Here is a 56915-nt window from a genome sequence, read left to right on the forward strand (position 1 = left end):
CAAGCCCAGTAGCACCTCAGGGTGATGCGCCGCCATGCCGCGACCCGCGTACGCCCCGCTCAGCTCCGACAGGTCCATCTGCTCGATGACTTCCACCACGAACCGCGCCAGATGACCTTCGGGCAACCAGTCCTCCACTGACGGCGGCAACAGATAGTCGGTCTGACGATCAACGGGCACGAAGCGACTCACCTATGGACTCTCTCAGAAACTTGTTAATTTATTAACGCCCAACCCGTCCCGCCGGACGACCGGGGATCCCGAAAATCCGACAGTCTCCTAGCGAAGGCAATCGCGATGCCTCGGGCGGCCCGCGCCGAGCCGCTCTGCCAGGGTCGCAGCCCAGATCTGCACCGTCGTCCCTATCGATCGGCACCGATCCTGAACGGTTCGGTGTCGCCTGAGCCGGAACGGCGGTCGTCGCCGAGCGGGGCCGGCCCATCACGGAGCCCGTCGACGCGACTTCACGGGGCAGGGGTGGCCGCGGCGCGACTTGGTGTCGCCATTTTTGCGGGGCGCGACCCCAAGATAACGGGTCTTTTTGGGGCCGGAAAAATCCCGGCAGCGGCGGGCCTCCGCCGGGTGCGCGACGCCCTGGGGTGCCGGATCGCGCCCCCAAGGCGCGCGCCGTTATGCTTCCCATAACAGGCGCGATCAACCGACATTAGCTACCGGGGGCCTGCCGACTTGCCAAGCGCATGGCGCAGTTCGACGGCATGCCGCGTTGGCCGATCCGGGTGTTCAAGCAATCGCCACAATACGGTGGGCGATTGCCGGCCACCATTCACGACATCGGAAGGCGAAGCTGTTTTGGCATGTCCACCAGGTCGGCATCCGATATATAGCGTGATCGGTAGCGTGTTTTTCCGTCAATGGAGCGGACGGCGATGCCGCCTTCGGCGATTAGCGTCGCAAGGGCGTCCTTGTACATCGATGCTGTGGCCGGTGTGCCGTTGCAAGTTTCCGCGAAAAGTTGGGAGAATGATTTCGGGGCCGTCTGATCCGCGATGCGGCGCGCGAGCTGAATGACCAGTTCCTTGTCAGACCTGGTGCGGGCGACGTCATCAAACCGGAATCCGCCGTCGAACTCCTGCAAAAATCCCATGGTCTGGGGTGCCAGCATGTTCAACCCGGCTCCACCATAGTGCATGAAGTGATTGCTGTGCCGCCAGTGGACCTGTTTCATCACGTCCTGCGCGCGAGGATGCTGCGATAGATGTACGAGCCAGTATTCACCGTGGCCGGCGCCCGTCCCCCGGATGAAGAACGGTGTGAAAAACTGCGCGCCGCAGCCGTCCACGAGCGCCTCGTAGAGTGCGGCCTGAATGAACCGGCGCCAATCCGCCTCGTCGCGCTTGATGTTCTCAATGGTGCGCCCGCCCAGATGCTTGAAGATGTCGACCCGAAGGGTGGATGAGATTTTCCGGGCCAGTTCGTCGTTGGTGTAGGTCGCAAAAGACGAGACATGGAAGGTGAGGACGATCTCGGCATCCCGGGCCCGCGCAAAGATACGCCGGATCAGCGACAGAGGGACTTCGGTGTAGCCGTACTGATCGAGGAAGAACAGCGCGGTGCCCGAGCGAGGCGTATGGGAGGCGATCCGGTCCAGCACGGCTTCGACCGCAGCACCGAATTCCGCATGCAAGATGTGGATGGTCGTGCCGATCGCATGTGCATAGCCGCGTTGTGTCAACACTTCGCGAAGGTGGTTGAGGGCTTTCTTGTCTTTGTCGATGAAGACAAACTGTACATCGAACAAGACGTGCTTCAGACGATCCTGATTGACCTGCAGCGATGCTTCCTCGACGGCCTGGAGGATGCGGATCGGCGACCCGTCGACGAGCGAACCGGAGTCCTCCAATTGATAGAGGCCGCCACCACAAAAGCCGTCAACGAGGGTGATCCGGATCCGATCACGACCGCGGGCATTGAGCAGGCGTTGCTGGAAGTAGCGGATCAGATAGTCGACCAGTACCTGATGCTTCGTGAGGCTGTGCGGCGCGATTTCGGCCGGGCCATTGCTCCAATCGTAGTGACGCTTTGCCAAGGGAAGACCCCGAGAAGGTTTGAACGACGACTACACGGCGGTGCGCGGAAACTGATCCCAATGCTTGCCGGCTAAGACTCTGCCCGCTTTTCCCTTTCCGATGGCCGCGACCGAAACCTCCGACCCATCCTTGCGTATGACGTGAATTGGCGTGGATTTCTTCAGCAGGCTCGCTACGTGCTCGACGGGCGCCCAGTGTCCCCATTGCTTGAAGTGGAAGGGCACCTTGGCCTTCGCGCACTGCCGCTGCAACGCAGCAGGCCAGGCCGGATCCATGGGTCGAGAATGGGGGCCGGACTCGCCGCCGGAGATCACCCAGTCGACGCGATTGCCTTTGTCGTTGCGCTTCAGGTAGTCCGTCAGATCGAGGGCTCCGAGCAACGGCTCACACGACAGAAATCGGACCGAAGGGGAGGAGAACTCGAGCAGGTGCTTGATTCGCTTGCCTGCCGTCGCCTGATCTTCCACGGTCGTGCCAAGCCAGACGTTCTTTGGGAATTCATACCCTTTTGGCAATTGCTTGCGCACGAGATGAATCCGCTTCGTCAGGAGCAACCAGTCCAGATGCGGAGTCTGGGCAATGAGTTCAAGTAGGCGCAGGCGTTCCGAAACCAGATCCCGCCGATTCTCAAATACGTCCGCCATCGAGGCGCAGAAGACGCGTCGGCGAACGTTTTCGCGGGCGGCGTCTTTGTTCCACTTCAGGGGCTCCTTCCAGTGGGCATCGCTAAAGAACCGGCGAGGAGTGTGAGGACCCCACAGCCCTTCGCCGAGGCGCTTTGCCCAGGTCTCGGCATAACAGTGGTCGCACGCGTCCGATACCTTCACGCAACCCCACCAAGGATTGAAGGTATGGTGCGTCCATTCGATGCGAGAGTCTTTTCCCATTGCAGCCAACCTGGTCCCGATTGGCCGTCATTGTACCGTGCCAAAATCCGGGGAAGCGTTTTGCCCTGACCCATGGTGTAAGCCGATTGATCTGATCTCGGCTAAGGTAGAGGGCGTTGAATTCGGGGATCCCATGTCTCGGATTTCCGTCAATTGCGATGGACACCATACTGGCGTATTGTTTCCGCATAAAAACAGATTGGTCGAGACTACTGCGTGAAAGCCAAGGATAAAATCGTGCCGGACCCCATCGATGGATTGCCGGCCATGGTGGTAGGGCGTTGGGTCACCGAGGAGAAGCATCAAATTATCAAGCGTTACATTGATGCATCCTGGGCTGCCCGTCAGAAATTCAACAGCCAGCGCACCTATATCGATCTGTTTGCCGGAACCGGCAGGGTCAAAATCAAGCATACCCAGACATTTCTGGATGGTGGCCCCCTTGCCGCGTGGCGGATTGCGCAGCAAAAGCGCGGAGCCTTCTCGGATTTCTTTGTCGCGGACGCCCATCCCGGCTACCTTGCCGCCTGCGACGCGCGCTTGCGAAAGTGTGGGGCGCCTGTCAGATCCTGCGTTGGGCGGGCCGATCTCACAGCCGACTGGGTTGTGCCGCAGCTCTCGAAGAGTGGGCTTCATCTGGCGCTGCTTGATCCCTTCAATGCCGGCCACCTGCATTTCTCCATCATCAGAAAGCTGGCGAAGCTGCCATCCATCGACATCGTGGTTCACCTCAGCACCGGGGATATTCAGCGCAACATCGCGTCGGGTCTCCAGGTTCAGCAATCGCCACTGGATAACTTTGCGCCGGGGTGGCGCGATGTCGTCAGGGCCCAAAGCTCCAAACAGGCCATGCGCAGCGCGTTCGTGCAGCATTGGATCCATCTGGTCGAGCAGACGGGGCTGCAGGTTTGCGACATGATGTACCCGGTCCGGAACAGCAAGGAGTCGACGATGTATTGGCTGTGCCTGCTGTCACGACATCCGCTGGCCGAAAAGCTGTGGAGAATCGCGTGCCAGTTCGAAACGCGCCGTCTGTTTTAGTGCATGCCACGCGCGGTTCGTCTCGTCCCGGCGAACCCGATACGCCGGTGTAGAATCGTCGTTTGTAAGTCGTTCATCTTGCGAAATGAGCCTGCTCGACATGGCCCCGATCGTGGAAAACGCCTATCTGACTCGCCCGGCAAACCGCCTGCTCGACGACTTCGGGGCCGGAAAGGCCTCGCCTGGATGGGTAGCGCCGCGGCGCTGATGGGTTGCTGGCGGTCAAGCTGATCCGGACCGTCTGCAAAAAGAGCCTCGAGAAGACGCAATGTAAAGACGGCCACGCTCGAATATGTGCTCGATCAGATGACGCGCATTGAGCCAAAGCTGGTTGAGTTGTTCGAAAAGGATGCCCGTGAATTCGATGAGGTGTTACGGCTGAGGATCGAAAGGGACGAGGCTGCGAACGCCGACGAGAAGACGCGTTTCACCCGACGCGCCAATGACTTGCTGGAAACCGCCGCGGACAACGCTTTTGCCGTGATCGACGCCTGCATGCCGTTAATCCATCACGGGGTCACGGTCTTCCAAGTCGGCTGGGGCTCGGTGCGCGGCGACTCCGGTGCGGCAATCAGCTCAGCAATTGCAGCAGTGAAGTCCGCCATCTTTATCACCAAGCTGAATCTCAAGTCCCTTGGCAATCGGCGCTACGCACGAGAGAACATCAGCCGGTGCGCGGAATTGTACGCCTCGCTCCAACAGCGGCAAGCGTCGGCGTTCGAATGCGTGACGTCACTGAACGCCGAAGCACTCCACGTGGTGCAACTCGAACTGTTTCACCAGGGCGGCGAGCGGGCAGGCGGTGTAACCGAGCCAGGAACGCCGGCTGGCGATGACGCAGTACGTCTCTAGCGGCGGCGCTACGGAGGATCGTCGTTCCCCAAGGGTGTGAGCGAGCGGCGACACGAAAGCCACCACCGAAGTCGCGGGCAACGTTCTCTTTTTCTTCGGGAACCGGACGCGATCCGGCCGCAAACGTTGTCCCTTGTCTGGGGGGAGCCCAGCCGCGAGGCTTGGGTAAGCGGATCCGCCCCTGTGCAATGAAGCCGCCCACCGGCGAATGTTTGACGTAGCCAGGCGGCATCGACGTCGGAAACCCCGATATCCCAATCGTCGCTTTCCGTCGCAGTTTGGCCGTGCTGGCGGTGACGCTATCTAGCCGCTGCCTGCCGAGTCTTCATGTGGAAGCCGGAGATTTCTTTCATACATGGAAACCCCGCTGCCCGAGGCCGGGGAAGTTGACCCAGTTTCACGAGCAGACCTGGATATGGAGCCATGTCACATGTTGCCGGTAAGCGTCCGGGCAACCCGTCTTGAATTGGGGTGAAGGTCTTGGGAGCATCGTGTCCGCTTAACGAATAGGTGGACACGTGAACACTATCGAACAAGAGGCTCCGGCCGGACGACGTCGGCGCCGCCGCTACAGCCGCGAATTCAAGGCTCAGGTGGTTGCCGCATGCCAAGGACCAGGTGTTTCGATTGCAGCAATTGCGTTGCATCACAAGCTCAACGCTAACCTGCTCAGGCGCTGGGTTGACCAGGCCGAAGGGAATGTGCCGGCCCTGATCGTCGGCGGCGAAGTGGCAGTCCAGCCGGTTGCGACGCCGGCATTCGTGCCGGTGCCGCTTGAGATGAGGAACGTGCGTCCAACCGAGATCCGCATCGAAGTGCGTCGCGCAGACCAGTCGATCACGGTAAGCTGGCCGACATCCGAAGCAGCGCAATGCGTTGCCTGGCTGCGCGAGTGGCTGGCGTGATCCGCATTGACGAGGTTTGGCTGGCGGTCGATCCGCTGGACATGCGGGCCGGCTTCGACACGGCGCTGGCCAGGGTGGTCACGGTGTTCGGGGCCGCGCATCCGCACCATGCCTACCTGTTTGCCAATCGCCGGGCCAACCGTATGAAGGTTCTGGTTCACGACGGCATCGGCATCTGGTTGGCAGCACGCCGGTTAAATCAAGGGCAGTTCGCGTGGCCGCGTTCCAGCGAACCAAAGCAATACCCGCTGACGCACGAACAATTGGCCGGCCTGGTGCTTGGATTGCCATGGCAGCGCATCGGTCAGGATGGAGTGATCCGAGTCGTGTAACGTCCGCGATTGCAATCGGTGCGCGTGCCGATGTTCGTGGAATGCCGGGCACGGCACAATGGCCGGCATGATCGACACCGCACAACTCCAGGGCATGAACGCAGACCAACTGCGGGCGCTGGCCATGGATTTGATGTCAGAAGTGCGGGCGCGGGATAGTGAGTTGCGCCTTAAAGATACCCGCATCGCTCAGCTCACGCATGAGATGGCTGTGTTGAAACGGTGGAAGTTCGCCGCCCGTAGCGAGAAGCTTCCAACCGAGCAACAGAGCTTGCTTGACGAAGCCATCGACGCAGACCTGATCGCCATCGAGCACGAGCTCGAACAGCTCGCCAGCAAACCGAAGAACGAGCCCCTGCCGAACAAACCGCGCCGTGCGCCGCTGCCGCCGAATCTGCCGCGTGTCGAAGTTCGCCATGAACCGACGTCGACCACGTGTGGTTGCGGCTGTCAGCTCAAGCGCATTGGCGAAGACGTCAGCGAGAAGCTGGACTATACGCCCGGCGTGTTCACCGTCGAGCGTCATGTGCGCGGCAAATGGGTGTGCGCGCAGTGCGAAACGCTGACGCAGGCCCCGGTGCCGGCCCAGGTGATCGACAAGGGAATCCCTACCGCCGGATTGCTTGCGCAGGTGCTGGTAGCCAAATACAACGATCACTTGCCTCTATATCGGCAGGAACGCATCTTCGAGCGCGCAGGCCTGGCCATTCCGCGGTCCACGCTCGCGCAATGGGTCGGCATGTGCGGCGTGCAACTACAGCCACTGGTGGACGCGCTCAAGGAGCAGATTCTGCAACATCGAGTGCTGCATGCCGACGAGACGCCGGTGGCCATGCTCAGTCCCGGTAAGGGCAAGACGCAACGCGCCTACCTGTGGACGTATTGCCCCGGGGCCTTCGAGGATCTGCGCGCAGTGGTGTACGACTTCGCCGACAGTCGCGCGGGCGAGCATGCGAGAAACTTCCTTGGCAACTGGAAAGGCCAGCTCGTCTGCGACGACTTCACCGGTTATAAGGCGCTGTTTGCCCAGGGCATTACCGAGTTAGGTTGCATGGCGCACGCGAGACGTAAGTTTTACGACCTCCACGCAGCGAGCAAAAGTCAGATCGCACAGGATGCTCTGCAGTACATAGGTGAGCTCTACGAGATCGAGCGGGAAGTGCAGCAGGTTGCTGCACAATTGCGGCTGGAAATCCGGCAACAACGCGCCCGGCCGATTGCCGATGCGCTCCACGCCTGGATGACCGGGCAACGCGCTCGCGTGAGCGAGGGATCCGCTATCGCCAAAGCGCTGGACTACAGTTTGCGGCGATGGACTGCCCTGACGCGGTACCTCGAGGATCCGCAAGTCCCGATCGATAACAACTGGTGCGAAAACCAGATCCGTCCGGTTGCTCTCGGCCGGAGCAATTGGCTCTTTGCGGGATCGCTTCGGGCAGGCCGTCGCGCTGCTGCGGCCATGAGCCTCCTTCAGTCAGCGAGGCTGAACGGTCACGATCCCTACGCCTATCTCAAAGACGTTCTCGCACGACTGCCAACGCAGCCCGCAAGTCGCCTCGAGGAGCTTCTGCCCCATCACTGGCAGCTCCCGCAGCCCTGAGCGGCGCTGTCGTCAAGACGGGATCACCGCGCGCTTACTGTTGCCGTTCCTAAACTCCCAGAGCATCCGAACCGCCCCGAACCAGCGGTGAGGCTGCGCAACGGAGAGTGTCGCTCCGGTCACCCGGATGGCTTTTTGAGATCGAGACGGAGCGTTATGTCGCTGAGTTGGAGCGACGGGAGGCATCGCATCTTCAGCGACCTATGGGGATGAATGGGCGATGGCCATCGCAAGGCTGCTGGATGATCGGCTGGTCGCGCTGACACGTGCCGGCAAGCTGACGCCCGGCGACATGGTAGCGTTGGTCATCGCGCATGCAACGCGGCTAAATCCCGCTCATACAAAAAGGCGCCCGCGCTCACCGAAAGCGGCGATGCGGGCGGTAGCAGGACTGTCCACGCAGTGTACGGCGGGAGACGGCCTCCTGAACGCAGAATGAGACCGCTTTTTGCTGCCCAGTTCCCCGCGACAGGACGGCGACCGGTACGCACGGCTCCCGCTCGAAACCCGGCGACTTTGCTATTCCTATTTTTCCCCCAGAAAGCCTGAGGCCATCTGTACGGCGGTCCCGGCCCGCGACCCCAGGGGGCCCCGGCCGGTCGACGTTGAACGGACAGGGCGACATAAAGTACGGTAGCGGTTGCACGCTACGCCTTATTCATATACACCCGTGACTGGCAAAATCTGTACTCTGACCATACCTTGATCCGCGCGGCACTTTGTAGTCGGCCGAGGCTTGTGGCGTCGACGACACAACACCGTTGACGACAGATTGTCGCTAGTCGCCTTAGCTGAAAGGCAAGATGGGATTCTTCCAGGTAAAAAAGCAAACTATGGACTTTCGGAAGCTCTGTTTCATGCGCTTCCACCATTGGATTATTGATGCCTTGTAGCAGGAAACAGCGGCTGACGCGCCCCCGCCGAGGCGCTGCGCACAACGTCCGGTATGTTGCGTAGATGCGGGTCGAAAGGAGTTGATCTCGCAGTGCCCAATCGATGCGTGATGGCCGCTTCTTGCGTTGAGGGCCTTTGCGATTGTCGGCGACTTCTCGCAGCTTTGATCGAATCTGATAGGCGCTGGAAAGTGAAATTCTGAATTCATTGGCGATTTCTGACGCTGAATTTCCGCGTTCAAACATAGCCTCAATGGTGGCCCGTACTGAGGGGGAAATCCTCGGGCGTCTGCAATGTACCGCAATGCCGAGTTGCCTTCTTCTAGCTGCAACGTCTTGTATTGACATTCCACTCCGCAATGCGATGTCGGAGCATAACAAAGATGTATCCTTGAATTCATCTATTGTAGGCTCTCGGAGCGACGGTATATGTCGCGTTACTGTTGGGAACTCATTGATGATGGAGTTTTCATTGAGAACTTCATTGCAGGCTTGTTCAAACGCGGGTAGCGTTCCGAAAAGATACTGTATTAGCAGGATATGACAAATTGGGTGGCAGCACCGGTCCGGTGTGAACAGTAGTGGCCGTAACCACGGCAGGCCGGAACGAGACATCGAATTTACGCGTGTTGCAAATGGAAAAATTAGAAAATCATCGAATAACTTCAGAAGAGCACGTGAAAGTTCCATCAAATCCACGTGCTCATGACGGAGCGTTATGCCTTGCTTGCAAATGGCGTGCAGATATGCTGAACGTATGACCTTTGGCGAAAACTCCGTGTATTTGCTGGAACGCAGTAAATCGGCTGACAGCGTTGCAAACACTAGTGTGCGAGTGTCCGCGGAGGCAGGTGACGAATCTTCTCGAGTGATGCAGGGGGCAAGAATCACCTTTTGTTTATAGCCTCTTCTGTTGTGTTCTTTTACAGCTTCCAGTGCTTCACGGTGAGGAATGCATTGAGTCACTCCTGGAAGTTGCTGCTCGCGGTGCCAGTAGCTCGTCCCGAAGTTGCGCAAGTCGGCACGATTACACGATCGGCAGAAGCGAAGTTGAACAACGGCACCAAATCCATTGGCGACCAGACCGAGACAAGTCTTGAGGCCTCGCGCGTCTCTCGACAACATTGTTCGACATGCGAGCTGGTCCCGCTCCCGTGGCAGAAAGAAGCGATAGTATGGGTAGAGGCTCATCGACATCAATTCCGACGCCGGCAAGGAGAACGGCAATTGAGTTCCGATACGGTCGACTAGGTCCCTAAGGTGCGTAGGAAGGTCCACGCCAGGCGTTACGCCTCTGCTTCCATAAAGTGCTTCCATGGCTGCTTGGGGCGAACCCAAGGCGTTAAGCGCAGAGAGCCGCCCGAGATATGAGTAAAGAAGCTCGTCTGGAAGCGGCTGTGGCACGTAGCATAGTTGCATACAGGGTTACCGCCTTACTAATCTTCGCTCTGCGGGGGGGAAAGGCCACCAACAGCCCGTTTCGCTGCCTCTTGGTCAGCTACAAACCATGATAGAAGGGAACTTGGACCTCAATGGCTATCGTTCCGCGTGCGCGGTTCTCGCGAACATTCAATGCTTCCGCACGTACTTCTAGATGCCGCACACGCGGAGATGGGATCAACGTCTACTGAGAGCACGAAAAGTCCGGCGAATCATCGGCATCAATTCCGCAGACATTGGAAGGCTAGCTTTCACGCATAGCTTCCATATGCTCAGCGATTCACCCTTCGAATGGAGTTCGTCCGCAGCCCGGATCAGCCGCCTGCGAGGCCAATCGGCGTTTACATTATCTATTCGGTTCCGTAGATCGGGACACCTCCTTAAGGTAACGCGAAATTGACTCTTTGAAAGATTTGCTGCCAAAGCCAAATCCTTATATTGGAGACGTCGCGGCATTTTCTCCTGCGATAAGAGTCGCTGAAGTGCCGCATCAACTGAGGCGACTCGAAGCCGTAGTTCTTCGGCTTTTATTATTACGCGACTCCTCCTCGGCGAAATCGGAACAAGATAGGTCTCGAGCGCATGATCGAACCACGCGCCGTCGCGGATTCTCGCTCTGATACGCGCACCTGTCCAAACAGACAACTTTGTTTTTTTCGCACGGTTTGGATCGCGCAGGTATCGTAAGATAGCCTTCCGATCCTCTGGAATTGAGGGGACGTTGCCAGCCCATCGGCTAGTAGGAAACTGCCTCAACCACGCCTCGTCCCTCAGGCGGACAATCCAATAGCATCGAGCCAGCGATCCGCTGGAAAGGCGACCTGAGCCATTGCGTTCTCGTATCAACCTTGCCTTGGCTGCGGCCAAAGTGGGAAGCCGCCCTGACAAATCTTTTGGAGGCTCCACTTCCTCCTTCGAAAATTCGTCTAGGACATCGATCAGGGGTATCTGCATTGCTGCAAGTAGCGCACAAAGGTCGGGTGCCGAGAAGTTGCTTGGGTATTGTCTAAGGGATAGTTTTGGAAACCGGGAGTTGCGGTAAGCTACTGGCTCTTCGCGGCAATCTCCCTCGGACAAAAATTCTTGAATCAATATTGTCCGCGCCGATTTTCCCCTTTCGCTGAGCGTGCGATTCGTCCAAGCCACGATTTGTTCTCTGCTCCAGTTGGCTTCAATATTTCTCAAAGCCAGCATGCTGTTGTCGATGAGTAGTGAACGGGACTCCGATGGAAGAGATGCGTCTACGATCTCGGCAAGGTCGAATCCGCATCTACATCGTCGCCGTAGAAGAGCGGTTTCAATAGTGTTGCCACCGAGAGGGCTACTCCCACACTTGGGACACTCTGATGAAAGGGGTATCCTATGCTCGTCGCAATAGCCGATGTTTGGAAGTTGGTGCGATCTATGGAGATACGGTTCGCCTCTATCTTCCAGGTCTTGAGCAATACAAGCGCTACAGAAATTGGCCTTGCGCGCCGCCCCGCCAGTCGATCGGGACACGCCGATCGCCACGAGGGTCGTGGTTGCTATATGACCTCTTTTTGCGGTCAGCAGATGAAACTTTCTGCTGCCAGGCAGCAGTTCGCTACTCGGACCAGCAGAATGAAAGGTGTGCCAATAGGGGAACGTCGTAAGCTTGGCTAGCGCGTCGTCATAAGAGGTATTGAGGGCAGTAAGGAGTGCTTCAATTCGTAGGCTGAACGAAAACATGTCCAGCGTCGTGGACTGCAACCGCTCAGCGTTTCCGGTCTCAAGAAGAAGGGGGCGCCACGCCCCCGCGCCCACGTAGAACCTCACTCGGGCTATCCAATGTCCAAACCACTCATCTGGATAGGGCGCCGGAACATAGGGAATCGCCCGCACATTCTGCATCGTCTAGCTCCACGATGAGCGCTCAGAGGTATGTTGATCCCCGCGTGTGGTCTGTCATGGCTCACTTTCGATGAATAGGCTGTTCCACTGGTAGTTCAGGCGGAGCGGTCGACGCATGTACGCGTGGCCGTCCCCTTTTTGTCTGGTCAGAAGAATCATTTGGTTCGCCGTAGTCTTCAAATTCCTCTTCGTCGTAATCGTGTGGTTTGCTTGGATATGCCGTCGTACCTCCAAACTGGGAAAACAGTTGATCATAATCTGTGGCAAAAAGGAGATCTTCGAATTCGGACTTACTTTCAGTTTTACGGGAGCGAAGATACGAAATTGCAGGTTGGAGTGTTGCCATTGCGGTCTTTGAAACAAGCTCGAACGTGTGCTCGTCGACCCTTTCGGTGCCGCCAATAGATTCTCTTTGTGCAAGCCAATAGAGGAGCACGGCAAATGCGATATTTCCGGCGCAGTGGTAGTGCCAGACGTTCATGATTTTCGGGGTCAGTGGAACATATACTTTCGTGTATCGATATGCCCAAATGAGCTTGCAAAATGACTTCCAGATGGGTGACTGTGAGTCAAGAAGTGGAAAATCCCGGGAGCCTGCCGATGCAAGCTTCCGTGCATTAAGTGCATTCCGTCTAAGAGTTCTTCCTACTGCCGGCGTGCCTACTATTACGAGACTTAATCCAATGGTTTCGATAAGCTCTGAAAATAAATTAAGCATCATGCTTGCCCCGGGTCGTGTGGCAAGTCTAACATTCTGCACCTCGTCGACAATAATAATGCCGGTTGAGCAGGCTGTGGCGACAGTCCTCATTAGAGATACCATTGGTGCGATGGTGCGAATGCTTTCAGCCTGCCCGTGATATTTGGTGCCAATCAACGAATCCACTTCGGAGAAGAAATTTAGACAAAATCCGCGAAGAGTCGCGTCATGCGGAACCCTTAAAATCAAATATAGAAGCTGAAGGCAACTAAGAGAGTGGTTTTTATAGTCGCTATGTTCTATTATCTGTGGGTAATGCATGAAAAATGAGTTTATGAGTGTGGTTTTGCTCATCCCGCTTAAGGCGATAAGGCTAAATCCCTGCCCTGATGATTTCCAGCCAGGGGGGAAGGGGACGCCGTCTTCTTCCGCTGAAGCAATGGCGTGCCGGCGTTGCTGATCAATGGGATCGAAAGGATGTCGAGCGACGTACGATTCTCGCATCATTGTGGCAAAAGCCAAGGCAACTTGCTCATAGAATGGGAATGGGTAGACGACGTCGCTCAAGCACTGGAGTTCCAGCACTCGCGTTACTTCGTCAGCTTCCCATATAGCCGCAGACGGCTTAGGAGGGTAGTGTTTCAGGCTCAGAACGATGTCGACGATCTTAGGCGGCAGCGGCGGTTGTGCTTCGATGAACGGATGCTCAGCGTAGCGGGACACACGGCTCATCGTGTAATCGGCCTTCATCCAAATGCCTCGATTTATCATTTCTTGCCTTCGAGATGCTGCTGAACCTGCTCGTCAATAAGCTTGATGAGCACGTCTTCGCGTTCGTTACGAGGAGGGACGGTATCGTCGTCGGGCTGCGTTGTCGTGTTGCCGGACTGTGTCGGCCGGCCCTTTAGCGCAGCTTTCACGCCTTGCGTGTCGCGTTGACGCTTCTGCTTCACCTGATCTTGATCCGAGTGTTCGGGAAGTGGTGGAGGGGCCGTCCGGTGTTCGGCACGAATACGCGCATCCCTGACGCGCTCCAAGCGACTATCTTGGTCAGCTATTGACCATAATAGGAGAGATTGGTTAGCCAACGATTCCTGTTCAGCAAGTGTGGTTCCTCGTAGTTTATCCAGGCTTCCGCGAGTGATCGAAAATTCCGCCCACTTAGATCCTCTCTGTGGAATGTAAGCAATACTAGGTTCGGTCTTATCTATGCGCAGCTTTATTGCCCGAAACTTATGCGTACTCTTCCTTGCCAGCCGCTGAGCGACCTTATTGAAAGGCTCATAGTGCATTTCCTTGTAGCGGACGATACCTTGACCAATGCTACCTGTGGTGCTCTCCAGAAGTAGCTTGTAGATATCATTGTCTGAATATGCACAAGTTCGTAGTCCTGTGACGTTTTCCAGTCCCCAGAGATACATCGCCTGCGGTGTTGGCAAGACGCCGGCTTGGGTGGCCATTTTGCGTAGACTGCGGTGCGGCGCGTTATTGTGCTCAGTGATTATCTTTATGAGTTCTCGATATGCGTCCACCAGTCTATTAACCGACGCGACTTTGGCCTTCTCAAACCTCTGACGTGATTTCGGGTCTAGCGGTCGGTCCATAAAGCTTCCAGGTACGCCGGCGGAGGCCTGTCGATTTTTAACAGCTCCGATAAATCTTTCAATGATGGCTTTGGCATCCGGATTGTACGGAGGCATATACATAACCGGTATTCGAAGCGAATCGGTGACGGCTTCCATCATTGCTTGGGAAATTAGTTCCGATCCGCGATCTGTGCCAATAGACGCACATAGAACGCCTCGCGGCCAAATTTCGTCGTCAACATTGATGCCTAGTATCGGGAATCGAGGTACCCTTGAGGTGAATGCTATGAGCAGGGCATATTTCAGTTCCTCATATGAGGCAGGTTTTAAGGAAATATAGGCAGAAACGCAGAATCGACTCCATCGATCGATTATGAGGTAAATTATGGCTGTTCCCAAAAGAGTCGCTTCGATGTCGCTCGACCGAATGTGCATTCGGCCTCCTGATGCGTCTAGTTCATAAATGGCACCTGGTCCCAATGCATGGTGAGCTGCTGAATAGCCAGGGCTGCTTTTTCTTTTTTTGGGAATATTCTCCAACTCGACTTCCTCGAGGTCGACTTGAAGTTTCAGATAGTATCGGACCTGGCGCAGAGTTATCGGTTCGGGGATTTGTTCTTTCTCATACGCGGCGTAAATTTTTGGATGTCTTTTGCGGAATTCATGTGAGAGATAGTTGATATGAATTTCACTTATAAACGTCGGGCCTCCTCGAGTGCAACGCTTCGCGGCCTTTTTTATATCGGCGATATCGTCTTCAGTGATTACAAATTTATTAGGACCTCTAATTTTCGAGATGGCCGGCTGGCGACCTCTGCGGTTCGCTGTTTTTATGGTTGGCGAAGTGTTGTCTGTGGCTGGCCTCGTGCCAGGGGGTAGGTGCAGTAACGCGCGTTTGTCGCAGCCAAAGTAATAATATCGGATTACCAGTCGATGCAACGTGATGAATTTATGCTTGGTGACTTCGGCGTATCGTTGAATCAAATAGGTGTAACGGTCGCGGTCAAGATTGCGCTGAATTTCTAATGTTGAAATTAATGGCTTTAAAACTGCCCAGGTGCTATCGTAAGCTATTTGTTCAATTGAGCCTTTCTCCGGCACCAGAAGCAGGGCGGAGGGAAGTGAAATCTTGCCCCATGCAGCTCCAGTCTCCTTGAGTAGTTTCTCAATTTGAGAATAGCTGAACCTTTGGGGGCGTCGGGCGTATCTAGCATACTCCGGTTCTCGTACCCAGATTGCGTAGATACAGTCGCTAAAGACGTGCGTGATCCGCAGGTATCTTTCATCTGATGTGACAATCGCGCGTCCCACGGTGTAATCAGGGTGGGATATTTTGATAAATTCAAACATCTTTCCCATCCAATACAACTGGCATATTAAGTTGCAATGAATGCAAAAGTGAGACAGTGATAATTTTATACCATGCGCAGTATCGGAACGTATCTTGCGATAATTGGGTGGATATCGATAACCTTCGAGAAATGATTTTTGTTATCTCATTCAGCGTAATGGCGGAGTCGTAGGCCTCATGAAATGCGCTGACGTAGTGTTTTATTTCGGCAATTGGGGTATATCGATTTAAAAACCACGCTCTCATGAACGTCAGCGTATCGAGAACGGTTGAGTCTTTTGATGGGTCGAATAACGATGTGTCGACTACCCACCATGGAATACCATTTTTGCTGCACCATTCGTATTCAACAGCAAGCCGACGCTTCACATCGGGATCGTCACGATCTTTCTTGGTTTTTATACTATGGGCGCTGTACAATTTTCCAGATGATGATTGCCGGGTAATCACGAAATCGATCGTGATTGGCTCTGGATATATGCCTCGATTAGGGTGACGCGCGCCGTACTTGACGCAAAGTGCTTCGGTTGCACTTATATCTAGGATCGGCCACTGCTCTTGAATGTCAACGACGTCTGAATCGCGCTCGCGAATGTAGAAGTATGCGACCTCTAATAAAGAGAGCAGATGGTATTTTCGACGGATGAGAATGCCGGGAGTAACCGTAGAACTACCCTTGGACGGCACCTCTGGCACTGTCAGCCATGGCTTGTAGGCAACACCTGAGCCTACCCCACGGTGCTGCTTGATGCGCGTTCTCAGGTATGGGGGATAGCGGTTGGGATCGTCAGACCACTCCATCCCTCAATACTAGGCCATTTGTGCAAATTCTCCCTAACTTTAGTCAGCCCAAGAGGGGCATGCAAAACGCCCGGCAGGGCCGGGCGTCTCAGTGTGGTGCGGGGTGGCGGCAGGGCCAGTGCCGCGGCCCAGCGTGCGGGTCAGTGGACGAACAGCCAGATCAGGATCAGGACGAAGGCCGGGACACCAAGCAGCCAGGCGAGGATGTAGGGCATGGTGTTGCTCCTGTTGAAGACGCGTATTGGTGCTTCCAATATAGGAACGCGGCAATGCCGGGACTGTCGGGGAGCTTCCGCTTGCCATGTAGGACACTGCCGCACGCGCCGGGCCGCCTGCGCGATGTGGCGCCGGCGCCTTGCCGCCGGGCGTCCCGTGCTACGCTCAGGCGTGCACCAAAGCATCCGGAGGCGAGCCATGGAGGGGGTCTGGTCCGAAATTTACGGTGCCTTGCGCGCCGAGTTCGCCGATGTGCCGGACGCTGGCGAGGCCACCCGCATCCTGGCGCGACTGTTCATGGCGATGCTGCTGGGCGGCCTGATCGGCTATCAGCGCCAGGCCTCCGGCAAGGCAGCGGGGCTGCGCACCCATATGCTGGTGGCGCTGGGCTCGGCGCTGTTCGTGCTGGTGCCGCTGCAGGCCGGGGTGCCGCTGGGCGACATAAGCCGCGTGCTGCAGGGGCTGATTGCCGGCATCGGCTTCCTTGGCGCCGGCGCGATCCTGAAGCACAGCGACGAAGCCCACATCCAGGGCCTGACCACCGCGGCCAGCATCTGGATGGTCGCCGCCATCGGCGTGGCTGCCGGCCTGGGGCGCCCTGTCACCGCGGTGATCGCCACCGTCTTCACGCTGGTCATCCTGCAGATCCTGCTGCGCTGGGAATAGCGCGCCGGTGCCTGGCGCATGCGGCACCCCCGCCGCCCCGGCGTGCGCCGGTCTGTTCGCTTGCCCGCCAATTTCCGCCATTTGCCGCCGCAATGCGCGCCAGCGCACGCAGCCAGCGCGCCGCGCGGCCTATGCTGTGGCACAGGTTGCGCCGCGATTTAATGACGCAGCCGCGGCAGAGCAGGGGGGAGGTTGGCATGAAATCATCGATCCGTGACGACGCGGCGCTGGCCGCATTCGTGGGGCCGCGCTATGCGTACTACAGCCAGCGCTGGTCCCTGGCCGAGGCGCGCGGCGGCATGTCGTGGAACTGGGCGGCGTGCCTGCTGGGACCGTTCTGGATGGCCTACCGGCGCATGTACTGGCAGGTGGGGGTCTATGCCCTGATCGTCTGCGCCGAGCCGGTGCTGCACGCGCTGTTCGGGCTGAAGATGCCGCTGGCAGTCCGGCCAATGCTGTATGCCATGGCGCTGTTGCTCGGCATGTATGGCAACCAGGTCTACCGCTGGCATGCCGAGGCGACCATCCGGCACCTGCGCGAGTACCATTTTTCACCGGAACTGGTGTACGACTCGCTGGCGCGCTGTGGCCGCACAAGTTGGCCCGGTGTGTTCGCCATGGGCCTGCTGCTGGTGGTGATGGCGGTGTCGCTGAGCCCGCTGGCGGGGCTGGTGGTGCAGGGCGGCGGGCTGGCCGCCGGCTGAACGGTCGACGGCTTACCCGACTTACACCGGCTCGCGCGCCGCGTCGACCAGGTACTGGATCAGCGCTTCGGCAAACTGGGGCAGTTCGCGCCCCGGGCGGCGCACCAGGCGCAGCTCGCGCTTGGCCCATTCGTCTTCCAGCTGGATAAAGCGCAGCACCTTGCGGCTGGCGTAGCGGCGCGCGCAGCTGTTGGGCACGATGGCGATGCCCGCGCCGGCCTCGACCATGCGGCATACGGCATCGAAGCTGCCCACCTGGATGCGCAGGCTGATGCGCTTGCCCATGCCGCCGGCGATGCGGTCCAGGAAGGACTGGATCGCGCTGAACTGGTTCAGGCCGACAAAGCGGCAGGTATCGAGCAGGTCGGCGAAATGCAGCCGCTTGAAGGCCGGCAGCGGGTGGTTGACCGGTGCGATCACGATCAGCTCATCGCTGCACAGGTGCATCGCGTCCAGGTCCTGGGTGGCGACTTCACCGGCCACGATGCCCAGGTCGGCGGCGCCGGCGCTGATGGCCGAGACGATTTCCTGCGACAGGTGCTCTTCCAGCTCGATGTCCACGTCCGGGTTCTCGCTCAGGAAGCGCGATACGCCGGTGGCCAGGAACGAGTTGGTGGCGGTGGTGTTGGCCAGCAGCCGCACGCGGCCTTTGACCCCCTTGGCATAGGGCCGCAGGTCGGCGTGCAGGCATTCCAGTTCGCGGAAGACCTCGCGCGCGTGGCGCAGCAGCGCATCGCCCGCCGGCGTCAGGCGCACGCCCTTGACCTGGCGGATCAGCAATTGTGTCTGGAACGCCTCTTCCAGCTGCTTGATCCGGGTGCTGGCCGCGGGCAGCGACAGGAAGCTGCGTTCGGCCGCGCGGGTCAGGTTCTCCGTCTCGCCAACATTCAGGAAGAGGCGGAGGTCGGTCAGGTCGTAATGCATGGGCTTCCGTCAGGCCAAAGGCCAGTTTTGTGATTCGTGAATTCCAAAGTCTCGGCCGTCAATTTATCGTATCCACTGCTGCGTGGACATCCGGATTGACCGCATCGGCGGGCGATGCCCGCGGCGCAGGGGTGTTTCGCCGGATTTGCGGTCGGTGACCGCACAAAAAGTATTCAGAGGAGCAACGCAATGAGCGGTTTGATGGCAGGCAAGGTCGCGCTGGTGACGGGCGCAGGTGGTGGAATCGGGCGCGGCATCGCGCTGGCGCTGGCCGCCGCCGGCGCCAGGGTGGTGGTCAATGACCTCGGCGTGTCGATGACCGGCGAGGGCGGCGACGCGGGCCCCGCTCAGCGCGTGGTGGAGGAAATCCGTGCCGCCGGCGGCGAGGCCGTGGCCAATACCGACAGCGTGTCGACCTGGAACGGCGCCAATGCCATCGTGCAATGCGCGCTGGACAACTTCGGCCGCATCGACGCCGTGGTCAACAATGCCGGCAACCTGCGCGACCGCATGTTCTTCAAGATGAATGAAGAAGAATGGCGCTCGGTGATCGACGTGCACCTGCACGGCACCTTCTTCGTCAGCCGCGCCGCGGCCAGCTACTTCAAGGACCAGGAGAGCGGCGCCTACGTGCACATGACCTCCACCTCCGGCCTGATCGGCAACCTGGGCCAGGCCAACTACTCGGCGGCCAAGCTGGGCATTGCCGCGCTGTCCAAGTCGATCGCGCTGGACATGCAGCGCTTCAACGTGCGCTCGAACTGCATCGCGCCGTTCGCCTGGAGCCGCATGACCAGTTCGATCCCGGCCGAAACGCCGGAAGAGAAGGCACGCGTGGCCAAGCTGCAGAAGATGGAAGCCGGCAAGATCGCGCCGGTGGCGGTCTACCTTGCCAGCCCGGCCGCCAGCGAAGTCAACGGCCAGATCTTCGCGGTGCGCGCCAACGAGATCATCCTGATGAGCCAGCCGCGCCCGGTGCGCTCGGTGCATATGAGCGAGGGCTGGACTCCTGAAACGGTGGGCGAGATCGCCATGCCGGCCATGCGCAACAGCTTCTTCAAGCTGGAGCGCTCCCCCGACGTGATCAGCTGGGATCCGATCTGATGGCGGGCAGCCAGGCCCCGACGCACGGCGCGCTTGCCGGCGTGCGGGTGCTCGACCTGTCGCGCATCCTGGCCGGCCCTTGGTGCGCGCAGAACCTGGCGGACCTGGGCGCCGAGGTCATCAAGGTGGAGCGGCCCGGCGCGGGCGACGACACCCGTTCGTGGGGGCCGCCCTGGCTGCCTGGCGCGGACGGGCAGCCCTCGCGCGATGCCACCTACTTTGCCGGCGCCAACCGCGGCAAGCAGTCGGTGACGCTGGACATCGCCAGCCCGCAGGGACAGGAGATCGTGCGCGAGCTGGCCGCGAAGTCGCAGATCGTGCTGGAGAACTACAAGGTCGGCGACCTGAAGCGCTACGGGCTGGACTATGAAAGCCTCAAGGCAATCAACCCGTCCATCGTCTATTGCTCGATCACGGGCTACGGCCAGACCGGGCCGAGCGCGCACAAGCCCGGCTATGACTTCATCTTCCAGGGCCTGGGCGGCCTGATGAGCGTCACCGGCGAGCGCGACGACCTGCCCGGGGGCGGGCCACAGAAGGTGGGCGTGGCGGTGGTCGACATGCTTACCGGCATGTACGCCACTGTGGCCGTGCTGGCCGCCTTGCGCCATGCCGAACGCACCGGCGAGGGCCAGCATATCGACATGGCGCTGCTCGACGCGGTGGTGGCGGTCGGCGCCACGCCGATCATCGCCCAGCGCGTGACCGGCAAGGCCATGCCGCGCTACGGCAATGCGCACGCCAATATGGTGCCCTACCATGTGTTCGCCACCGCCGACGGCTACATGATCGTGGCGGCCGGCAACGACGGGCAGTGGCAGGCGTATTGCCGCGGCGTCGAGCGTCCCGACCTGGCCGCCGACGAGCGCTTTGCCACCGGCCCCGGCCGCATCATCCATCGCGACACGCTGGTGCCGCTGCTTGAGGCGCATATGCGCACGCGGCCGACGGCGCACTGGGTGCAGGCGCTGGAAGCGCAGGGCATCCCGTGCGGGCCAATCAACGACTACGGGCAGGTGCTGGACGACCCGCAGGTGCGGCATCGCGAGCTGCAGGTCGACCTGGTGCGCGACGATGGCAGCCTGTGCCCGACCGTCAAGAGCCCGCTGCGGCTGTCGGCGACCCCGGTGCAATACGATGCGCCGCCGCCCAGGCTGGGCGAGCATACCGCGCACGTGCTGGAAACGGTGCTGGGTTTGTCGGCCGAGCGCATCACCAGGCTGCGCGAGCAAGGCGTGGTCTGACGTGGCTGGTGCCTGGCGGGGAACTGCCGGGCACCGGTGGTCAATTCACCTGGTCCGGGCCGACAGGCACCGTCACAAAGTCTCCCCATCGCCTCCCCCATCGCCTAGGCTGTCTGGATAGCGGTCGCAAAGCCGGCTCCGAGGAGACAGCCATGAATGAAGAAACCTTCAACCTCAGCATCCGCAAGTTCCTGAAGGTGGTTGGCGTCAGTTCCCAGCGCGAGATCGAGCAGGCGATTGCGAAGGCACTGGCCGACGGCACCATTGCCGGCACCGAGCACTTGCCGGTGTCGATGACCCTGGAACTGGCGGGCGTCAAGCTCCAGGCGCGCTTCGAGGGTGAAATCCAGCTTGAGTAAGCGTGCCATACCGGCTACGCAACCGGCGCAGTCTCTCCCCGCATCCCCCGCATCCGGTATTCCCCCGGCGCCACACCCGTCCACTTTTTGAACGCCCGGTGGAACGTGCTCGGTTCCGAGAACCCGAGCCGCAGCGCCACGTCCTGCAGCGTCATGCCGGGGCGCTCCATCATGCCGATGGCCACGTCGCGGCGCAGGCTGTCCTTGATGCTCTGGTAGCCGCTGCCCTCGTCGCGCAGCCGGCGGCGCAGCGTCTGGGGCGTAAGCCGCAGCATCTGCGCCATCTGTTCCAGCGACGGCAGTTCGTCATCCAGATGGGAGCGCAAGTGCTGCCGGATACGCTCGGCCAGGCAGCTGTTGTCGCGGTAGCGGATCAGCAGGTTGCGCGGCGTCTCGCGCAGGAACTCGCGCAGGCTGGCGGCGTCCTGCATCACCGGCAGGCGCAGGCTGGCGGCATCGAAATGCAGCACGGAGACGGGCTGGCCGTAATGCACGGCGGTCTTGAAGACGCGCTCGGTCTCCGGGCCGCCCTGTGACGGCGCGGCGCTCAGGTCGACCCGCGCCAGCGGGATATGGCCGGCGACCAGCCAGCTGAGCAGCGCGTAAGCATGGAACACGAAAGTCGATTCGGCAAAGCTGCGGCAGGCCGAGGCCGGCGTGCGCGGATGCAGCACCACGGAGGCGGTCTTGCCGTCGGCGCTGACATGCAGGCGTGGCGCAAAGGCATCGATATGCAGCCGGTACAGGCGCAGCCCCGCGCGGATGGCGTCTTCCAGCGTGGCGCAATGGATCAGGTTGCGGCACGCCTGCGCAAACACGCCCGGGGTCACGGGCCGGTCCAGCAGGCCCCACAGTTCATCGCGCATGACGCGGCGCAGCGTGCGGATCAGCGCCGCGTACTGACCCTGGGTGACGCGCGCATGGGGCGAGGCCAGCAGCGCCGGTGAAATTCCGGCCCGGCGCAGCAGCGCGGCAATGTCGTGGCCCAGCCGGCGCGGGCCCAGCAGGATGTGATCCACATGCTGGATCGCAATGGTGTGGCGCGCCGAGGCCTGTGGCGCGGCTTGCGCCGGGGTGGCCAGGGCATCGGCACAGCCGGCGGCATGGCCATGCACGAGCGCCGGCGGCAGTGTGCTGCCGGAGAGGTGCAGTTTGCCCGGCACGGGCGGGCGCAGCGATGACAGGACAGCGGTATGCATGGGTCTCCTCATCACGGTGACGCGTCGGCGCCAGCACCGCGGAACGGCTGGTTCCGCGGGCGTTCCCGGACGTTTCGCCGCATCGTCCCGCCACCTTAGCAAGCCGCGACCGCACCGCACAATCGGGATTTGCCAAAGGCTGCCTTCCATCTGAGCGATTCGGCCAATCATTTTGGCCTGTCTGGTCATTGTCCACGCACCGCAGCATCGCGCACTCTGCGGCTAATACCGATACAAGGCCGGCGCACCGGCCCGGACGGGACCAGAAACGGGGCAAAGACCCGTTCCCGCCTCAGAAAAAGACAATGGAGACAACACATGCAGGCAGATCGTCGTAGTGCGTTGTGGCGCTTTGGGGCCGGGTTGCTGGCCGTGGCCGGGGTGCTGGGTGGGGGTGCCGCCTTCGCCCAGGGGCAGTTCCCGTCGAAGACGGTCCGGCTGGTCGTGCCATACCCGGCCGGCGGCGCCACCGATGTGCTCGCGCGTGCCATTGCCGACGGGCTTGGCAAGGCCTGGTCGCGTCCGGTGGTGGTGGAGAACCGCCCCGGCGCGAGCAGCATGATCGGCTCCGAGGCCGTGGCCCGCGCCGAGCCTGACGGCCATACCGCATTGCTGACGATCACCACCCTCGTGCAGGCGCCCAGCCTGTATGCGAAGCCGCCGGTGGACCCGGTCAAGGACTTTGCCGCGGTGTCGGAGCTGGGCACCACCAACCTGGTCTTTGCCGTGCACAACTCGGTGCCGGCCACCAGCCTGAAAGAATTCATCGAGCTCGTCCGCGCCAAGCCCAGGCAGTTCTCCTACGGCTCCTACGGCACCGGCTCAAGCGGCCATCTGTACGGCGAGATCTTCAAGGAGTCCGCCAAGCTGGACATGGTCCATGTGTCATACAAGGGTGAGGCACCGGAGCTGAACGACCTGCTGGGCGGGCAGGTGCCGGCCGCCATCATCTCGGTGATGGGCGCCAAGCCGCACAACGCCTCGGGCCGCCTGCGCGCGCTGGCCGTGACCGGCGGCGGCCGCTCGCCGCAGTTGCCGGATGTGCCGACCTTCCGCGAAGCGGGCGTTGCCGGCATGGATGGGTTGGGATGGTTCGGCCTGTTCCTGCCTGCCGCCACGCCCCGGGCCATCGTCGACAAGTACTCGGCCGACGTCAACCGCATCCTGTCCCAGCCGGACATTCGCAAGCGCATGAACGACATGGGCATCGTCCTGACCGGCAGCACGCCGGATGCGTTCGCGCAGACCGTCCAGGCTGACTACGCACGCTGGGGCAAGGTCATCCGCACCAACAACATCCGCCTGGACTGAGTTCTTCCCGACTGACCCGTATCGATTGCTGCAAATGAAGCCTGCTACAAATACCAATCAGCCGTTCCGTTCCCCCGCCTGGCCGCCCGGCCTGCCGGCCACGCTGCATACGCCTCGCACCAGCTTGTTTTACAACGTCGAGGCGGCGGCGCACCGCTATCCGGACAAGACCGCGATCCAGTATTTCGGCACCGCGATTTCCTACGGCCAGCTGCAGGACGAGATCGAACGGATGGCGGGCTACCTGCAGCAGGCCTGCGGCATCCAGCCGGGCGACCGGGTGCTGCTGTTCAGCCAGAACTGCCCGCAGTTCATCATTGCCTACTACGCGATCCTGCGCGCCGAAGGCGTGGTGGTCCCGGCCAACCCGATGTGGCTGGAAGCCGAACTTGCCCATGTGGTGCAGGACAGCGGCGCGGTGGCCGCCTTTGCCGGCAGCGAGCTGTACCAGCGCGTGGCACCGCTGCACGGCCCGGCGTTGCGCCATGTGATCCTGCACGACTATGCCGGCATGCTGTGCGACGACGGCGGCCTGGCCGTGCCGGCCTGGCTGCGCGAACCGCCGCCCGCGCCGCAGGCTGCGCCCTCCGGCGCGATGCCGGTGGCCTGGGACGCGGCCAGCGCCGCCGGGCACCGGCCGCTGCCGCACCAGGCCGGCTACGACACGCTGTGCATGCTGGCCTATACGTCCGGCACCACCGGCCATCCCAAGGGCTGCATGCATAGCCACGGCACGCTGATGACCGCGGCGGCCGGATCGGTGATCTGGCGTGGCGCTACGCCCGAATCCGTGGTGCTGGCCGTGGCGCCGATGTTCCATCTGCTGGGCATGCAGAACTGCATGAACTCGCCGCTCTACCTGGGCGCCACCGTGGTGCTGATGCCGCGCTGGGACCGCGCCTTGGCCGCGGACCTGATCGAGCGCTACCGCGTCTCGGTCTGGGGTGCGCCGCCGGCGATGATGGTGGACTTCTTCTCGCAGCCGGGCATCGATGCGCGCGACCTGTCGAGCCTGGCCTACGTGGGCGGCGGCGGCGCGGCCATGCCCGAAGCGGTGGCCAATATGCTGCAGGAGCGTTTCGGCCTGCCCTACGTCGAGGCCTACGGCATGACCGAGACCGCCGCCTTCATCTTGTCCAACCCGCGCAACCAGCCCAAGCGCGAATGCCTGGGCATCGCCACCTTCGGCGTTGACGCGCGCGTGGTCGATCCCGAGACGCTGCAGGAACTGCCTTACGGCGAGACCGGCGAGATCGTGGTCCACGGCGGGCAGGTGATGCAGGGCTACTGGCACAACCCGGAAGCCAACGCGGCCACCTTCATCGAGCTCGGCGGCAAGCGCTTCCTGCGCACCGGCGACCTTGGCTTCATGGATGAAGAAGGCTACTTCTTCATGCGCGACCGCCTCAAGCGGATGATCAACGCGTCCGGCTACAAGGTCTGGCCGGCCGAGGTGGAGAACCTGCTGTACGGGCACCCGGCCATCCACGAAGCCTGCGTGATCGCCGCCCGCGACGAGCGCCGCGGCGAGACCGTCAAGGCCGTGGTGGCGCTGCGCCCGGAAGCACGCGGCACGGCTGAAGCCGACCCCGAACGCATCATGGCCTGGTGCCGCGAGCATATGGCCGCGTACAAGGTGCCGCGCATTGTCGACGTGGTCGATGCGCTGCCCAAGTCGGCCACCGGCAAGATCCTGTGGCGCGCCTTGCAGGAGCGCGAGATGCAGGCGGACAACCCGCGCGCCTGACGCCAGCGGGCAAATCAGGAAAGAGAGAGACAGCATGCAGCAAAGCAGACGCAACTGGCTGGCACAGGCCGGCACCCTGGCCGGCGCGGCCATCCTCGGCGGCGCGGGCAGCGCCTTCGCGCAGCAACCGTATCCCGGCAAGCCGATCCGCATGATCGTGCCGTACCCGGCCGGCGGCGGCACCGACACCGTGGGCCGCCTGATCGGCCAGCGCCTGGCCGAAAGCCTCGGCCAGCCCGTGGTGGTGGAAAACAAGCCCGGCGCCAGCGGCATGCTGGGCAACGACACCGTCGCCAAGGCGCCGGCGGACGGCTACACCATCCTGCTGGCGATCACCGCGCTGATCCAGTCGCCGGCCCTGTACAAGCGCACGCCGTACGATGTGGCCAGGGATTTCACCCCGGTCTCGCTGATTGCCAAGTCGTCCGACCTGTTCGTGGTGCCCAACCGCGTGCCGGCCAGCAACATGCGCGAATTCCTGGCACTGGCCAAGGCCGGCAAGCTCAGCTATGGCTCGTACGGCAACGGCACCTCGTCGCACCTGCACGGCGAACTGCTCAAGCAGCAAGCCGGCATCGAGATCGCGCATATCCCGTACAAGGGCGCGGCGCCGCTGATGAGCGACCTGCTCGGCGGCCAGGTGGACAGCGCCTTTGTCGACGTGACCTCGGCCAATCCCTACCTGGGCAGCAACAAGTTCAAGATCCTCGGCATCACCGGGACCCAGCGCTACAAGGCGCTGCCCAATGTGCCGACTTTTTCCGAACTCGGCCTGGCGGGGTTCGAGCCCAATGGCTGGTTCGCGCTGTTCCTGCCTGCCAATGCGCCCAAGGATGTGACGGCGAAGCTGGCGGCAGAGACCGCGCGCATCGTGCGGCTGCCCGAAGTGACGCAAAAGCTGGCCGGCATGGGCCTGCAGCCGGTCGGGTCCGCGCCGCAGGAGCTGGCCGCCGTGGTGGCCGGCGACACGCCCAAATGGGCCAAGATCGTGCGCGACGCCAACATCCAGCTGGACTGAGACCGCAACGGAGCCAACCGATGGAAACTATCCGCTTTGCCGTCGAGGACGGCGTCGCCACCCTGACGCTGGACTCGCCGGCGCGCAAGAACGCGCTGTCCTTGCCGATGCGCGAGGAGATCGGCGAAGTGATTCGCCGGGTACGCGCCGATGACAGCGTGCGCGCGCTGATCCTGACCGCTGCCGGCACCGATTTCTCGTCGGGCGGCGATATCAGCTCGATGCAGGTCGAGATCAATGCCGAGCAGGGCCGAAAGCGCCTGCAGAAGGTGCACGGCTGGCTGGAAGACCTGATCCAGCTCGACGTGCCGGTCATCGCCGCGGTGGACGGCGCGGCCTATGGCGCGGGCTTCAGCCTGGCGCTGACGGCCGACATCATCCTGGCCACGCCGCGCGCGCGCTTCGGGCTGCCGTTCCTGCGCATGGGGCTGGTCCCCGACTGTGGCGTGTTCTACACGCTGCCGCGGATGATCGGCCTGCAGCGGGCCAAGGCGCTGATGTTCTCGATGCGCGAGCTGAACGCCCAGGCCGCGCAAGACCTTGGCGTCGTCATGGAAATCGTGCCGGCGGACAGCCTGCAGGAACGCGCGCGGGCGCTGGCGCAGGCCTTCACTGAAGCATCGCCGGTGGCGGTAGGCCTGACCAAGCAGGCGCTGAATGCCTCGCTCAACCAGGACCTGCACACCATGCTGGCAATGGAAGCGGACGGGCAGGGCATTGCCTTCTCGACCGCCTATCGCCGCGAGGCTGCCGACCGTTTCATGGCCAAGCAGCCGCTGCGCTACCGCTGGCCGGACTGAGCGGCGCCGCCGGTCATGCTGCGACGCAGCATCCGGCTGCCTCGCCAGGCCGTCGTTTACGTATACAGGCGGGCGCTGGCCGGACGGTACCAGTCGCCTGCTCTTTTTCTCGTTTACCCTTATTTCAGCACACCATATGGGATCCCACGACCAGCACGCGGCGCCCGCCGTACGCAAGACCCCCTGGATGACCGAAGAACTGGCAATGTTCCAGGAAACCGTGCGCCGCTTCATCGAGCGCGAACTGGCGCCCAACGAGGCCCGCTGGGCCGACCAGGGCTATATCGACCGCGAGGTCTGGCGCCGTGCCGGCGAGATCGGACTGCTGTGCGCCAGCATCCCCGAGGAATACGGCGGCGGTGGCGGCACCTTTGCCCACGAGGCCGTCATCACCCAGGAGATGTCGCGTGCGGTCGTCACCAGCCTTGGCAATAACGTGCACAGCGGCATCGTGGCACATTACCTGCTCAACTACGGCACGGAAGAGCAGAAGAAGAAATGGCTGCCGCAAATGGCCAGCGGCGAAATGGTGGCGGCCATTGCCATGTCGGAACCTGGCGCCGGTTCTGACCTCAAAGCGATACGCACCCGCTCGGTGCGCGAACAGACCGAAAACGGAGACTGCTATCGCATAAACGGTGCAAAGACCTTCATCACGAACGGGTATCACGCCGACCTGGTCTGCGTGGTGGCCAAGACCGACCCGGAAGCCGGTTCGCGCGGCGTGTCGCTGATCATGGTGGAGACGCGCGACCTGCCTGGCTTCCGCCGCGGCCGCATTCTCGAAAAGATCGGGCAGAAAGGGCAGGACACCGCCGAACTCTTCTTCGACGACGTGCTGGTGCCGTGCGCCAACCTGCTGGGCACGCAGGAGGGGCAGGGTTTCTACCAGCTTATGCAGCAGCTGCCGCAGGAGCGCATGATCATTGCGCTCGGGGCCGTGGCGACCATGCAGCGCGCCATCGAGCTGACCACCGAATATGTGCGCCAGCGCAAGGTGTTCGGCCAGCCGCTGGCCGACCTGCAGAACACGCGCTTCAAGCTGGCGGAGTGCAAGACAGTCGCCACCATTGCCGCGACGTTCGTGGACGATTGCATGCTGCGCCTGATGGACGGCGAGCTCGACGCTGCCACGGCGGCCATGGCCAAGTGGTGGTGCACGCAGCAGAACTGCCAGATCATTGACGAGTGCCTGCAGTTGCACGGCGGCTACGGCTACATGCTCGAATACCCGATCGCACGTATGTATGCGAACGCACGCGTGAGCAAGATCTTCGGCGGCTCCAACGAGATCATGAAGGAGCTGGTGGCGCGCACGCTCTGACGCATGCGTGGCGCCTGCGCGTGAGGCGTCCGCTAGCAGCAGTGTCCGCGTGCTGGTGCGCCGAAACGCTTAAGAAAATGCGGAAAAACGAAAGCCGGCACAAGCGCCGGCTTTCGTGCGTATGGTTACAAAACCGCATGTGCACGGTTGGCGGGAAAGGTGTAAGGTGTGTCACAAGCATGGTCAATGGCCCGTCACGTGCGGGGGCGAAGCCGAGCGGGAAATCAGCCAAAGGCTGACACGAAATCCGGCAGAAATGCAGCAACGAAACAAGCGTTGCATCGATGCAAGATTCGTCAACTCGGACTCCACCATCGACGTTATTTGACTATGATGAAGTAAAGACTTCGCAACATGACAGGTCGCCAGGCCGGGGTGGTGTACCGCGAACGTTGCGCGAAGCCTTAGGGGTAGCACTACCTACGCCTCGGACGTGAACTCTGACGGGAGTGAGGTATGGACATTTTTGGCCATTACGCTACGCGCTTCGAAGCTCGCAAGGAAGAGGAATACAGCATCCAGGAGTACCTGGAGATCTGCAAGAAGGATCCGACTGCCTACGCGACTGCTGCCGAACGCATGCTTGCCGCAATCGGCCAGCCTGAGTTGGTGGACACCCACCACGACCCCAGGCTGTCCCGCCTGTTCTTCAACAAGGTCATCCGCATCTATCCGGCCTTCCGCGACTTCTACGGCATGGAGGACACGATCGAGCAGATCGTCTCGTTCTTCAAGCACGCGGCGCAGGGCCTGGAAGAGCGCAAGCAGATCCTCTACCTGCTCGGGCCCCCGGGTGGTGGCAAGTCCTCGCTCGCTGAAAAGCTCAAGGCGCTGATGGAGGAGATCCCCATCTACGCGCTCAAGGGATCGCCGATCCATGAGTCGCCGCTTGGGCTGTTCGCACCAGAGGAAGACGGCAAGATCCTGGAAGAGGACTACGGCATTCCGATCCGGTATCTGAACACCATTGCCTCGCCCTGGGCGGTCAAGCGCCTGCACGAGTTCAACGGCGATATCACCAGGTTCCGGGTGGTCAAGCTGCGCCCTTCGGTACTGTCGCAGATTGCGATCTCGAAGACGGAGCCTGGCGACGAAAACAACCAGGATATTTCCTCGCTGGTCGGCAAGGTCGACATTCGCAAGCTGGAAGATTTTCCGCAGGATGATCCGGACGCTTACTCCTATTCCGGCGGGCTCTGCCTGGCCAACCGCGGCCTGCTTGAGTTCGTTGAAATGTTCAAGGCGCCCATCAAGGTCCTGCACCCGCTGCTGACGGCAACGCAGGAAGGCAACTACAAGGGCACCGAAGGCTTCGGCGCGATCCCGTTCGACGGCATCATCCTTGCGCACTCGAATGAGGCTGAGTGGACGACCTTCAAGTCGGACAAGAACAACGAGGCTTTCCTGGACCGGATCTATATCGTCAAGGTGCCGTACGTGCTGCGCGTGTCCGACGAGGTGAAGATCTACGACAAGCTCTTGCGCAGCAGTTCGCTGTCGGCCGCGCCGTGCGCGCCCAACACGCTGAAGATGATGGCGCAGTTCGCGGTGCTCACGCGCATCAAGGAGCCCGAGAACTCCAATGTCTTCTCGAAGATGCGCGTCTATGACGGCGAGAGCCTGAAGGACGTGGATCCGAAAGCGAAGTCGTACCAGGAATACCGCGACTACGCCGGCATCGACGAAGGCATGAACGGGTTGTCGACGCGCTTTGCGTTCAAGGTCCTGTCCAAGGTCTTCAACTTCGACAACACCGAAGTGGCGGCCAACCCGGTGCACCTGCTGTACGTGCTTGAGCAGCAGATCGAGCGCGAGCAGTTCCCGCCGGAGCAGGAAGCCAAGCTGCTGTCGCACATCAAGGAGTACCTGACCACGCCGTTCGTGGAGTTCATCGGCAAGGAGATCCAGACCGCTTACCTGGAGTCGTATTCCGAGTATGGCCAGAACATCTTCGACCGCTATGTGGTGTTCGCCGACCTGTGGATCCAGGATCAGGAGTACCGCGATCCGAATACCGGTGAAATCCTCGACCGCAACGCGCTGAACGACGAACTGGAGAAAGTGGAAAAACCCGCGGGTATCTCGAATCCGAAGGACTTCCGCAACGAGATCGTCAACTTCGTGCTGCGGGCGCGGGCCAACAACAGCGGCAAGAATCCGGTCTGGACCAGCTATGAAAAGCTGCGGATGGTGATCGAGAAGCGCATGTTCTCCACCACGGAAGACCTGCTGCCGGTGATCTCGTTCAATGCCAAGTCTTCGCGCGAAGACCAGGACAAGCACGAGAACTTCGTCAACCGCATGGTCGAGAAGGGGTACACGCCCAAGCAAGTGAGACTTCTGGTGGAGTGGTATCTGCGCGTAAGAAAATCATCGTAACGGCGCCGCGGAACAGGTCTCTCAACGAGGGCAACATATGGCTACGGTCATCGATCGGCGCGAGAACGGCGGCAACAAGAGTGCCGTCAACCAGCAACGTTTCATCAAGCGCTACCGCGAGCAGATACGGCAAGCGGTGGCAAAGGCGGTGTCCGGCCGGAAGATCATGGACATCGAGCAGAGCGGCCAGGTGTCCATTCCGGTCAAGGACATCTCCGAACCGATCTTCCACCACGGCCCGGGCGGGCGGCGCGAGTGGATTCACCCTGGCAACAAGAAGTTCGTCAAGGGAGACTCCTTCGACCGCCAGCAGCAGGGCGGTGGCGGGACCGGTTCGCGGGCCAGCGACAGCGGCGAAGGCGAAGACGATTTCGTCTTCACGCTGTCGCGCGAGGATTTCCTGAACTTCTTCTTCGAGGACATGGCGCTGCCGGACCTGGCCAAGCGCCACCTCGCCAAGATCGCCGAGGTGCGCAAGGTGCGCGCCGGCTATTCCATCGACGGCACGCCTTCCAACCTGTCGATCCTGCGCACCATGCGCAGCTCGCTGGGGCGGCGCATCGCCTTGTCCAGCCCTTATCAGAAGCGCCTGCGCGAGCTGGAGCTGGACTACAGCGAGGCGCTGGAAAAGGACGGACCCTACGCCGAAGGCACGCTCGAGCTGATGGAGAAGATGCGGCACCTGCGTGCCTGCATCGACCGCGTGCCCTTTATCGAGAAGCTCGACCTGCGCTACAACAACCGCGTGCTGAAGAAGCGCCCGCAGGCCCAGGCGGTGATGTTCTGCCTGATGGACGTGTCCGGCTCGATGGACGAGAGCCGCAAGGACCTGGCCAAGCGCTTCTTCATGCTGCTGTACCTGTTCCTGAAGCGCAACTACGAGCGCATCGACGTCGTGTTCATTCGCCATCACACGGTGGCGAAGGAAGTCGATGAGGAAGACTTCTTCCACTCGCGCGAGTCCGGTGGTACCGTGGTGTCCAGTGCGCTGAAGCTGATGGTGGAAGTGATCCACGACCGCTATCCGCCAAGCCAGTGGAATATCTACTGCGCGCAGGCGTCAGATGGTGATAACTGGGCCGGTGATTCCGAGTTGTGCGGACGCCTGCTGCGCGATTCGATCCTGCCGCTGGTGCAGTACTATGCATACGTTGAGGTCGCATCGGAAGAGCCGCAGAACCTCTGGGAAGAGTATCTGACGGTCAAGGGACAGTTCGATCACTTTGCGATGCAGCGCATCATCAGTGCGGACGAGATCTACCCGGTGCTGCACGACCTGTTCCAGAAGCGCGCAGCATAGGGTGGCGCCGATCCTGGCCTTCCTTGCGGAAAGGCCACAGTGAAGGCAAATGGCGAGGCAACGCGGACCACGCGGCGCGGCGATGCCGTGCGCGCCGGACGGGTCTGGCGCCTTGCCCGGGCAACAAGGGGCGAAGATGGCTTATCTCTCCACCGGTTCGGAATGGACCTTCGAGCTGATCAAACGGTATGACCGCGAGATCGCCCGCATCGCCGGCGAATTCGGGCTGGATACCTATCCCAACCAGATCGAGATCATTACCGCCGAGCAGATGCTCGATGCCTACGCGTCGGCGGGGCTGCCGGTCGGCTACAGCCACTGGTCCTACGGCAAGCACTTCCTGGCGTCCGAGCGCAGCTACCAGCGCGGCCACATGGGGCTGGCCTACGAGATCGTCATCAACTCCAATCCCTGCATCGCCTACCTGATGGAGGAGAACACCATGCCGATGCAGGCGCTGACGATCGCGCACGCCTGCTACGGCCACAACGCCTTCTTCAAGGGCAACTACCTGTTCCGCACCTGGACCAACGCGGACGCCATTGTCGATTACCTGCTGTTTGCCAAGAACTACGTGGCCGAGTGCGAGCAGCGTTACGGCGAACGCGAGGTGGAACTGCTGCTGGACTCTTGCCACGCCTTGCAGAACTACGGCGTGGACCGCTACAAGCGGCCTAAGAAGCTGTCCATCACCGAAGAGAAGGCGCGCCAGGCCGATCGCGAGAACTACCTGCAGATGCAGGTCAACGACCTGTGGCGCACCCTGCCCAAGCACCGGCCGCATGCGCTGGCATCGGAGGACGAAGCACCCGAAGGGGAAATCATCTTCCCGCCGGAGCCGCAGGAGAACCTGCTGTACTTCATCGAGAAGAACGCGCCCAGGCTGGCATCGTGGCAGCGAGAGATCGTGCGCATCGTGCGCAAGATCGCGCAGTACTTCTATCCGCAGCGCCAGACCAAGGTCATGAACGAAGGCTGGGCCACGTTCTGGCACTACACCATCATCAACCAGCTGTACGAGGAAAAGCTGGTCAACGATGCATTCATGATGGAGCTGCTGCAGGCGCATACCAATGTGATTTACCAGCCGCCGTACAACAGCCCCTACTACAGCGGCATGAACCCCTACACGGTCGGTTTCCTGATGTTCCAGGACCTGCGCCGCATGTGCGAAAACCCGACCGAAGAGGACTACCGCTGGGCCCCGGAATTCGCCGGCAGCGACTGGCGCAAGACGCTGGACTTTGCCATGCGCAACTTCAAGGACGAGAGCTTCCTGCTGCAGTTCCTGTCGCCGCGCGTGATCCGCGAGCTGAAGCTGTTCTCGGTGCTGGACGATGACCGCGAAGGCAAGCTGCGCGTCACAGCGATCCACAACGATGAAGGCTACCGCGCGATCCGCCAGCTGATGGCGGCGCAATATGACCTCTCCAGCATGGAGCCCAATATCCAGGTCACCAATGTCGACGTGGGCGGCGACCGCTCGCTGACGCTGCGGCACCTGCAGAACGACCGCCGGCCGCTGGCGCACAACTTTGACGAGGTGATCCGGCACGTGACCCGGCTGTGGGGCTTCACCGTGCGGCTCGAGGTGGCCTATGAGGACGGCCGCACCGAGTTGAAGTACGAATGCAAGCCGGAACGTCGCCACCGCCGCCCGCACGGCGGCCTCAGCCTGGCCGCCTGATCCGCAATTGCCGGGGTTAAGCCCGGCCGCTCAGGCGGCGGGCGCGGGTTCGCACCATTCGCGCACCAGTTCCACCGCGTTGCGGCCGGCACTGGCGCACACCTGCTCGCCCAGCACCCGGCTCCACCAGCGCTCCGACCCGTCCACCACGCGCCACGCATGCAGCCGGCGCGTATAGAGCTGCAGGTCGTATTCCTCCGTGATCCCGATGGCGCCGTGCACGGCGTGGGCGATGGCGGCCACCGGCGTGACCGCATCGCTGGCGCGCAGTTTGCCGATGGCCGCGCGCAGCCGGTCGGGCGTGCCGCTGCCGCTGTCGCAGGCCAGCTGCGCGGCCACGCGCGCGGCGGCAACGTGCTCGGCCATCTCGCTGACCTGGTGCTGGATCGCCTGGAACTTGCCGATGGCGCGCCCGAACTGCTGGCGGTCGTTGGCGTACTGCAGCGTCATGTCGAGCACGTGCGACAGCGCGCCGGCCAGTTGCGCCGTGTGCAGGCAGGCGCCCAGGGTGCGCAGGGTGCCGGCGGGCAGTGAAAAGGCCGCCGGCGCCGAGGTGTCAGGGCGCGGCACGCGCAGCGTCAGGTCGTGATGGGCCCCGGTAGCTTCGGCGCGGGCGTCGGCTGCCGACAGCAGCAGGCAGCGCTCGCCGTCCTGCAACAGGAACCACTGCGCATGACGGGCATCGGCCACCAGCGCCGCGCCGGCGCCGTGTTCAAGGCCGGCGAGTGCGACCGGGCCAGCGGGCAGGGCGATGCCATGCGCCTGCAGCAGCGCGCGCGCAAAGATGGTCTGCGCCAGCGGCAACGGCAAGGCGTGGCGGCCGGTGACAAAGAGCACCGGCGCCAGCTCGCGCAGCGGCAGCGCGGCGCCGCCGGCGGATTCGGGCAGCAGGCAATCGGCAAAGCCGCTTTCCAGCAGCGCTTGCCACAGCGGCTGCGGACTGGCCTGCTGTTCCAGCGCGCGCACGGTGGCGGGCGGGCAGCAGTCGCGCAGCAGCGCGTCGAGGGCGTCGGAGTAGGCGTTATGCATGGGGTATCTCGTTCAGGATGGCGGTCGACGGCGGCGGATTCAACGCAGGCCCAGCCCGCGCGCGATCATGCCGCGCAGGATTTCGCGGGTGCCGCCGCGCAGCGAATACGATGGCGCGATCTGCGTGACATAGGCGAGGGTCCGGTAAAGCGCCCCATCTGCCGCCAAGGCGGGTTCGTCACCGAGCGCGGCTTCCACCAGTGCCGGAATCGACTGCTCGAAGGTCGTGCCCAGGTCCTTCACCAGCGCGGCCTCCACCACCGGGCTTTCACCGGCGGCCAGCCGCGACGTGACTGCCAGCGACATGGCGCGCAGCACCGCCAGGTGGCCGGCGAGCCGGCCCACGGTCACCGTGTCGCGCCGTGCGGTCGGCAGCCGGCGCATGGCGTCGAGCCAGGAGTCGAGCAGCACCACGCTGGAATAGAGGCGCTCAGGGCCGCTGCGCTCGAACGCCAGTTCGGCGTTGACCTGCTCCCAGCCGCTGCCTTCCTGGCCGACCAGCGCGTCCGGGGCCAGCGCCACATCGTCGAAGGTGACTTCGGAGAAGTGCGCATCGCCGGCCAGGTCGTGGATCGGCCGCACCGTGACGCCCGGTGCGTGCAGGTCGACGATGAACTGCGACAGCCCGGCCTGCCGGTCCTGCGGCGTGCCCGAGGTACGCACCAGCGCGATCATGCAGTGGCAGCGGTCGGCATTGGTGGTCCAGATCTTGCGGCCGTTCAGGCGCCAGCTGCCGTCCGCCTGGCGTACCGCGCGCGTGGCCACGCTGGCCAGGTCCGAGCCGGAGTTGGGCTCGCTCATGCCGATGCAGAAGAAGGCCTCGCCGCGGCTGATCGCCGGCAGGTAGCGCGCCTTCTGCGCGTCGTTGCCGTAGCGCAGGATCAGCGGGCCGCTCTGGCGGTCGGCGATCCAGTGCGCCGACACCGGCGCGCCGCAGGCCAGCAGTTCTTCCACCAGCACGAAACGCGAAAACGGGTCCAGGCCCGCGCCGCCGAACTGCGCCGGCAGCGTGATGCCGACCCAGCCGCGCGCGGCCAGCGCCCGGCTGAAGGCGGCATCGAACCCCATCCACGAGCGCGCGCGCGTTTCCGGCGGCAGCGCGGGCAGGTGTTCATCGAGAAAGGCCCGCACCTCGCCGCGGAACGCCACGGCGTGCGGCGGCAGGGAGGTCAGGCCGAAGGTGGAAAGCAATGCGGTCACGGTGAAATCCTGTGTCTTGTATTGGCTGGTGGCAGTGGTCTCAGTCCAGCGTCGCGCCTGAATCCTTCACGACCTTCTGCCAGCGCGTCATTTCCGCGCTGAGGTAGGCGGCGTAGGCCTCCGGCGTCGATCCGCGCGGCTGCGCGCCCTGCGCGGCCAGGCTCGCGCGCGTCTCGGGGTGGGCCAGCGCCCTGGTGGCGGCGGCATTGAGCTTGCGCACGGTCTCGGCCGGTGTCCTGGCCGGCACCATCATGCCCTGCCAGGCGCCGACCTCGAAGCCCGGCTGCACGGTTTCGGCAAGGGTGGGCACGTCCGGCAACTGCGCGCTGCGCGTGGTGCTGGTGACGGCCAGCGCGCGCATGCGCTTGTCGCGGATGAAGGGCAGCGATGAATTGATGGTGTCGGCCATGAACTGCACCTGGCCGCTGGCCAGGTCGGTCAGCGCCGGCGCGCTGCCCTTGTAGGGCGCATGCACCGCCGACAGACCGTTGGCCTGCAGGAACATGAAGGCCGCCAGGTGCGTCACGTTGCCGTTGCCGGCCGAGCCGTAGGTGAGCTTGTCGGGGTTGGCCTTCAGGTACTGGATGAACTCTTTCACGTTCTGTACCGGCAGCTGCGCGTTGACCTCCAGCACCAGCGGCACCATCGCCGTTAGCGCCACCGGCGCGAAATCGCGTTTCACGTCGTAGCTGAGCTTGCGGTAGAGCGCCGGGCTCAGCGCGATCGACGAAGTGTTGTACAGCACCGTATAGCCGTCGGCCGGCGCCTTGGCGACAATCTCCGCGCCGATATTGCCGTTGGCGCCGGGCCGGTTGTCGACCAGTACCTGCTGGCCGAGCTCCTCGCTCATGCGCCGTGCGATCACGCGCGACACCAGGTCGGTCGGGCCGCCCGGCGGGAACGGCACCACCATGCGGATCGGGTGCGACGGATAGGCGGCATCGGCGGCCGCCGCCGGCTGCGCCAGCACCGCCGGCAATACGATGGCTGCCGCGGCAGCCAGTGTCGTGATGAAAGTCTTTGCCTTCATTGCTTGTCTCCTCCATCCATGCAGCCACGCGGCGGATTCAGCGTCCCGCCAGCAACCGGCGCGCGGTGTAGGTCATGACCTGCTCACCGCGCTGGTTGAACACCTCGATGCGCGAATCCACCACGGCGCGGCCGCTGCGCGAGGTCGGGCGGATGCCGGTCACGGTCACGGTGGCGTGGATGGTGTCGCCCACCACCACCGGGGCGTGGATCTGCTGAGTGAGTTCCAGCATGGCCAGCCCGGTGCCCTGGATCATGGTCTGCAGGATAAAGCCCTCGATCAGCGTATAGGTCAGTGCCGCCGGCACCGGCCGGCCCTGGATGGCGCCGCCGTCATAGCCGGCTTCGATGAAGATGGCCTCGACCATGCCGGTGACGGAAATGAAATTGACCAGGTCGGTCTCGGTCACGGTGCGGGCGAAGGTGCGGAAGGCCTGGCCTTCCTGCAGGTCTTGCCAGTAGAAGCCCTGGCCGAGGCGGGGCAGTTCTGCATGCGTCATGGCGTCTCCTTGGCGGGTGCGCAGCGTGCGGCACCGCTTTGTTGCAATTGCGCGATCGCTTCCGCGGATAGTCCCGCCTGCGCCAGCACGCTCTCGGTGTGCTCGCCCAGCCGCGGCGGGATGCCCAGCGGTGCGCGCTGGCTGTCGAAGCGCACCGGCGCGCCGGGAAAACGCAACGTGCCCATGGCCGGGTCTTCGACGGTTTCGAAGAAGCCAGTGGCGACCAGGTGCGGATCGGCCGGCAGGTCGTCGAGTTCATTGATGCGCGCCACCGGGATCTGCAGGCGTTCGCACAGCTCCACCCAGTGCGCAGTGGTCTGTCCCTGCACGATTTCGCCGGTGAGCTCGTACAGCGTCTCGATATGCCGCGTGCGTGCCGCGATGTCGGCAAAGCGCGCATCGGCGGCCAACCCGGGGCGCCCGGCGGCGTGGAAGAAGTCGCGCCAGTGCGTGTCGGTGTACGGCATCATGCAGACATAGCCGTCGGCGCTGCGGTACGGACGGCGCAGCGGCGCCAGCACGCGGGGGTAGCCGCTGGGGCCGCGCGGCGGCTCGAAATGGCGGCCGTAGAAGTGCTCGACCAGGTTGAAGGCGACCATGGATTCGAACATCGGCACCTCGACCAGCGTGCCGTGGCCGGTGCTGCCATCGGCATTGCGCCGCGCGCGCCCGGCCAGCGCCGCGCAGACCGACAGCGCGGCCACCAGCCCGCTGGTCTTGTCCGCGGCGATGGTGGGGAAGTAGCGGCTGTCGCCGGTCTGCGCCGCCATCAGCGCGGCATTGCCGGACAGGCCCTGGATGATGTCGTCGTAGGCCGGGCGGCCGCCATAAGGGCCATCCTCGGCAAAGCCGAGCAGGCTGACAAAGACCAGCTCAGGGTGGCGCGCCCGCACATCGTCGGGCGCCAGCCCCAGTGCGGCCAGTTTCTGCGGGCGCATGCTGTGCATCAGCACGTCGGCGCCGGCCAGCACGCGCTCCAGCGCGGCCTGCGCGGCCGGCTGCTTCAGGTCCAGCACCACGCTGCGCTTGCTGCGGTTCACCCCCAGGAAAATGGCCGCCATGCCGGCCTCGGTGGCGGGGCCGGTGCGGCGCGTGGAATCGCCCTCGGGCGGCTCGACCTTGATCACCTCGGCGCCAAGGTCGGCCAGCCACTGGCTGGCATACGGCCCCATCACCACCGTGGACAGGTCGACCACGCGGATGCCTGCAAGCGGCAGCATGTTGTCTCCGATCTTTTTACTGTGGGCACAGGGTAGATCAGCAGGCCAGGCTTGGTCTAATATTAGTTTTTTAGAAATTGATATTCACTGGATATTAACGAGCCATGGACTTCCGCCAGTTGCAGCAGTTCGTCGCCCTGGCCGAGACGGGCAATTTCCACCGCGCGGCTGAACGCCTGCATATGGCGCAGCCGCCGCTTTCCATTTCCATCCGCAAGCTCGAAGACCAGCTCGGCACGGCGCTGTTCGTGCGCACCTCGCGCGGCGTGCGGCTGACGCAGGCGGGCGAGGCCGCGCTGCACGATGCGCGCCGTGCGCTGTTCCATGCGCAACAGGCACGTGCCGCGGCGATCGCCGCGGGGCAGGGCGAGCGCGGCGCGCTGCGCATCGGCTTTATCGGCTCGGCGACGTATGCGCTGCTGCCCAAGCTGATCCCGGCGTTCCGCGCGGCGCATCCCGGCATCGAGCTGATCCTGCATGAATCCACCACCGCCGCGATCCTCGAGCGCCTGGAAAAACACCAGGTCGACGCCGGCCTGGTGCGCTTCCCGATCCTGAACACCGGCAACTATTCGCTGACGCCGCTGGAAAACGACGTCTTTGTCGCGGCGGTGCCGGCTGACAGCCCGCTGGCAAGCGCAGACGCCATCCCGCTGCGCGCGCTCGCGGACGAGCCCTTCATCATGTATCCGGCGGCGCCGGTGCCCAACCTGCATGCGGTGGCAATGCTGCTGTGCCAGCAGGCGGGCTTTGTGCCGCGTGTCACGCAGGAGGCGGTGCAGGTGCAGACCCAGGTCAGCCTGGTCGAGAGTGGGCTTGGCGTGGCCCTGGTGCCGAGCGTGGCGGCGCGCTATGCCAACCGGCGCGTGCGCTTCCTGTCATTGTCCAGCCCGCGGCCGGCCGGGCGTATCGGCATTGCGCTGGCGGCGCGGCCCGATGACGGCGACCGCCAGGTGCAGCGCTTCCTGGCGGCGGCGCAGGCCGCGGTGAACTGATGGGAAGGCGGGCGGTGCAGCGCCTCAGGCGGCGCGCGGGCGCAGCGCGCGCGGCCGCACGGGCGGGGTCACGCCGGCGCGCTCCAGGTTCACGCCCGGCAGCAGGTGCAGCAGCCGCACCAGTTCTGACTGGCGATGCGTGCCGGTCTTGCGCAGCGTGTCGCGGATATGCACGCGCACGGTGTGGGGCGAAAGAAATTCGCGCTCGGCAATTTCGTTGAGGGTTTCGCCGGCAGCCAGGCGGATCGCAATAATGCTTTCCTTGCGCGACAGCCCGAACAGCGAGGTCAGCACGCCGGCATCCAGCACCGAGCGCGATTCCGAGTTGCCGAACAGCATCATCGCGGCCGGCAGCTGCCACGGGCCCTCCACCGGCTGGCGCGACACCAGCGGCGTGACGATGATCGGCACCGGCTGTCCGCCGGAGGTAATGTGCATCCACGAGCCGGAGGCCGCGTCCGTGCCGCGGGCACGCATGGCGCCGTCGAGCAGCTTGCGCAGCACCGCCTGCAGCGTGTCGCTGTGGGCGCGCAGCACACCGCCCTGCAGCGACAGGTGGCCATCGGCCTGCACCAGCGCCTCAGCCCAGCTGTTGGCATAGCGCACGCGCAGGTCCGTCTGCAGCACCATCACGCCGAAGTCCAGCGTATCCAGCCCGGCCAGGCCCAGGCTGGCCAGTCCGCTCAGCTCGAAGTTGCGCTGCTGCATCCGTGCCGCGCGCACCCAGTGCGGCATCACGTGCGCCAGGCGCCGCTCGCGCTGGCCTGTGCTGATGCTGCCCGCGCTGGTGCCGCTCATCAGCACGCAAACCTCGGCGTTCTCAATCAGGCGGATGCCTTGTTCCAGTCCGCTGCAGGCCAGCGCAGCCGTGGCCGCATCCGCCATGCCGCCATCGTACGAGGCCATGCCGTGGCAGGCCAGCGCGGGGGCGTCATTGGGGGTGCAGCAAGTGCCAGGATAGGGCAGGTCGAGCGGACCGGGCAGCCAGTCGGGCATGCTGGCGCCGCTGGTGAAGCAGCCATGCGGGGTCACGCCAAGGCGGGCATGGCCGGCCAGCTTGTCCCAGATCAGGTAACGCGGGCTGCCTGTGCAGGTGTATCGGGAAAAGAGGTCGAGGGCGCCGGGCATGGCCGCAACGTCCAGCGCGGACTCGTAGATTGAGTCGACCAGACGATGGAAGTCCTCGTCCGTAGTCGGGTGTTCGCCCATGTTCAGATCCCCCGGTGGCAAACGCCTCTTGCTTTGCGCCACGGCAAGTGGCCACATCCTTTTGGTGTTATCGGTTCCGTTCTGGCGTTCTGTATAGGCGCCGATACGGATGCTGTGGCGGCGGGCTTGGTCCCGTCATGTTCGCCGCATCGTAATCATGCCAAACAATGTTGTTTGTTTTATCCCCCGGGTCGGGGGGGGGAAATACGGATTGCGCGGCGTAACTTCCCCGCCGGGCCAGGCAGGGCCGCGATCATACTGCGGCGCGATGGTAATACTCGTGAAGAAAAGAAATTTTCAGCGCTGAAATAGTGCTCGACGTTCCACATACGCCACGATTCTGTTGGCTCTGGTGCCATAAGTTCAACGCAGCAAGCAGTTGTTAGAATGACAGCGTTGGAGTAATAATGCAGTCATTGACTGCAGTGGTGGAGGCGATCATGCCGATCCTGACCGTTAGAAATTTGCCCGACGACGTGCATCGTGCGCTGCGGGTCCGTGCCGCCCAGAACGGACGCAGCACCGAGGCTGAGGTGCGTGAGATCCTGGCCAGGGCGGTGATGCCGCAGAAGCGCGTGCGCCTGGGTGATGCGCTGGCGATGCTTGGCCGTGAGATCGGCCTGTCGAATGCGGACGTTGAAGCGATCGAGCAGGGCAAGGACAATGCAGCGGCCGAGCCAGTGAGCTTTGAATGATCGTTCTGGATACCAACGTCATTTCCGAGGCCATGAAGCCGGAACCGGCCGACGCCGTGCGCTGCTGGCTCAACGACGAGGCCGCCGAGACCTTGTACCTGTCCAGCGTGACGCTGGCCGAACTGCTGTTCGGCATCGGCGCGCTGCCGGCGGGCAGGCGCCGCGCCATGCTGTCCGCTGCGCTGGACGGCCTGGTGACGCTGTTCGAAGGGCGCATCTTGCCGTTCGACACGAATGCGGCCCGGCACTATGCGGAACTCGCCACTGCCGCCAGAAGCCGTGGCCGCGGCCTTCCCACGCCGGATGGCTATATCGCCGCGATTGCCGCGGCCAACGGCATGATGGTCGCGACGCGGGACATGTCGCCCTTTGAAGCGGCCGGGCTGCAGGTGCTAAATCCGTGGCTGGCGCCGCGTCCGTCGTGAAGGGGGAACGCCCGCGCCAAACGTATTGCTACTGTCCCTGAGTCGTCGGATCAGCCGCCCGCTGGGTGGCTTTTTCGTTGGCGGCTTCCGGATCCAACCGTTGCGCCGCGCCGCCATCCACCTGGATCGTCAGGCTCGCCGATGCCATGCGGATGCCGTTGGCGTCGAAATTGCGCTTGAGCCGCGCGTTGAAGGCGCGCGTGATCTCGGCCTGCATCAGCGGCCGGGTCTTGAACTGTGCCATCACCACCGGCCCGTTCGGGTCGAAACGGTCCAGCCCCAGGATGTCCAGCCCCGACATCAGGTTGCGGGCGTAGCGATGGTCGCGCGCCAGTTCGGCGCCGGTGGCGCGGATCAGCTCCAGCGCCTGGTCCAGGTCGCTCTGGTAGGTGATACCGATGTTGAACACCGCGTAGGCATAGCCGCGCGACAGGTTCTTGACTGCCTTGATCTGGCTGTACGGCAGCGTGTGCAGCGCGCCGCGGCCGTCGCGCAGCCTGACCGTGCGGATGGTCATGGCTTCGACCACGCCGGCGTGGTCCGGCAGTTCGATCGAGTCGCCGATGGCGATGGAGTCCTCGACCACGATGAACAGCCCCGTGATCAGGTCCTGCACCAGGCTCTGCGCGCCGAAGCCGATGGCCAGGCCAACCACGCCCGCGCCGGCCAGCAGCGGCGTCACGTTGACGCCCAGGTTGGCCAGCACCGCGATCACCGTGATCACCAGCAGGCCGATGAGCGAGGCGTTGCGCACCAGCGGCAGGATGGTCTTGGCCCGCAGGCTGGGCTGCGCGCCGCGCCCGTGCGCGGGCGACAGTGATTGCATGATGGAGGTGTCGATCAGCAGCCAGACCAGCCAGGCCAGCAGCACGGTGCTGGTGACGCTGAAGACCGTCTCGGTGAGATGGCGGCCCGCAGCGGATGACTCGGCCAGGCGCACCAGCGACGTGCCCCAGACGCGCATCACCATCTCAATGAAGACTGCCCAGATCAGCACGCGCACCAGCGCCAGCGCGAAGCGCCCGAAGCGCTGCAGGTAGGCCGAGCGGCGGCGGTCGCGGATGCGCGGCGCGCGCGCGGTGGCCTTGGGCGAGTGCCCCGCCACCATCGTCAGCAGCAGCCCGGCGAGGAACAATGCCACCGATGCCACCGTGCGGCGCAGGAACACATCCGCATGGCCGGTGGCCAGGATGGTGCCGACCACCGATGCCACCACCACCGCCAGCACCGGCAGGTGCCAGGCCTGCCCGGCCAGCCGCAGCAGGTCGGTCGCGGCCGGGTGGGCCTGGCGGAAGGCCAGCGGCCGCTGGCCGATCAGCTGGCCGATCTGCCGGCGGAAACACAGCGCGAACGCGCCGATGCCCAGGGCCGCGGCGATATTGGCCACGGTGGCCACCAGCGCGCACAGGTTGGTGCCGAGCACGGCGATCACGCGGCTGTCGGTGGCGCCGTCGCCCAGTGCCGCCAGCGCCCCCGTGCAGAACAGCAGCCACGGTGAGTGCGCCAGCAGCTGCCGCACCGCCAACTGCCGGTGCGCGCTGCGGAACAGCGTGAAGATGACCTGGCACACCGCTGCCGCGATCGCCCCCGCCACGATTGCATACGCCACCAGCACGGCGGCGACGCTGGCCGGCGATTGGGCAAATACGCGTTGGGCCAGCAGCAAGGTCAGCCCGAATGCCACCACCCAGGGCCCGATATGGCGCAGCATGAAGACGCCGACGTCGACCCACGATGGCAGCTCGGGCAGCTTGCCGCGCTCGGCGCGCGTGGGTTTGCGCGCGCGCCGGCGCCGGATGCGGTGGCCGATCTCCCACAAGACCCCGCCGCTCACCGCCCAGGCTGCAAGCACCAGCGCGAATTCACGCAGCGAGGCCGGCGTCGTGCGGGTGCCGTTGTGGGTGAGCGCGGCGTGCCATTCCTCGCCCGCGAAGCGCGTGCGCCAGCGCCAGAACTGCCACGGGCCGCGATCCTTGCGCAGATGGGTATCGACCTCGTCCAGCACTTCAGCGACGGCACCGATCAGGCCGGGCGCGGAGGCGCCGGCCGGGGCTGCCGCCGCGGAGGCGGGCGCGGCCCCGGAGGCACCCAGCCCCTGGCGCATGGTTTGCAGCTGGCCCACCAGGGCGCGCCGCTCGCCGTCGTTCTGCAGCGTGGCGATCACCTGGTCCAGCGACTGCGCCAGCGGCACGCTGGCGGCGGGTGCGCTGGCCGGCGCCGCGGGCTTCTCCGCCTTGCCCAGCAGTGCCACGAGGGAGCCGGCCGGGGTCGCGTGCGCCGGGATGGGGCACAGCAGCGTCAACAGCGCGGCCAGCACGGCGAACGCACGCAGCACCGGCTGCAGTGCGGCATGCCAGCGGAGCGCAGGGGTGGGGGCGTGGTGTTCGGGTTTGTGCATGGTTCGTAGTCGGTTGCCGGTGCCGGGCGGCGCCGGAATGGCCGTCGATCGCGTCACTGTAGCGCATTGGTCGCGCCGGGTGCCGGAGCGCGCCACAGGCTCGCGCCATCCTCATTCGTCGCTTCGGACGATGCGTCGCAACGGCCGATCCACGAATCTCGAGCCCACTCCGGTACAGGCGGTTCTTGCGCCTGCCGGCTTCATCAAACCGCGGGGCCGCGCCGGATCCGGCCGGGCCAGGAACAAGAGACAAAGGAAAGACGGCATGGAACTCAATGCATCGGTATCGGCAGTGGTGACGGGTGGCGCTTCGGGCCTGGGCGCGGCAACAGCACGTGCGCTGGCGGCGCAGGGCGTGCGCGTGGCGCTGTTCGACCTGAACGTGGAGAAGGGCGAAGCGCTGGCGCGTGAACTGGGCGGCGTGTTCTGCCAGGTCAACGTCACCTCAGAGGCCGAGGTCGAGGCCGGCTTTGCCAAGGCGCGCGCCGCCATCGGCCAGGAACGCATCCTGGTCAACTGCGCCGGCACGGGCAACGCCATCAAGACCGCCTCGCGTTCCAAGGAAGCGCCGGACCAGATCAAGCATTTCCCGTCCGATGCCTTCGAGCGCATCATCCAGATCAACCTGATCGGCACCTTCCGCTGCATCGCGCGCTCGGCCGCGGGCATGCTGACGCTGGACACCGCCGGCGGCGAGCGCGGCGTGATCATCAATACCGCGTCGGTGGCGGCGCAGGACGGCCAGATGGGCCAGGCCGCGTACTCGGCGTCGAAGGCCGGCGTGGTCGGCATGACGCTGCCGATCGCGCGCGATCTGGCGGGCGAAGGCATCCGCGTCAACACCATCCTGCCGGGCATCTTCAATACGCCGCTGCTGCAGGGCGCGGCAGAGAACGTCAAGGCCGCGCTGGCCGCTTCGGTGCCGTTCCCCAAGCGCCTGGGACAGCCGGAAGAGTTCGCCTCGCTGGCCGTCGAGATGTGCCGCAACGGCTATTTCAACGGCGAATCGGTGCGTCTGGACGGCGCCATCCGCATGGCGCCGCGCTGAGCGTAGCGCCAGCACATCGTCATGTCCGGGCCCGCGCAGCGCTGGTCCGGACGCTATCAAAATCAGGAGACGCGGATGGACTTCAGCTATCTGACGACACTGCCCCACGCGGTACGCCACTTCGCGCGCCTGCGGCCCGAGGCGGTGGCGTATGCGTTCGAAGGCCGGCAGACTACCTATGCCGAATTCGAGCGGAACACCAATCGCGTGGCACAGGCCCTGCTGGCTGAAGGCGCCGGGGTCGGCGAGCGCATTGGCTATATCGGCAAGAACAGCGACCACTATTTCGAGCTGCTGCTTGGCGCGGCCAAGACCGGCGCGGTGATGACGCCGGCCAGCTGGCGCCTGGCGCCGCCCGAGGTGGAGTTCATCCTTGGCCATTGCGATGCCGTGGTGCTCTTCGTCGGGGCGGAATCGGCGGCAATGGTCCGGAACCTGCTGCCCGCGCTGCCGATGGTGCGCAAGGTGGTGGTGATGGAGCCGTGCGCGGAGCAGGGCGACTGGCAGTGCTATATCGACTGGCGCGACGCCCATCCGGCCACCGCGCCCGCGCATGAGCCGGCCGCACATGACGTGGTGCTGCAGCTGTACACGTCCGGCACCACCGGCCGGCCCAAGGGAGCGATGCTTACGCACCGCAACCTGACCATCGGCACCGAGGTGAGCGAACGCGAGACCATTCAGTGGTCGCACTGGATTGCCGACGACATCTCGCTGGTGGCGATGCCGGTGGCGCATATCGGCGGCTCTGGCTGGGGGCTGCGCAACCTTCTGGCCGGCGCCAAGGGCGTGGTGGCGCGCGAGTTCGATCCGCGCGCCGTGCTCGACTTCATCGAGCACGAACGCATCAGCAAGCTGTTCATGGTGCCGGCCGCGATGCAGATCGTGCTGCGCGACCCGCGTGCGCGCCAGGTGGACTACTCGCGCCTGAAGTACCTGCTGTACGGCGCCGCCCCGATTCCTGCGGCGCTGCTGCGCGAGGGCATCGAGGTGTTCGGCTGCGGCTTCGTGCAGCAGTACGGCATGACCGAGACCACCGGCACCATCGTGGCGCTGCCGCCCGAGGACCATACCACCGAGGAGGTGCCGCGCATGCGCGCGGCGGGCAAGCCGCTGGCTGGCGTCGAGCTCAAGGTGGTCGACTACGAAGGGCGCCAGCTGGCGCCGGGCGAGGTCGGCGAGATCGTAGTGCGCTCGCAGCACAATATGGCCGGCTACTGGAAACAGCCGGAGGAAACGGCGCGCACCATCGATGCCGATGGCTGGCTGCGCACCGGCGACGCCGGCTACACGGATGCCGACGGCTACCTGTACATCCATGACCGCGTCAAGGACATGATCATCAGCGGCGGCGAGAACGTCTATCCGGCCGAGGTTGAAAGCGCGATCTACGGCCACCCGCAGGTGGCTGACGTGGCGGTGATCGGCGTGCCGGACGAGAAGTGGGGCGAGGCGGTCAAGGCCATCGTCGTGCTCAAGCCGGGGCAGGCGCCGGACCAGGCCGGCATTATCGCGTGGACGCGCCAGCGGCTGGCGGGCTTCAAGGTGCCCAAGAGCATCGAGTTTGTCGAGGCGCTGCCGCGCAACCCGTCGGGCAAGCTGCTGCGGCGCAAGCTGCGCGAACCGTTCTGGGAGGGGATGAACCGGCGGGTGAACTGACGCCGGCAGGAGCAAAGAAAAACCCGCCGTGACTGAACTGCACCCCAAAAGTTGGACATCGATCCAACCTTTGGGGTGCAGTTCAGTGACTGGCGGGTTTTTCTTTGCCTGTCGGACTGCCCTGGCTTTAGTCCGCCTGGATGCCGAATTCCTTGACCACCTTGGTGTAGCGGGCCGTGTCGGCGGCGATCAGCTTCGACAGCACCGCCGGCTCGCCGCCCGAAGGCGTGACCGCGATGGTGGCCATGCGCGCCACCACGTCGGGCATCTTCAGGATCTCGTTGACGTGCGTGTTGAGCGTGCGCACCAGGTCGGCCGGCATGCCCTTGGGCCCGAGCAGGGCCTGCCAGGCGCCGATCTCCACGTCCTTGTAGCCCAGCTCGGCCAGCGTCGGCACGTTGGGCGCGAACGGCGAGCGCTTCTGGTCCGCCACCGCCAGCGGCACCAGGCTGCCATTTCCGACGTACTGCGAGATCGCGCCGTAAGTGATGTAGGTCACCGGCACCTGCCCGCCGATCACGTCGACGATGGCGGGCGCCAGGCCGCGGTAGGGCACCTGGCTGATCTTGATGCCGGCGGACTTGTTGAACAGTTCGCCCATGATGTGCATCGGCGAGCCATTGCCGGGCGTGGCATAGGTTTCCACCTTGCCGGCCTTGGCGCGCGCCACCAGGTCGCTGACCTTGGTGATGCCGGTACCCTTGTTGACAACCACGAACAGCGACTGCGTGCCGATCTGGCTGATGGGCGTGAAGTCGTGCTGCACGTCATAGCTGGCGCCGGCGCCGGCCTTGAGCACCAGCGGCGCGATGGCGACAGTGTTGGGGGCCAGCAGCAGGGTGTAGCCGTCCGGGTTGGCCCGGGCCACGTAGGCGCTGCCGATGGTGCCAGCGGCGCCGGTGCGGTTTTCCACCACTACCGACTGCTTCAGGCGCGGCGCGAGCTTTTCCGCGAACATGCGCGCCAGCACGTCGACGTCGCCGCCGGCCGGGTAGGCCACAACGATGGTGATGGGCTTGTTCGGGTACGCACCCTGGGCCAGGGCGGTGCCGCCGGTGGCAGCGGCCAGGGCGGTCGCGGCGGCCAGCGTGGCGAGTACTTTGCGGCGTACGGGCTTCATGATGTTCAGACCTCTGTAAGACGTGGCGCCCGGACGGGCCGGGGCCAATGGCTGTGTGGGCGTCCGGCGCATTGCCTGCGCCGGACGGTACCGCCGGGGGGCGCGGAGAAAATCAGAAAACGTGCTTGATGCCGATCATCGATCCCCACTGGTTCTCGCCCGGGCGCGGGTTCGAGCCAGGCGAGCCGCCGCTGACCGACATGGCCAGCTGGCCGCCGTTGTTGATAAAGCCGGCGGTGGCGTAAACCGAGGTGCGCTTGCTGAAGCTGTACATCGCGCGCAGCGTGTAAAGCATGGCCTGGTTGTCGCTGCCGTGGTAGTTCAGGAAGTAGACCTGGCCGGCCAGGTTGACCGCGGGGGTGATGTCGTAGGACGCGCCGGCGTAGTACAGGTCGCTGATCGGCGTTGGGCTGCCCTCGTTGTCGCGGCGGATCCAGCCGGCGCCGATCTTGGCGCGCTGGAACAGCATGTAGCCGCCCAGCGACAGGCGGTCGTCGGTCAGGTTGCTGTTGGTCAGGCCGCCGAAGGCGCCCGGGCCGCCGCGCTGCGAGTCATACGCGGCAGTGACGCCCCAGGTCTTGTTGTCGTAGCCGAGCATGGCCGACCACTCGCGGCACGCCTTCTTGTCGGCGGCGTTCTCGCCGGCGCAGTTGGTGCCCGATGGGCTGGGGCCGGCGTTGACCGCGTCGCGCCCGAAGCTGTAGGTGGCGCCCACCACGAAGCCGCTGAAGTTGGCCTTGTACGACACCGCGTTGTCGGCGCGCGTATTGGGCAGGTAGCTGTCGAGCGAGCCCGAGCCGTACACGTTGGGCCCCAGGATATCGCTGTCAAGCGTGGCCCAGAACAGCATGGTGTACTGGCGGCCGAACGACAGCTGCCCGTACTGGTTGGTCAGCCCGACCAGCGCCTGGCGCCCGAACAGGCGGCCGCCCTGGTTGGAGGTGCCAGAATCCGGCGAGAAGCCCGACTCCAGCACGAAGATGCTCTTCAGGCCACCGCCCAGGTCTTCACTGCCGCGGATGCCCCAGCGCGAGGGCACGGTGGCGGTCAGGTTGGGCATGCGCACCAGGCCATTGCCGTTGGCGCCGACATTGCTCACATACTCGACACCCGTGTCGATGACCCCGTAGAGGGTGACCGAGGATTGTGCCGAGGCCAGCAAGGGGAAAGCCGCGGCCAGGCCTGCGGCGATTCGTGCAAGTTTCATCTACCAGTTTCCTTCCAGTTTTCCGTCTTGTAATCGTCTTGTGGTCCGGGCCGCTGCGATGGCGGTCCGCGCTCAGGGCAGGCTTGTGGTGGGCAGGTTCTTCTCCTCGTTTTGGACAGGGCGATGCATGGATGCGATCGTCTCCTGGCGGGGCCATCGCGCGGCGCCGATCCGGAAAATGCGTTTTTCGCCTCTTGTTTGTTTTATATATGGAACGACAGACAACATAAGAAACGTTCACGGAAATATAGCTGCGACTTACCGGAAGTTGTGAGGAGGGTTATCCCTAGTGAGGCTGAGCCGCGACGAGCCTGCAGCGGCGGTGCCGCACCCCGCCAGTGCGGCGCCGCGCGCGCCTGGTGCAGCCGCCGCCATCCGGGCCAGCGCGCTCCGGCGCCGCGCAATCGCCGCTGACCGGCTCCAGCCAAGGCATCCAGCCCAGTTCCCGCGGCTGCGCGTGCCGCGGCGTGCAAAACGGTGCATGCACCGGGCCGATGCCGGCAACGCCATGCGCGCCAAAGGCCTATCGTTAACCCTGATCCCGTCCTTTTCCCCGCTTCGCCTATGCTGTAAAGGTTTTATTTACAAATCTAGGTTTTATATATGGAACAAAAGCACCCCCACGCACCAGCACAGCCGGACCGGCAGCTGCTGGAAGCCCTCGACATCGGGTTTGCCCAGCGCGTGGTGCAGGTGGGCGCGGGCGGCGAGCGCGTGGCCTACCGCTGCGGCGGGGGCACGGGCCCGGCGGTCGTGCTGCTGCACGGCATCAGTTCCGGGGCGGCGTCGTGGCTGCCGTGCGCGAGCCTGCTGGCCGCGCACGCGCGGGTGATCGCCTGGGATGCGCCGGGCTATGGCGATTCGTCGCCGCTGGCGCCGGCGCGGCCGTTGGCGTCTGACTATGCGCAGCGGCTGCATGGACTGCTGCAGGCGCTGGGCGTGCGGCCGGCGCTGATCGTCGGGCATTCACTGGGCGCGCTCATGGCGGCGGCCTATGTCGCCAACGCGCGCCAGCTGCCGGCGCGGCTGCTGTTGCTCAGCGTGGCACAAGGCTACGGCGGCCCCGGCAAGGAGGCCCAGGCGCAGGAAGTTGCGCGCCAACGGCTGGAGGCGCTGGAGTCGCTTGGTGTGGACGGGCTGGCGCAACGCGGGCCAACCCGGCTGCTGAGCGAGGAGGCCGGCCCCGGCGCCCAGGCATGGGTGCGCTGGAACATGCAGCGGCTGAACCCGGACGGCTACCGGCAGGCGGTGGCGATGCTGTGCGGCGACGACATCCACGCCTACCTGGCCCGGCGCCCAGACGCCCTGCCCACGCAGATCGCCTGCGGCAGCCGCGATGTCGTCACCACGCCGCCAGCCTGCGGCACGCTGGCCGAACGCTTCGGCCTGCCGTTCTCGCTGATCCCGGATGCGGGCCATGCTTGCTATATCGACCAGGCCGCCGCCACCGCGCGGTTGATCCGCTCGGTGCTGGACGACGTCACCTGAAGCCACCGCGGCGGCGCCTGCCCGCCGCATCCCCGGCGGTCGCGCGCAGCTTGCGCCACCCCCTTCCAGATTCGTAGTGCTGATCGCGGGTTAACCCCAGTCAATTTTTGCGGCCGCGTTGTCTATAGTCGTACCTGTGTTCAATATCTAAACCAGTGTTTCATTAGTAAAACGTAGCCCAGGCGATCGCAAGACCGGTCGGCGAAGCACGCGGAACACGGTCCCCCCGCTGCAAGACATGGAGCAAAGCGCAATGGAAAGCCTCTCGTACAACCCGAACCTGGTGCCCTGGGAGCGTCCGGCGCCGAACAACGTGGCAGGCAAGGGCCATATCGAGCAACCGGGCAAGGTCGCCAACATCGTCTGGCAGACCCGTGCCGCCGCACCGACCGCCTATGAGAACGCGCTGGGCGATGCCCTCGAAGCCGCGTTCGAAGGTGGCGCGCAGAACCCGCAGGACATCGTGCGCGCCTTCAATGACGCCGGTTTTCTGGGCGTCGACGGCCAGCCCTGGACCGAAGAGCGCTTCCTGTCCGAAATGCGCCGGCTGGGTGCCTGAGCCCGCCCCAGTCCAAGTCCAGCCTCGAAGCGAGAAAACCATGGAATCGAACAAGCAAGCCCGCACCGAAGCCCGCCTGAACACCGGCCTGCGCAACTACTGGTACCCGGTCGCCGCCTCGTGGGCGGTGTCCCATGCCCCGATCGGCATCACCCGCCTGAGCCAGAACATCGTGCTGTGGCGCGATGGCGCCGGCCAGGTCCACGCCCTGGAAGACCGCTGCCCGCACCGCGGCGCGCGCCTGTCGATGGGCTGGAACCTGGGCGACCGCGTTGCCTGCTGGTACCACGGCGTTGAGGTCGGCGGCGACGGCCAGGTCAAGAGCGTGCCGGCGGTGGAAAGCTGCCCGCTGGAAGGCCGCACCTGCGTGCGCAGCTATCCGGTGCAGGAGCAGGCCGGCGCCATCTTCCTGTGGTTCGGCGACCAGGCCCCGCAAGGCGAGGGCAGCCCCGACGAACTGCGCCTGCCGGAAGAGCTGGCCAGCGACGAGCACAGCAACTTCCTGTGCGTGGCGCACTGGGACTGCAACTACCGCTACGCCATCGACAACGTGATGGACCCGATGCACGGTGCCTACCTGCATGCTGTGTCGCACTCGATGGCCAGCGGCGAGAAGTCCGCCGTGATGCAGATCCGCGAGACCGAGCACGGCCTGGTGTTCGAGAAGACCGGCCAGCGCGGCGTCAATTTCGATTGGGTGGAATTTGGCGAGACCGGCACGCTGTGGCTGCGCCTGGCGATTCCGTACCGCGCCAGGGTCGGCCCCGGCGGCCCGTTCGGCATCGTCGGCATGGCCACGCCGGTCGATGAAGACCATTGCATGGTGTTCTTCTGGCGTACCCGCCACGTGCAGGGCTGGGAGCGCGACGTGTGGCGCTTCCTGTACCGCAACCGCCTGGAGCAGCTGCACTGGGACGTGCTGGAGCAGGACCGCGTGGTGCTGGAAATGATGGCCCCGAACGCGCGTGACCACGAGATGCTGTACCAGCACGATGCCGGCATTACCCGCGTGCGCCGCCTGCTCAAGCGCCGCGCCGAGCAGGAAGTGGCCGACGAGCCGGTAGCCATGCTGCAACCCGCCGGAGCCGCCAGCCATGCCTGAGGCAAACACCAACAACACGCTGCTGGCCGGGCGCAAGGTGCTGGTCACCGGCGCCGCGCGCGGACTGGGCCTGGCCTTCGTTAGATCGCTGGCCGAAGCCGGCGCCGCCGTGGCCATGGCCGACATCCTGGCCGAGCGCCTGCAGCAGGAAGCCGACGCCCTGCGCGCCCACGGCCTGAAGGTGGTGCCGGTCACGCTGGACCTGTCCGATCCGGCCTCGGTGCAGGCTTGCGCCGACGCCGCGGTCAAGGCGCTGGGCGGGCTCGACGGCCTGGTCAACAACGCCGCCGTGACGGATTCCGGCGGCCGTGACGCCGCCGCCATCGACATCGCCACCTGGGACCGCGTGATGAACGTCAACGTGCGCGGCACCTGGCTGATGACCACCGCCTGCCTGCCGGCGCTGCGCGCCAGCGGCCGCGGCGCCGTCGTCAACCTGGCGTCGGACACGCCGCTGTGGGGCGCGCCCAACCTGCTGGCCTACGTGGCGAGCAAGAGCGCCATCATCGGCATGACGCGCTCGCTCGCCCGCGAACTGGGCAAGGACCAGATCACCGTCAATGCGGTGGCGCCGGGCCTGACGCTGGTGGAAGCGACCGAATACGTGCCCCAGCACCGGCACGACCTGTATCGCGAACAGCGCGCCATCCCGCGCGAGCAGCTGCCCGATGACGTCTGCGGCGCGGTGCTGTTCGCACTGTCCGACCTCGCCCGTTTCGTGACCGGCCAGACGCTGGCGGTCAACGGCGGCTTTGTCATGCACTGACCCACCGATCCACGGAAACAAAGGAATCCAAATGAGCGATCTTTCCCAACAAGACAATATCAAGCGTTCCTGGGAACAACCGGCAGATGCCTCGTTCGACCAGTGGATGGAAAGCCGCGTGGCGCGCTTCTCCACGCGCAAGTATGACTGGGACGCGCTGAAGTTCCAGGCCGACTACGACCCCAAGTACCGCCGCGCGCAGATGCGCTACCTGGGCACCGGCGGCACCGGCGTGGCCGCCGACACCAACACCGTGCCGTCGGAGAACTTCACCTTCTCGACCATGGTTATCCCCGCCGGCCATGAAGGCCCGTCGCATATCCACACCGACGTGGAAGAGGTGTTCTTCATCCTGCGCGGCAAGGTCAAGCTGGTTCTGGAAAAGGATGGCGAGCGCTTCGAGACCATCCTGACCGAGCGTGACCTGGTCTCGGTGCCGCCGGGCGTGTATCGCGAGGAGATCAACATCGGCGACGAGGATGTGCTGATGTGCGTGATGCTGGGCGCCAAGAAGCCGATCACGCCGACCTACCCGCCCGAGCACCCGCTGGCGAAGATCAAGCGCTGATGCCGGCGGACGTCCGTCAGCGCGCCTCAACCGAAGCCATGAGCACCAACGCCATCCCGGCCACGCCCGCCGCCAACGAGACCCCGGACAAGTACATCGTCCCGGGCCTGGAGCGCGGCCTGCGCCTGCTGAGCGAGTTCAGCAGCAAGGACCGCACCATGTCGGCCGCGGAACTGGCGCGCCGCCTGAAGGTGCCGCGCTCGACCGTGTTCCGGCTGCTGGCCACGCTGGAAATGCTGGGCTTTGTCGAGCGTGCCGACGGCGGCCGGGACTTCCGGCTGGGCATGGCGGTGCTGCGCCTGGGGTTTGAATACCTGGCGTCGCTGGAGCTGACCGAGCTCGGACGCCCGCTGCTGGAGCGGCTGCGCGACGAGATCGGCTACCCCAGCAACCTGGTGGTGCGCGACGGGCGTTCGATCGTCTACGTGGCCAAGGCGGTGTCGCCGCGGCCGTTTGCCAGCTCGGTCAATGTCGGTACGCGCTTGCCGGCGCATGCCACGGTGCTGGGGCGCGTGCTGCTCGAAGACCTGTCGCTGGCGGAGCTGCGCGCGCTGTACCCGGAAACGCAGCTGGAAGTGTTCTCCGACAGCACGCCGCGCTCGGTCGATGCGCTCTTTGCGATCGTCCAGCGCGACCGCGAACGCGGCTATGTGCTGCAGGAGGGCTTCTTCGAGGCCAGCATCTCGACCATTGCCGCACCGGTGCGCGACCGCACCGGCAAGGTGGTGGCGGCGCTGGGCGCCACCATTCCCGCCGCGCATATCGATCCGGAACAACTGGACGCGATGGTGGAGAAAGTGAGGAACACCGCGGGCGAGCTGTCGCGCCTGCTTGACTACCGGCCGTCGCTGCACAGCGCAGGCAAGGTGGTGAATCTGTATCGGGAGTGAGGACAATGTCCATGATTGAACTCGGCGGCAAGGTTGCCGTCGTTACCGGCGGGTCCTCCGGCATCGGGCTGGCGACCGTCGAACTGCTGCTTGAAGCGGGCGCCGCCGTGGCCATGTGCGGCCGCGACGAAGCCCGCCTGCGCAGCGCCGAGGCGCAGCTGCGCGAGAAATTCCCCGGGTGCCGGCTGCATGCCGCCGCCTGCGATGTGCTCAGGCCGGAACAGGTCGCTGCCTTTGCCGCCAGCGTGCAGGCCACGCTGGGCAACGTCGACATGCTGGTCAATAACGCTGGCCAGGGCCGGGTCTCCACCTTCGCCAACACCGAGGATGCGGCCTGGATGGAAGAGCTGCAGCTCAAATTCTTCTCGGTGATTCACCCGACGCGCGCGTTCCTGCCGCAGCTGGAAAAGTCGGGCCAGGGTGCCATCGTCTGCGTCAACTCGCTGCTGGCGCAGCAGCCGGAGCCGCACATGGTGGCCACCTCGGCCGCGCGCGCCGGCGTGCTCAACCTGGTGCGCTCGATGGCCACCGAGTTTGCGCCCAAGGGCGTGCGCGTCAACGGCATCCTGATCGGGCTGGTCGAATCGGGCCAGTGGCGCCGCCGCTTCGAGGCGCGCTCCGAAGCAGACCGCCACCTGGACTGGGCCGCATGGACCGCGCGCCTGGCCCAGCAGAAACATATTCCCCTTGGCCGCCTGGGCCTGCCGGTCGAGGCAGCCCGCGCCATCCTGTTCCTTGCCTCGCCGTTGTCTTCGTACACCACGGGCAGCCATATCGATATCTCCGGAGGACACTCCCGTCATGCCTAATCAACCACAGTACGAACAACAGCAGGTCACCGTGGGCTGCGCCATCACGGCGTTTCTCGAGCAGTGCGGCGTCAAGGCCGCCTTCGGCGTGATCTCGATCCACAACATGCCGATCCTCGACGCCATGGGCGAGCGCGGCAAGATCCGCTTTGTGCCGGCGCGCGGCGAAGCGGGCGGCACCAATATGGCCGATGCCTATGCCCGCACCACGGGCGGCCTGGGCGTATGCCTGACCAGCACCGGCACCGCCGCGGGCAACGCCGCCGGTGCGATGGTGGAAGCGCTGACCGCCGGCACGCCGATGCTGCATATCACCGGCCAGATCGAAACGCCTTACCTGGACCAGAGCCTGGCGTACATCCACGAGGCGCCGGACCAGCTCACCATGCTGAAAGCCGTGTCCAAGGCCGCCTTCCGCATCCGCAGCGCCGACACCGCCATCAGCACCATCAAGCTGGCCGTGCAGACCGCGCTGACGGCGCCCACCGGCCCGGTCAGCGTGGAGATCCCCATCGACATCCAGGCCGCGCTGATCGACCTGCCGGCCGACCTGCAGCCGCTGCCGGTGCCGCAGCACGTGCCGTCGGCGCACGCGCTGGACGCGCTGGCCGAGCGCCTGGCCAAGGCGAAGCGCCCGCTGCTGTGGCTGGGCGGCGGTGCGCGCCATGCCAGCAAGCAGGTGCAACGCCTGCTGGACCTGGGCTTCGGC

49 protein-coding genes and 2 pseudogenes (1 of these 51 running past the window's edge) are annotated in these 56915 nt (G+C 64.0%); 32 read left to right on the forward strand and 19 right to left on the reverse strand.

Features of this window, described 5'->3' with window-relative positions:
- The 3 genes and pseudogenes from A3A5_RS38820 to A3A5_RS0117350 form a co-directional block, all read right to left on the reverse strand.
- A pseudogene (locus A3A5_RS38820) lies at positions 1 to 192 on the reverse strand (IS5/IS1182 family transposase); the annotation flags it as partial.
- Between the two features lie 592 nt (positions 193 to 784).
- Positions 785 to 2047, reverse strand: a complete 1263-nt coding sequence (locus A3A5_RS0117345; protein ID WP_018311807.1) for a three-Cys-motif partner protein TcmP — start codon at positions 2045 to 2047, stop codon at positions 785 to 787.
- A 30-nt stretch (positions 2048 to 2077) separates the two neighbouring features.
- Positions 2078 to 2935: a DUF5131 family protein gene (locus tag A3A5_RS0117350; RefSeq protein ID WP_018311808.1), complete on the reverse strand. Its 858-nt coding sequence runs from the start codon at positions 2933 to 2935 to the stop codon at positions 2078 to 2080.
- Positions 2936 to 3151: 216 nt separating this feature from the next.
- On the opposite strand from A3A5_RS0117350, the gene A3A5_RS0117355 reads away from it, so the two are divergent.
- The 6 genes and pseudogenes from A3A5_RS0117355 (at position 3152) to A3A5_RS0117375 (ending at position 7665) form a co-directional block, all read left to right on the forward strand.
- Positions 3152 to 3976: a three-Cys-motif partner protein TcmP gene (locus A3A5_RS0117355; RefSeq protein ID WP_051108538.1), complete on the forward strand. Its 825-nt coding sequence runs from the start codon at positions 3152 to 3154 to the stop codon at positions 3974 to 3976.
- A gap of 85 nt (positions 3977 to 4061) precedes the next feature.
- On the forward strand, positions 4062 to 4184 hold the full coding sequence (locus A3A5_RS45410) for a hypothetical protein (RefSeq protein WP_255343517.1): 123 nt from the start codon (positions 4062 to 4064) through the stop codon (positions 4182 to 4184).
- A gap of 83 nt (positions 4185 to 4267) precedes the next feature.
- Positions 4268 to 4828: pseudogene (locus tag A3A5_RS0117360) on the forward strand (cyclodeaminase/cyclohydrolase family protein); the annotation flags it as partial.
- Positions 4829 to 5346: 518 nt separating this feature from the next.
- Positions 5347 to 5733: a transposase gene (locus tag A3A5_RS0117365; protein WP_026200864.1), complete on the forward strand. Its 387-nt coding sequence runs from the start codon at positions 5347 to 5349 to the stop codon at positions 5731 to 5733.
- The gene (gene tnpB / locus A3A5_RS0117370) at positions 5730 to 6065 is read left to right on the forward strand and encodes an IS66 family insertion sequence element accessory protein TnpB (RefSeq protein WP_026200865.1); all 336 of its coding nucleotides are present in this window, start codon (positions 5730 to 5732) and stop codon (positions 6063 to 6065) included. Before A3A5_RS0117365 ends, tnpB begins: the two co-directional genes overlap by 4 nt.
- A gap of 67 nt (positions 6066 to 6132) precedes the next feature.
- On the forward strand, positions 6133 to 7665 hold the full coding sequence (locus tag A3A5_RS0117375) for an IS66 family transposase (RefSeq protein WP_026200866.1): 1533 nt from the start codon (positions 6133 to 6135) through the stop codon (positions 7663 to 7665).
- Positions 7666 to 8312: 647 nt separating this feature from the next.
- Here the strand turns inward: A3A5_RS0117375 and A3A5_RS45710 are convergent.
- The 5 genes from A3A5_RS45710 to A3A5_RS41700 all read right to left on the reverse strand — a co-directional run bounded on the left by A3A5_RS45710 (position 8313) and on the right by A3A5_RS41700 (position 16308).
- Positions 8313 to 9977 (reverse strand): TnsD family Tn7-like transposition protein, encoded by a 1665-nt coding sequence (locus A3A5_RS45710; RefSeq protein WP_081623926.1) that lies wholly within the window; start codon positions 9975 to 9977, stop codon positions 8313 to 8315.
- Between the two features lie 198 nt (positions 9978 to 10175).
- Positions 10176 to 11870 carry a TniQ family protein gene (locus tag A3A5_RS45715; protein ID WP_081623927.1) on the reverse strand — a complete coding sequence of 565 codons (1695 nt, stop codon included), beginning with the start codon at positions 11868 to 11870 and terminating at the stop codon, positions 10176 to 10178.
- 61 nt (positions 11871 to 11931) lie between these two features.
- Positions 11932 to 13320: an ATP-binding protein gene (locus A3A5_RS40565; RefSeq protein ID WP_063829967.1), complete on the reverse strand. Its 1389-nt coding sequence runs from the start codon at positions 13318 to 13320 to the stop codon at positions 11932 to 11934.
- A 17-nt stretch (positions 13321 to 13337) separates the two neighbouring features.
- Complete coding sequence (locus A3A5_RS41695) at positions 13338 to 15506, reverse strand: DDE-type integrase/transposase/recombinase (RefSeq protein WP_157637246.1); 2169 nt, start codon at positions 15504 to 15506, stop codon at positions 13338 to 13340.
- On the reverse strand, positions 15499 to 16308 hold the full coding sequence (locus A3A5_RS41700) for a TnsA endonuclease N-terminal domain-containing protein (protein ID WP_081623929.1): 810 nt from the start codon (positions 16306 to 16308) through the stop codon (positions 15499 to 15501). The genes A3A5_RS41695 and A3A5_RS41700 overlap by 8 nt, the downstream gene beginning before the upstream one ends.
- Before the next feature lie 414 nt (positions 16309 to 16722).
- Between A3A5_RS41700 and A3A5_RS0117395 the strand changes: the two genes are divergently transcribed.
- Together A3A5_RS0117395 and A3A5_RS0117400 are read left to right on the forward strand one after the other, a co-directional pair.
- A complete protein-coding gene (locus A3A5_RS0117395) occupies positions 16723 to 17190 on the forward strand; it encodes an MgtC/SapB family protein (RefSeq protein WP_018311817.1) in 468 nt (155 codons plus the stop codon).
- Between the two features lie 197 nt (positions 17191 to 17387).
- Positions 17388 to 17894: a DUF2628 domain-containing protein gene (locus A3A5_RS0117400; RefSeq protein WP_018311818.1), complete on the forward strand. Its 507-nt coding sequence runs from the start codon at positions 17388 to 17390 to the stop codon at positions 17892 to 17894.
- Positions 17895 to 17915: 21 nt separating this feature from the next.
- On the opposite strand, the gene A3A5_RS0117405 is transcribed toward A3A5_RS0117400, so the two are convergent.
- The gene (locus A3A5_RS0117405) at positions 17916 to 18818 is read right to left on the reverse strand and encodes a LysR substrate-binding domain-containing protein (protein WP_018311819.1); all 903 of its coding nucleotides are present in this window, start codon (positions 18816 to 18818) and stop codon (positions 17916 to 17918) included.
- A gap of 189 nt (positions 18819 to 19007) precedes the next feature.
- On the opposite strand from A3A5_RS0117405, the gene A3A5_RS0117410 reads away from it, so the two are divergent.
- The 3 genes from A3A5_RS0117410 (at position 19008) to A3A5_RS0117420 (ending at position 21525) form a co-directional block, all read left to right on the forward strand.
- Positions 19008 to 19922: an SDR family NAD(P)-dependent oxidoreductase gene (locus tag A3A5_RS0117410; RefSeq protein ID WP_018311820.1), complete on the forward strand. Its 915-nt coding sequence runs from the start codon at positions 19008 to 19010 to the stop codon at positions 19920 to 19922.
- Positions 19922 to 21166, forward strand: coding sequence for a CaiB/BaiF CoA-transferase family protein (locus A3A5_RS0117415; protein WP_018311821.1), 1245 nt, complete (start codon positions 19922 to 19924; stop codon positions 21164 to 21166). The genes A3A5_RS0117410 and A3A5_RS0117415 overlap by 1 nt, the downstream gene beginning before the upstream one ends.
- A gap of 152 nt (positions 21167 to 21318) precedes the next feature.
- On the forward strand, positions 21319 to 21525 hold the full coding sequence (locus tag A3A5_RS0117420) for a DUF6494 family protein (protein ID WP_018311822.1): 207 nt from the start codon (positions 21319 to 21321) through the stop codon (positions 21523 to 21525).
- A gap of 14 nt (positions 21526 to 21539) precedes the next feature.
- Here A3A5_RS0117420 and A3A5_RS0117425 read toward each other — a convergent pair whose 3' ends face one another.
- Positions 21540 to 22724, reverse strand: coding sequence for an AraC family transcriptional regulator (locus A3A5_RS0117425; RefSeq protein WP_018311823.1), 1185 nt, complete (start codon positions 22722 to 22724; stop codon positions 21540 to 21542).
- Between the two features lie 318 nt (positions 22725 to 23042).
- Between A3A5_RS0117425 and A3A5_RS0117430 the strand changes: the two genes are divergently transcribed.
- From A3A5_RS0117430 to A3A5_RS0117465, 8 genes are all read left to right on the forward strand, one after another.
- The gene (locus tag A3A5_RS0117430) at positions 23043 to 24035 is read left to right on the forward strand and encodes a tripartite tricarboxylate transporter substrate binding protein (protein ID WP_026200867.1); all 993 of its coding nucleotides are present in this window, start codon (positions 23043 to 23045) and stop codon (positions 24033 to 24035) included.
- A 34-nt stretch (positions 24036 to 24069) separates the two neighbouring features.
- Complete coding sequence (locus A3A5_RS0117435; RefSeq protein ID WP_018311825.1) at positions 24070 to 25782, forward strand: long-chain fatty acid--CoA ligase; 1713 nt, start codon at positions 24070 to 24072, stop codon at positions 25780 to 25782.
- A gap of 34 nt (positions 25783 to 25816) precedes the next feature.
- The gene (locus tag A3A5_RS0117440) at positions 25817 to 26800 is read left to right on the forward strand and encodes a tripartite tricarboxylate transporter substrate binding protein (protein WP_018311826.1); all 984 of its coding nucleotides are present in this window, start codon (positions 25817 to 25819) and stop codon (positions 26798 to 26800) included.
- Between the two features lie 20 nt (positions 26801 to 26820).
- Positions 26821 to 27600 carry an enoyl-CoA hydratase/isomerase family protein gene (locus tag A3A5_RS0117445; protein ID WP_018311827.1) on the forward strand — a complete coding sequence of 260 codons (780 nt, stop codon included), beginning with the start codon at positions 26821 to 26823 and terminating at the stop codon, positions 27598 to 27600.
- Positions 27601 to 27736: 136 nt separating this feature from the next.
- Positions 27737 to 28924: an acyl-CoA dehydrogenase family protein gene (locus A3A5_RS0117450; RefSeq protein WP_018311828.1), complete on the forward strand. Its 1188-nt coding sequence runs from the start codon at positions 27737 to 27739 to the stop codon at positions 28922 to 28924.
- Positions 28925 to 29380: 456 nt separating this feature from the next.
- On the forward strand, positions 29381 to 31303 hold the full coding sequence (locus A3A5_RS0117455; protein WP_018311829.1) for a PrkA family serine protein kinase: 1923 nt from the start codon (positions 29381 to 29383) through the stop codon (positions 31301 to 31303).
- A 37-nt stretch (positions 31304 to 31340) separates the two neighbouring features.
- A complete protein-coding gene (locus A3A5_RS0117460) occupies positions 31341 to 32603 on the forward strand; it encodes a YeaH/YhbH family protein (RefSeq protein ID WP_018311830.1) in 1263 nt (420 codons plus the stop codon).
- 136 nt (positions 32604 to 32739) lie between these two features.
- A complete protein-coding gene (locus tag A3A5_RS0117465; RefSeq protein ID WP_018311831.1) occupies positions 32740 to 34290 on the forward strand; it encodes a SpoVR family protein in 1551 nt (516 codons plus the stop codon).
- 30 nt (positions 34291 to 34320) lie between these two features.
- Here A3A5_RS0117465 and A3A5_RS0117470 read toward each other — a convergent pair whose 3' ends face one another.
- Genes A3A5_RS0117470 through A3A5_RS0117490 form a run of 5 tightly spaced genes read right to left on the reverse strand, consistent with a single transcriptional unit; the run spans position 34321 to position 39268 of the window.
- The gene (locus A3A5_RS0117470) at positions 34321 to 35319 is read right to left on the reverse strand and encodes an acyl-CoA dehydrogenase (RefSeq protein ID WP_018311832.1); all 999 of its coding nucleotides are present in this window, start codon (positions 35317 to 35319) and stop codon (positions 34321 to 34323) included.
- A 39-nt stretch (positions 35320 to 35358) separates the two neighbouring features.
- Positions 35359 to 36519: an acyl-CoA dehydrogenase family protein gene (locus tag A3A5_RS0117475; RefSeq protein WP_018311833.1), complete on the reverse strand. Its 1161-nt coding sequence runs from the start codon at positions 36517 to 36519 to the stop codon at positions 35359 to 35361.
- Positions 36520 to 36559: 40 nt separating this feature from the next.
- Positions 36560 to 37549: a tripartite tricarboxylate transporter substrate binding protein gene (locus tag A3A5_RS0117480; protein ID WP_018311834.1), complete on the reverse strand. Its 990-nt coding sequence runs from the start codon at positions 37547 to 37549 to the stop codon at positions 36560 to 36562.
- A gap of 37 nt (positions 37550 to 37586) precedes the next feature.
- Positions 37587 to 38048 carry a MaoC family dehydratase N-terminal domain-containing protein gene (locus A3A5_RS0117485; RefSeq protein ID WP_018311835.1) on the reverse strand — a complete coding sequence of 154 codons (462 nt, stop codon included), beginning with the start codon at positions 38046 to 38048 and terminating at the stop codon, positions 37587 to 37589.
- Positions 38045 to 39268, reverse strand: a complete 1224-nt coding sequence (locus tag A3A5_RS0117490) for a CaiB/BaiF CoA-transferase family protein (RefSeq protein WP_018311836.1) — start codon at positions 39266 to 39268, stop codon at positions 38045 to 38047. The genes A3A5_RS0117485 and A3A5_RS0117490 overlap by 4 nt, the downstream gene beginning before the upstream one ends.
- Before the next feature lie 104 nt (positions 39269 to 39372).
- Between A3A5_RS0117490 and A3A5_RS0117495 the strand changes: the two genes are divergently transcribed.
- Entirely contained in the window at positions 39373 to 40263 is an 891-nt protein-coding gene (locus tag A3A5_RS0117495) for a LysR family transcriptional regulator (RefSeq protein WP_018311837.1), read from the forward strand.
- Positions 40264 to 40287: 24 nt separating this feature from the next.
- Here A3A5_RS0117495 and A3A5_RS0117500 read toward each other — a convergent pair whose 3' ends face one another.
- Positions 40288 to 41472, reverse strand: a complete 1185-nt coding sequence (locus A3A5_RS0117500; protein ID WP_018311838.1) for a helix-turn-helix transcriptional regulator — start codon at positions 41470 to 41472, stop codon at positions 40288 to 40290.
- Positions 41473 to 41912: 440 nt separating this feature from the next.
- Between A3A5_RS0117500 and A3A5_RS0117505 the strand changes: the two genes are divergently transcribed.
- Positions 41913 to 42167, forward strand: coding sequence for a plasmid stabilization protein (locus A3A5_RS0117505; RefSeq protein ID WP_026200868.1), 255 nt, complete (start codon positions 41913 to 41915; stop codon positions 42165 to 42167).
- Positions 42164 to 42592: a type II toxin-antitoxin system VapC family toxin gene (locus A3A5_RS0117510; protein ID WP_018311840.1), complete on the forward strand. Its 429-nt coding sequence runs from the start codon at positions 42164 to 42166 to the stop codon at positions 42590 to 42592. Before A3A5_RS0117505 ends, A3A5_RS0117510 begins: the two co-directional genes overlap by 4 nt.
- A 28-nt stretch (positions 42593 to 42620) precedes the next feature.
- Here A3A5_RS0117510 and A3A5_RS0117515 read toward each other — a convergent pair whose 3' ends face one another.
- Positions 42621 to 44990, reverse strand: a complete 2370-nt coding sequence (locus A3A5_RS0117515; RefSeq protein WP_018311841.1) for a mechanosensitive ion channel family protein — start codon at positions 44988 to 44990, stop codon at positions 42621 to 42623.
- A gap of 265 nt (positions 44991 to 45255) precedes the next feature.
- On the opposite strand from A3A5_RS0117515, the gene A3A5_RS0117520 reads away from it, so the two are divergent.
- Complete coding sequence (locus A3A5_RS0117520; protein WP_018311842.1) at positions 45256 to 46038, forward strand: SDR family NAD(P)-dependent oxidoreductase; 783 nt, start codon at positions 45256 to 45258, stop codon at positions 46036 to 46038.
- A gap of 75 nt (positions 46039 to 46113) precedes the next feature.
- Entirely contained in the window at positions 46114 to 47697 is a 1584-nt protein-coding gene (locus A3A5_RS0117525; protein WP_018311843.1) for a fatty acid--CoA ligase, read from the forward strand.
- Positions 47698 to 47824: 127 nt separating this feature from the next.
- Here the strand turns inward: A3A5_RS0117525 and A3A5_RS0117530 are convergent, their stop codons facing one another.
- Complete coding sequence (locus A3A5_RS0117530) at positions 47825 to 48817, reverse strand: tripartite tricarboxylate transporter substrate binding protein (protein WP_018311844.1); 993 nt, start codon at positions 48815 to 48817, stop codon at positions 47825 to 47827.
- 112 nt (positions 48818 to 48929) lie between these two features.
- Positions 48930 to 50024 (reverse strand): porin, encoded by a 1095-nt coding sequence (locus tag A3A5_RS0117535; RefSeq protein WP_018311845.1) that lies wholly within the window; start codon positions 50022 to 50024, stop codon positions 48930 to 48932.
- A 603-nt stretch (positions 50025 to 50627) separates the two neighbouring features.
- On the opposite strand from A3A5_RS0117535, the gene A3A5_RS0117540 reads away from it, so the two are divergent.
- The 8 genes from A3A5_RS0117540 to A3A5_RS0117575 form a co-directional block, all read left to right on the forward strand.
- Positions 50628 to 51512, forward strand: coding sequence for an alpha/beta fold hydrolase (locus tag A3A5_RS0117540; RefSeq protein ID WP_018311846.1), 885 nt, complete (start codon positions 50628 to 50630; stop codon positions 51510 to 51512).
- Positions 51513 to 51765: 253 nt separating this feature from the next.
- Positions 51766 to 52071, forward strand: coding sequence for a recombinase-like helix-turn-helix domain-containing protein (locus A3A5_RS0117545; RefSeq protein ID WP_010811689.1), 306 nt, complete (start codon positions 51766 to 51768; stop codon positions 52069 to 52071).
- Between the two features lie 40 nt (positions 52072 to 52111).
- The gene (locus tag A3A5_RS0117550; RefSeq protein WP_018311847.1) at positions 52112 to 53173 is read left to right on the forward strand and encodes an aromatic ring-hydroxylating dioxygenase subunit alpha; all 1062 of its coding nucleotides are present in this window, start codon (positions 52112 to 52114) and stop codon (positions 53171 to 53173) included.
- The gene (locus A3A5_RS0117555; RefSeq protein WP_018311848.1) at positions 53166 to 53939 is read left to right on the forward strand and encodes an SDR family oxidoreductase; all 774 of its coding nucleotides are present in this window, start codon (positions 53166 to 53168) and stop codon (positions 53937 to 53939) included. The genes A3A5_RS0117550 and A3A5_RS0117555 overlap by 8 nt, the downstream gene beginning before the upstream one ends.
- A 31-nt stretch (positions 53940 to 53970) precedes the next feature.
- Positions 53971 to 54507 carry a cupin domain-containing protein gene (locus tag A3A5_RS0117560; protein ID WP_018311849.1) on the forward strand — a complete coding sequence of 179 codons (537 nt, stop codon included), beginning with the start codon at positions 53971 to 53973 and terminating at the stop codon, positions 54505 to 54507.
- Between the two features lie 38 nt (positions 54508 to 54545).
- Positions 54546 to 55397 (forward strand): IclR family transcriptional regulator, encoded by an 852-nt coding sequence (locus tag A3A5_RS0117565; RefSeq protein ID WP_026200870.1) that lies wholly within the window; start codon positions 54546 to 54548, stop codon positions 55395 to 55397.
- A 5-nt stretch (positions 55398 to 55402) separates the two neighbouring features.
- A complete protein-coding gene (locus A3A5_RS0117570; protein ID WP_018311851.1) occupies positions 55403 to 56206 on the forward strand; it encodes an SDR family oxidoreductase in 804 nt (267 codons plus the stop codon).
- Positions 56199 to 56915 carry the 5' portion of a thiamine pyrophosphate-binding protein gene (locus tag A3A5_RS0117575; RefSeq protein WP_026200871.1) on the forward strand. 999 nt of this gene lie beyond the right edge of the window, so 717 of the gene's 1716 nt are visible here — the first part of the coding sequence; its start codon is at positions 56199 to 56201; its stop codon lies off the right edge, out of view. Before A3A5_RS0117570 ends, A3A5_RS0117575 begins: the two co-directional genes overlap by 8 nt.

The organism is Cupriavidus sp. UYPR2.512, assembly GCF_000379565.1.
Classification (GTDB): Bacteria; Pseudomonadota; Gammaproteobacteria; order Burkholderiales; family Burkholderiaceae; genus Cupriavidus.

Excerpts from the sequence above, each read along its gene's own strand:
- A3A5_RS0117350 (WP_018311808.1), bottom strand. The coding sequence starts at position 2,935 with ATGGGAAAAGACTCTCGCATCGAATGGACGCACCATACCTTCAATCCT.
- A3A5_RS45410 (WP_255343517.1), top strand. The coding sequence starts at position 4,062 with ATGAGCCTGCTCGACATGGCCCCGATCGTGGAAAACGCCTATCTGACT.
- A3A5_RS0117375 (WP_026200866.1), top strand. The coding sequence starts at position 6,133 with ATGATCGACACCGCACAACTCCAGGGCATGAACGCAGACCAACTGCGG.
- A3A5_RS45710 (WP_081623926.1), bottom strand. The coding sequence starts at position 9,977 with ATGCAACTATGCTACGTGCCACAGCCGCTTCCAGACGAGCTTCTTTAC.
- A3A5_RS45715 (WP_081623927.1), bottom strand. The coding sequence starts at position 11,870 with ATGCAGAATGTGCGGGCGATTCCCTATGTTCCGGCGCCCTATCCAGAT.
- A3A5_RS40565 (WP_063829967.1), bottom strand. The coding sequence starts at position 13,320 with ATGAAGGCCGATTACACGATGAGCCGTGTGTCCCGCTACGCTGAGCAT.
- A3A5_RS41695 (WP_157637246.1), bottom strand. The coding sequence starts at position 15,506 with ATGTTTGAATTTATCAAAATATCCCACCCTGATTACACCGTGGGACGC.
- A3A5_RS41700 (WP_081623929.1), bottom strand. The coding sequence starts at position 16,308 with ATGGAGTGGTCTGACGATCCCAACCGCTATCCCCCATACCTGAGAACG.
- A3A5_RS0117395 (WP_018311817.1), top strand. The coding sequence starts at position 16,723 with ATGGAGGGGGTCTGGTCCGAAATTTACGGTGCCTTGCGCGCCGAGTTC.
- A3A5_RS0117400 (WP_018311818.1), top strand. The coding sequence starts at position 17,388 with ATGAAATCATCGATCCGTGACGACGCGGCGCTGGCCGCATTCGTGGGG.
- A3A5_RS0117405 (WP_018311819.1), bottom strand. The coding sequence starts at position 18,818 with ATGCATTACGACCTGACCGACCTCCGCCTCTTCCTGAATGTTGGCGAG.
- A3A5_RS0117410 (WP_018311820.1), top strand. The coding sequence starts at position 19,008 with ATGAGCGGTTTGATGGCAGGCAAGGTCGCGCTGGTGACGGGCGCAGGT.
- A3A5_RS0117415 (WP_018311821.1), top strand. The coding sequence starts at position 19,922 with ATGGCGGGCAGCCAGGCCCCGACGCACGGCGCGCTTGCCGGCGTGCGG.
- A3A5_RS0117420 (WP_018311822.1), top strand. The coding sequence starts at position 21,319 with ATGAATGAAGAAACCTTCAACCTCAGCATCCGCAAGTTCCTGAAGGTG.
- A3A5_RS0117425 (WP_018311823.1), bottom strand. The coding sequence starts at position 22,724 with ATGCATACCGCTGTCCTGTCATCGCTGCGCCCGCCCGTGCCGGGCAAA.
- A3A5_RS0117430 (WP_026200867.1), top strand. The coding sequence starts at position 23,043 with ATGCAGGCAGATCGTCGTAGTGCGTTGTGGCGCTTTGGGGCCGGGTTG.
- A3A5_RS0117435 (WP_018311825.1), top strand. The coding sequence starts at position 24,070 with ATGAAGCCTGCTACAAATACCAATCAGCCGTTCCGTTCCCCCGCCTGG.
- A3A5_RS0117440 (WP_018311826.1), top strand. The coding sequence starts at position 25,817 with ATGCAGCAAAGCAGACGCAACTGGCTGGCACAGGCCGGCACCCTGGCC.
- A3A5_RS0117445 (WP_018311827.1), top strand. The coding sequence starts at position 26,821 with ATGGAAACTATCCGCTTTGCCGTCGAGGACGGCGTCGCCACCCTGACG.
- A3A5_RS0117450 (WP_018311828.1), top strand. The coding sequence starts at position 27,737 with ATGGGATCCCACGACCAGCACGCGGCGCCCGCCGTACGCAAGACCCCC.
- A3A5_RS0117455 (WP_018311829.1), top strand. The coding sequence starts at position 29,381 with ATGGACATTTTTGGCCATTACGCTACGCGCTTCGAAGCTCGCAAGGAA.
- A3A5_RS0117460 (WP_018311830.1), top strand. The coding sequence starts at position 31,341 with ATGGCTACGGTCATCGATCGGCGCGAGAACGGCGGCAACAAGAGTGCC.
- A3A5_RS0117465 (WP_018311831.1), top strand. The coding sequence starts at position 32,740 with ATGGCTTATCTCTCCACCGGTTCGGAATGGACCTTCGAGCTGATCAAA.
- A3A5_RS0117470 (WP_018311832.1), bottom strand. The coding sequence starts at position 35,319 with ATGCATAACGCCTACTCCGACGCCCTCGACGCGCTGCTGCGCGACTGC.
- A3A5_RS0117480 (WP_018311834.1), bottom strand. The coding sequence starts at position 37,549 with ATGAAGGCAAAGACTTTCATCACGACACTGGCTGCCGCGGCAGCCATC.
- A3A5_RS0117485 (WP_018311835.1), bottom strand. The coding sequence starts at position 38,048 with ATGACGCATGCAGAACTGCCCCGCCTCGGCCAGGGCTTCTACTGGCAA.
- A3A5_RS0117490 (WP_018311836.1), bottom strand. The coding sequence starts at position 39,268 with ATGCTGCCGCTTGCAGGCATCCGCGTGGTCGACCTGTCCACGGTGGTG.
- A3A5_RS0117495 (WP_018311837.1), top strand. The coding sequence starts at position 39,373 with ATGGACTTCCGCCAGTTGCAGCAGTTCGTCGCCCTGGCCGAGACGGGC.
- A3A5_RS0117500 (WP_018311838.1), bottom strand. The coding sequence starts at position 41,472 with ATGGGCGAACACCCGACTACGGACGAGGACTTCCATCGTCTGGTCGAC.
- A3A5_RS0117505 (WP_026200868.1), top strand. The coding sequence starts at position 41,913 with ATGCCGATCCTGACCGTTAGAAATTTGCCCGACGACGTGCATCGTGCG.
- A3A5_RS0117510 (WP_018311840.1), top strand. The coding sequence starts at position 42,164 with ATGATCGTTCTGGATACCAACGTCATTTCCGAGGCCATGAAGCCGGAA.
- A3A5_RS0117515 (WP_018311841.1), bottom strand. The coding sequence starts at position 44,990 with ATGCACAAACCCGAACACCACGCCCCCACCCCTGCGCTCCGCTGGCAT.
- A3A5_RS0117520 (WP_018311842.1), top strand. The coding sequence starts at position 45,256 with ATGGAACTCAATGCATCGGTATCGGCAGTGGTGACGGGTGGCGCTTCG.
- A3A5_RS0117525 (WP_018311843.1), top strand. The coding sequence starts at position 46,114 with ATGGACTTCAGCTATCTGACGACACTGCCCCACGCGGTACGCCACTTC.
- A3A5_RS0117530 (WP_018311844.1), bottom strand. The coding sequence starts at position 48,817 with ATGAAGCCCGTACGCCGCAAAGTACTCGCCACGCTGGCCGCCGCGACC.
- A3A5_RS0117535 (WP_018311845.1), bottom strand. The coding sequence starts at position 50,024 with ATGAAACTTGCACGAATCGCCGCAGGCCTGGCCGCGGCTTTCCCCTTG.
- A3A5_RS0117540 (WP_018311846.1), top strand. The coding sequence starts at position 50,628 with ATGGAACAAAAGCACCCCCACGCACCAGCACAGCCGGACCGGCAGCTG.
- A3A5_RS0117545 (WP_010811689.1), top strand. The coding sequence starts at position 51,766 with ATGGAAAGCCTCTCGTACAACCCGAACCTGGTGCCCTGGGAGCGTCCG.
- A3A5_RS0117550 (WP_018311847.1), top strand. The coding sequence starts at position 52,112 with ATGGAATCGAACAAGCAAGCCCGCACCGAAGCCCGCCTGAACACCGGC.
- A3A5_RS0117555 (WP_018311848.1), top strand. The coding sequence starts at position 53,166 with ATGCCTGAGGCAAACACCAACAACACGCTGCTGGCCGGGCGCAAGGTG.
- A3A5_RS0117560 (WP_018311849.1), top strand. The coding sequence starts at position 53,971 with ATGAGCGATCTTTCCCAACAAGACAATATCAAGCGTTCCTGGGAACAA.
- A3A5_RS0117565 (WP_026200870.1), top strand. The coding sequence starts at position 54,546 with ATGAGCACCAACGCCATCCCGGCCACGCCCGCCGCCAACGAGACCCCG.
- A3A5_RS0117570 (WP_018311851.1), top strand. The coding sequence starts at position 55,403 with ATGTCCATGATTGAACTCGGCGGCAAGGTTGCCGTCGTTACCGGCGGG.